Genomic DNA, 57,671 nt, shown 5'->3' on the forward strand with positions numbered 1-57,671 from the left:
AGCTCTTTGTCAAAATTATGGGTTAGAAGTGTAAATAAGAGAAACAAATCAATTCAAGAGGTGCTGTCAAAAACTCATATGAGGGCCTTTTCCAAAGTGAGAAAGAAACAGCGATCAAGAATAGCAGCAGGCGAAAGCCTGCTGATGCTTCTACACTTATAGGAGGAAAACCAGTTGGACATTTTGAAACATATGTTGGATACATATGCCTCGTTTTTTGATTGGCATATGTGGGCAGAGGTGTTAACAGACCCTGTCTCTTGGGGGCTTATTGGGACGCTTGTCGTGCTTGAAGGATTGTTATCAGCAGATAACGCACTTGTATTAGCTGTGATGGTGAAACATTTACCGGAAAAGCAGCGTAAAAAGGCATTAACCTACGGATTAATTGGCGCTTATTTCTTCCGTTTTCTATTCATTGGCGTAGGGATGCTGCTTATTAAATTCTGGTGGATTAAGGTTCTTGGAGCTGCTTACTTAGCATGGCTTGTCATTAAGCACTTCTGGTTAGGCGATGGCGATGATGAAGCGAAGGAATTGAAAAAAGAAGGCTGGTTGATTCGGGTATTTGGTATATTCTGGGCAACCGTTATCTCTGTAGAAATTATGGACCTTGCCTTCTCGGTTGATAGTATTCTTGCAGCATTCGCTGTATCTGAGGAAGTATGGATTCTTCTATTAGGCGGAATGCTTGGAATTCTCATGATGCGTACAGTGGCACAGTTGTTCCTTGTTCTTATTGACCGTATCCCAGAACTCGAGAATACAGCGTTTATTCTTATCGGGATCATTGCGATCAAAATGGGCTTGAGTGCTGCTCACATTGAAATCCCGCATCTTGTATTCTTTGCAATTATTATCCTAGCATTTATCGGAACGTTTATTGTTCATAAAATCAATAAGAAGAAACATCAAGGTGTAACAAACGAAGCTGCGGCTTCAAAAGAAGAATAGGACGATCAAAAAGGAATGGAGTTGATTAGCGGCTCCATCCTTTTTTGAATCATCAAGTCATTTGTTCGATTTTCTCTCAACAACAGGAGGTGGCACAGCATGCGGTATTTTCAGTTTTTATCAGAGGCGAAGCAGCACGATATTTTTTTCAAAAGGCCGGTGGCGATGCATTTGATGACGCCAAGGCACATACTTGCGCATGCATTAGGTGCTACTTTGTATATGCCTGCAACAAGACAGGATATAGCAGACATGCTGCTGTCGCAGAAATATGAAGCGCTTTGCTCTGTTGTATTTTGTTTAGAGGATGCCATCGGTGATCAAGAAGTGGAAATGGCTGAGCAGAATCTAGTGGTACAACTCGCCAAACTGTCGGACAAATTGACGCATACGCCTGAAACGGCTGAACAATTGCCGCTTTTATTTATTCGGGTTCGTTCACCGAAGCAGCTGCTCAAAATGGCAGATTTGCTAGGTTCATCTCTTCATTTATTGACGGGTTTTGTTTTTCCAAAGTGTTCTATTCATAATGCGAAGGATTATTTGGACAGCTTGAAACAGGTTTCAGCACAAACGAAGACAAAGCTGTACGGTATGCCCATTTTGGAAACACCCGATTTATTAGAAAAAGATACAAGATATACGGTGCTGTCAGAGTTAAAGCAGATCATGCTGAATGATGAAGAATATATTTTGAATATTCGTATTGGGGCAACGGACCTTTGCGGCTTATATGGCATTCGCCGTGACCGTGACACCACCATCTATGAAATCAGATTGATTGCTGATTTGATCACAGATATGATCAATTATTTTGGCCGTTCCTTTGTTGTATCAGGTGCAGTATGGGAGCATTTTGGCCCTGCACGAAAGGAACAAAAACCATTCATCCGTGCGCTTTCTAAGGGCGGTGAGCTGTCCTTATCTGAATTCGATGATGTACAAGGTTTACTCAAGGAGACAAAACTCGATGTAGCCAACGGCATACATGGGAAAACAGTGATCCATCCAACACATCTCAAGCCAGTGCAAAGCATGTACGTTGTGACAAAGGAAGAGTACATGGATGCATTAAGTATTTTAGAACATGCTGACGGCACAGTTGGCGTAATGAAGAGTGCCTTCTCTAATAAGATGAATGAAACGAAGCCCCATTACAGGTGGGCAGAGCAGATATTAATTAAGTCAGACATTTACGGGGTGTTTCATGAAAATAGAAGCTATATCGACATACTCACAGAATCAGAAGCGACATACGCTGAACATCTTGGAACATATGGAGGTTGAGCTTGACCTCAAAGAAGGTGCGCTCCAGCTGGAGAAAGAGCATCTTTTTGAGATGGCAGCAAGGGTGAACAAAAAAAGAGCCTTTTTATTCGTTAGTAAGGTGCTTGGAAAGCATATTCCTGTTCATCCAGTGAAACCGCTCCTTGTCTCGGGTCTTTTAGCGATGGCATATGCCAAAGAGCAAACGGGACAGACGCCTCCGTACAAAGATTTTCTTGTAGAGGCACTCAAGACGGATGATCACGCGGCGTTAACGGCAGCCTATGAAACACTCAAAAAAGAAAAGCTAGCAGCTGGCAATGAGCCTGTCGTCATCGGCTTTGCGGAAACCGCAACAGCCCTTGGACATGGTGTGTATGATGTGCTAGAAGGCGCATCTTACATTCATACGACACGTGAACAGCTGCTGGGTCTTGACCCGTCATTGGTATTTGAAGAAGAACATTCGCATGCAACAGATCAGCTTTGTTATGCAGATGAAGCATTACTTCGCACAGACCGCCCCATCGTGTTAGTAGATGATGAAGTCACGACAGGCCGTACAAATATCAACATCATTCGTGACCTTCATGCAAAGTACCCGCGGCATTCTTATACCATTCTTTCCATTTTGGACTGGCGGACGGAGGAGCATGAGAAAGCCATGTGCCAGCTTGAAGAGGAGCTCGGAATTCACATCACATCATTGTCCTTATTAAAAGGGCAGATGGTCTTTAGAGGCAAAACGCTTGATGAACCAGCTTATTCGTATGAGATTGCGGAGCAAGAGAAGCCGCCAAGTCTCTCTTTTCATTCTCTTCAATCTTTCTTTAAGCAAGTGCCGTATTCACTTTCTCATGCAGCAAATTCGGCTGGTCATTCGCCATATATACATGAAACGGGCCGTTTTGGTTTAAACGCAGCAGATACGGCAGCGCTCGACCAAGCAGCTGCTGAAGCGGGATTGAAGCTGCGGCAGGAACGCAAAGGAAAGCAAACACTCTGCTTAGGGACAGGTGAGCTGATGTATGTACCGATGAGACTGTCTGCACATATGGGTGAAGGCATTCGCTTTCATTCAACAACGAGAAGTCCTATTCATCCAGTCGAAAAGAATGGATACGCTGTTCAAAATGGGTTTACCTTTATGAATCCAGAAGATGCCCGAATTCAGCACTACGTGTACAACATTCCAATGGGTGAATATGATGATGTATTTCTCTTTTTTGAGAAAAAGGTCTCTCAGGAGGCATTGCTTCCGCTTATTCATTTATTTGCCGAGCGACATGTGAAGCATGTGCATATTGTGACTTTATCAGACGAGGTGAAGGTGAATGGCTAACGTGTATACAAAGATGGGAAGCTATCCAGAGCAGGATGTAACCTTCTTACTCAAAGATTTATCCTCTATTGAGATGGAGAAAAGTACAGAAGAGCGGGAGCGTTCAATTCAGAGTGGTGCGCATTATTCAGAAATGCTGCCAATTGAATATAAACCAACGGCATCTTATATGACTTTATTCTATCAATCTCTTGAAGAAAGTAAGGAAAAGGTAGCCGAAGCAGTAGCTGTTGTAGCAGAACAGATTGTGAAAAAGCGAGGCTTCAAAACCGTGCTTTGCAGCTTGGCGCGTGCAGGAACACCGATCGGGGTGCTAATCAAACGATATATTCGAAAGACATATGGTATCGATCTGCCTCATTACAGCATCTCTATTATTCGCGATCGCGGAATAGACGAGAATGCACTGCATTATATGCTGAAAGAACATCCAGGTTTTGAAATTGCTTTTATCGATGGATGGACTGGAAAAGGTGCGATTTCGAAAGAGCTCGAAAAAGCTGTGATTGATTTTGAAAAAAAATATGGCGTGCGTCTTTCGAGTGAGCTGGCTGTACTGGCTGATCCTGGCTATTGTACACATGTATATGGAACGAGAGAGGACTTTCTTATTCCAAGTGCCTGTCTGAATTCGACGGTATCAGGGCTTGTCAGTCGTACGGTATTAAACAACCGCTGGATCAATGCCGATGATTTCCATGGGGCAAAGTATTATAAAGAGCTGCTTGATGAGGATGTGTCCAATCAGTATGTGGATACGATTGAAGAAGCATTTTCCAGCCTCGGACCAAATGTACAAGAGAAAGCAGAAACCATACTTACGCAAGGGACGCCGGCAGATTGGCGCGGAATGGCATCCATTGAAGCAATCGGTCAGGAGTTTCAAATTAAAAATACCCATTTGATTAAGCCGGGTGTTGGTGAGACGACCCGTGTGCTGCTTAGAAGAATCCCGTGGAAAATCTTGATTCAGCCTGGATCTCAGGAAAAGCTGAAGCATATTTTGCTTTTGGCAGAGGACAGAGGTGTTCCTGTCATTGAATATGCCAATATGTCCTACACGTGCTGCGGGTTAATTCGCCCGCTGGAGCAAACGTCATGAAGACATATGCATTTGCCAGTGATTTAGACCGAACGCTGATTTACTCACATCGAGTGCTTGACCAGTATGCGTATGAAGGAGAGTATGATTTAGTTGAGGTGCTGGACGAACGGCCGCTTTCCTATATGTCTGTTGAAACGAAAAGATCCTTGCAGACAATTCATCAATCAGGCTGGTTCATTCCAGTGACGACAAGAACGACTGCACAGTATGAACGGATCACCTTCTTTGAGCAAGAGCTTCCACCGGAGTATGCTGTCACAACAAATGGGGGCTGTATCCTTCACCATGGCAAGCCGCTTGAGGATTGGCAGGCCATTGTTGATGAGAGACTTAGGGAGTGTATGCCAGTCAGAGAGATGCTGAGGGCGATCTCCGAACTTCCGGTTGCGGCTTGGGTGAAGCGTACTCGTACAGCAGAGGGAAGATTTCTTTATTTGATTATGAAAGATGAGTATCTATCTCACATTCCACTTGCTGAATTAAAGTTGTGGGGCGAGGAAAGAGGCTGGCAGGTTTCTCTTCAGGGACGAAAGCTTTATTTTATTCCACAGCCGCTTAATAAGTGGGATGCTGTTGCTTTTCTAAAGGACAGGCTGAAGCTTGAATACGTCTATGGTGCGGGTGATTCCCTGTTAGATGCGGGGCTCATTCGTCAATCAGATAAGGGTTTTGCTCCAAGGCATGGAGAAGTTCTCGACTTTGACCCAGAACTTGAGCCGACAGCAGCCTTTGGCATGGCCGCAGCGGATGAAATCACCGCTTCTGTCATCGAGCAGATGACGAACGCAAAAAAGCCTTCGATTCGATAGCAGAAGTAGAAGGCTGAATGATATGATAGTAGTAGCTTTCGAGAAAATATAGGAGAAAGGAAGGAGCGGCGTGAGTTATAAAGAAATCAATGTCACCCAAACACGGGCGGAGCAGGAAGCCTGGAAAAACGTGCTGAAAAAGCCGCTCCCTGAAAGAGACGGTTATGTAAAGGACGAGAATACGTTGTCCTTACCGCGTCTCGCCGCCCGGGTCCTTGGAACTCCGCATGATGCAACCGATTATTTTATTTATTTACATGAATTATACGAAACAGAAGGCATGCATATTTTAAGTGAAACGCTCAATCGTCATATTGAGCCAGAGCATTTTCAAGCGTTGCAGCGAATTCATTTGATTAACCAAGAAGAAAAGGGATTGTCCGTGAATCGCTTTGTGGCTTTTTTAGATGGTGAACAGCTGATTGTACGCCATCCAAACCCTGTGATGAACCGGCATATCCGTCTTTCATTGATCAAGGTGTTTGAGCATTTCAAGCAGCTGCATGAGGGTGGATTTCAGCATCCTGATTTCCGCCGGGTCTTGCTGGATGTCGTGAAGTTTTCAAATAACCATCTAGGTCCATGGCTGAAGGAAGTCAATATAGAAGAAAAAATGCCGGCTGTCATTTGGTATGGAGAGGCGAATAAAAGTCAGCTTTATTTTCTTTACTATGTCATGCTGATTGGCTGTGATGTTGTGCTATTTCATCCAGAAGGCGAGGATTCGTTCCGCGAATTAGATCCAGAAGATAAGCTGACTTTTATTGATCAGTACCCGGGGACTTCAAAGCTTGAGCCGTTCCCTACTGAAAAGCCTGAGAGGAAATCAACGGTGGCGTACCGCTCGACAAGAGAGCTTGAAGAGGTGCTTCACACGGAAGATTCAATGCTGTATAAGCCGTGGCAATTCAGAGATCATACTCCTCATTCCATTACGCTGAAGACAACGTATGATGAGCTGTTTTTAATTGCAAAGGAACGATCCTTTATCCGCCCGAATTTCAAAGCAGATCGGGACATGATACAGATTCCGAATCTATTTGCGAAAATGATGGGTGTCACACGAGACAAGCGTGAATACTGGGATCGCATTCACACGTTAATGGAGGGGAAAGAGACGAAGACCATTCGCCATTTTCCTTTTACGAAAGAAGTGACTTCGAATTATCAATTTCATTATCAGCATGCACTTTCTGCTACTGGAGAGATTGATCCTGAATTATTAATGAAAAGCAATGTGTGGCAGTTTTCTCATCTATATGAGGGCGCGCAGCGTGCGATAGCAGAGGCGATATCTCGAATCTGTCAGCATCCGAAGCTATTAAAAGAAGGCAATGAAACCGAATTAGATGTCCGCATTTATTTATTCAAGCAGGTTCTGCATTTGAGCCAGGATCTCATTGAACTGATTCAAACTTTTGATTATGCACAAACCGTACCGAAAGTGATTTTATACCACACGGAATATAATGGGGAGCTGACTCGTTCTGATGCGGCCGCCCTGATTTTCCTAAATGAAATGGGTGTGGATCTCTTCGTATATCATCCAGCGGGATATCAGTGTATCGAACGGTATATCGATGACCAATTATTTGATACCCATTGGCTTGATGAGATGGTCATGAACCAGGAGTTTAAAGAGCCGTCCATCGTTAGAAAGTTATTTCAATCCATTAAAAACCGATAAGGAGATCAAAGCTTATGACAAATACAAACGGAAATGACATCATTTCAATTGATAAAGAGGAAATCACGATTGAGAAGGCAGACGATATTCGCGTTCAGCTTCGAAACGAACCAGAAGTGCAAAATATTGCGAGACAGATCGATGCGAAAAATCAGCTTGAGCTTCTTGAATACGGAAAACAGCCAGCCGTTGAAATCTCTAAGTTTTCTGATCGTATCCTTTCAATGATGCGTTCGACAAGCGTCACTGACTCAGGAACAATGCTGACGCAGCTTGGTAAGATTATGGATCGCTTTGATAAAAATGATTTTGACGAACCGAAGGGTGGTTTGTTGTCAAAAATCTTTAAACGCGGCGGCAGCATGATCGAAAAGATTTTTAGTAAATATCAAACGCTCGGTGCAGAGATTGAAAAAATTAATGTAGAAATCAGTAAATACAAAGATGAAATGACCAAATCGACTGTGACGCTTGAAGAAATGTATGAGCATAACATTCAATACTACATGGAGCTTGAAAAGTATGTCGTAGCTGGTCAAATGAAAATTGAAGAATTGAAGCAATTGGTTCCTTCATATGAAGAAAAAGCAGCTAGTGGAAACCAGCTGGCACAAATGGAGCTTGATACGCTTCGTAATGGGATTCAAGCGCTTGAAGAGCGTGTATATGACCTTGATATGGCAAGAATGGTCGCGCTTCAAACGGCACCGCAAATCCGTTTGCTTCAGCGTGGGAATACGAAATTAATCGGTAAAATCAACTCTGCCTTTATCATCACGATTCCAATTTTCAAAAATGGGATCATTCAAGCTGTGACAGCGAAGAGACAAAAGCTTGTCGCTGATTCCATGAGTGAGTTGGATAGAAGAACAAATGAAATGCTGAAACGAAATGCTGAAAACATTTCAAGTCAAAGTGTGGAGATTGCCAAATTATCCGGCCGTCCAAGCATCGACATTGAAACGATCGAATCTTCCTTTAATACAATTGTACAAGGGATGAAAGAGACGAAACAGATCGAAGAAGAGAACAAGCGATTACGCGAAGATGGAACAAAACGTATGCTTGAGCTTCAAGATAATATTAAGCGGGCTGCCCTAGAGTCCTAAAAAAACAAGCTGTCTGTAACTAAAGTTGCAGGCAGTTTTTTTATGAATTTAAATAAAATTTGAGAAAAAAGGTTTTTATGTGACCATTTTCGGGTAAATCATGTTCAGGGGAATGGTTCGCCCATGATTCAAAAAAACTGCTATGACGAGGATTCGACTTATTTTTTAGCACAATCAGGAATTTCCAGTAAAATATTGTCTGGTGAGAGGAAATACCCCGTAAAATATGTAGTTTATGAAGCATTCTATAGGATTTACGAGTAATACGGCGTATCAACTCTAATGACCAGACCTCTATATGGAATTCATACATATTGTGGGGAAATAAGCGAATTCTAAAGATTGTTCGCATCATAACGCTTATGTTACGGTTATAAAGATGCTAATTTGGAGGGAAAATATGAATTCTGAAGAGAGAAATATCAAAATCAAGATAAATAATGTATCTAAAATTTTCGGTAAAAATGCTAAAAAAGCATCTCAAATGCTTGAAAACGGGAAAACAAAAAGAGAGATCCTAAAAGAGACCGGCGCAACAGTTGGTGTCAATCGAGCAAATTTTGATGTTTATGACGGCGAGATATTTGTCATCATGGGGCTATCAGGGAGCGGAAAGTCCACACTTGTGCGGATGCTAAACAGGTTAATCGAACCAACCTCCGGTGAAATTTATATTGATGGGGATATGATAACAAATATGTCAAAGGATCAATTGCGTGAAGTCAGACGGAAAAAGATCAGCATGGTTTTCCAAAACTTCGCATTGTTCCCGCACCGTACAATTCTTGAGAACACAGAGTATGGTCTTGAATTGCAAGGTGTAGATAAAGAAGAGCGCAGACCAAAAGCGCTTGAATCTTTAAAGCTTGTTGGACTTGAAGGCTTTGAAGAGCAATACCCGAATCAATTAAGTGGTGGGATGCAGCAGCGTGTTGGATTGGCACGTGCGTTAGCAAATGACCCTGACATTTTATTAATGGATGAAGCATTCAGTGCACTAGATCCATTAATTCGTAAAGATATGCAGGATGAATTGCTTGAGCTTCATACATCTGTAGGAAAAACGATTATTTTCATTACCCATGATTTAGATGAGGCGCTTCGTATTGGCGACCGCATTGTGCTCATGAAGGACGGAAATATCGTTCAAATCGGAACACCAGAAGAAATTCTGATGAACCCATCGAATGAATATGTTGAACGTTTCGTTGAAGATGTTGACCTTTCTAAAGTATTAACCGCTGGTCATATTATGAAACGTGCAGAAACAGTTCAGATCGATAAAGGGGCACGTGTTGCGCTTACGCTCATGAAAAACCTTGGGATTTCGTCTATCTATGCAGTAGATAAGAAAAAACATTTATTAGGTGTTATTTCTGCTCAAGCAGCGAAAAAAGCAGCAGAAACGGGAGCGTCGCTTGAAACGGTTCTCGATAAAGAATTCACGACTGTATTGGAATCTACGTATTTGACAGAAATCTTTGATGCAGTGTCTGATGCAGCAAACATTCCAATTGCCGTTGTTGATGAGAAAAACAGAATGAAGGGTATTGTGGTCAGAGGTGCATTAATTGGTGCGTTATCAGGTAATGATGAATATATCAACATGTCTTCTAACAAGCTTGAGGAAATTAAAACACAAGAGCCTTCTGCACAGGAGGTAGAATAAAATGTTTAGTATGAGTGATTTACCTAGAATTCCGTTTGCGGATTATATCGATCAATTTGTTGACTGGTTAACATTAACGTTTGGTGGTTTCTTTGATGGCATCACAAATGGATTAGCAGGAACAGTAAATGGGATTGTGGCGGCACTTGGCGTCATTCCATCCATTATTTTAACCCTTATTTTTGCCGGCATTGCTTGGTGGATCAGTACAAGAGGAGTTGCTCTTTTCACACTTATTGGATTTTTACTGATCGACTATTTAGGCTACTGGCATCCAATGCTTCAAACACTTGCGCTCGTTTTGACCGCTGTGGTCATTTCTATTGTGATCGGGGTTCCGATCGGTATTTGGGCATCACAGAAGGAAACTGTGCGTAAAATTGTGACACCTATTTTAGATTTAATGCAGACAATGCCTGCATTCGTTTATCTATTACCAGCGATCTTCTTCTTTAATATTGGGGTTGTTCCTGGGGTTGTGGCATCGGTTATCTTCTCCATGCCGCCAACGATCCGTATGACCATTCTCGGTATTAAACAAGTACCAGCTGATTTAATTGAAGCAACAGAAGCATTTGGTTCAACGACATTCCAGCGTTTATTCAAAGTTCAGCTTCCACTTGCAACAAAAACCATATTAGCTGGTATTAACCAAAGTATCATGCTGGCTCTATCAATGGTCGTGATTGCAGCAATGGTAGGTGCACCAGGACTTGGTTCAGAAGTATATAGTGCGGTAACCCAGCTGAAAACAGGTATTGGTTTTGAAGCAGGTATTGCCATTGTTATTGTGGCGATTACACTTGACCGTATTACACAAAACATTAAAACGAAAAAAACCAGGGGGAATGCTTAATGTGGAAAAAGTCTCTCTACATTGGGATGACCGCCCTGCTTGTCTTTTTACTAGCCGCTTGCGGTGCGCAGACAGATTCAAATGCGAGTGCAGCACAGCAGGTGAATAAAACCATTATCGGAATCGATCCAGGTTCAGGGATTATGGCACTGACAGATCAAGCGAAAAAGGATTACGGTTTAGAGGATTGGACGGTTGTGTCTGCATCAAGTGCAGCTATGACGGCAACACTCAAAAAATCTTACGACCGTAAAAAGCCAATCATCATCACTGGCTGGAATCCACACTGGATGTTTTCCCGCTATGATTTAAAATATTTAGATGATCCAAAAAAATCTTACGGTGAAGCGGAAGAAATTCATACGATTTCACGTAAAGGCTTTGCAAAGGATCAGCCAGAAGCAGCCAAAATGCTTAGTCAGTTTAAATGGTCTCAAGATGACATGGGCGAAGTCATGATTGATATTCAAGATGGTGTGAAACCAAAGGATGCTGCCATAAAATATGTGAAAAAACATAAAGACCAAGTAGCGAAATGGACAAAAGGCGTGAAAAAGTCGAATGGTGGAAAAGTCAATCTTGCCTACGTTGCATGGGATAGTGAGATTGCAAGTACCAATGTTGCGGCAGAAGTATTGCGTGAACTCGGGTTTAATGTGACTTTGACTCAGGTTGAAGCAGGTCCAATGTGGACAGCAATTGCAACCGGAAGTGCGGATGCATCATTATCCGCTTGGCTGCCAAATACGCATAAAACATATGCAGCGAAGTTTAAAGGGAAATATGATGACCTTGGTACAAGTATGAAAGGCCTTCGAATGGGGCTAGTTGTTCCGAAATATATGAAGAACGTAAACTCCATTGAAGATTTGAAAAAATAGTCAATGATGTAGTGGTTCCCTTATAATAGAAGGGAGCATGTGGAAAAAGCAGTCTGCTCAAAAAGCGGCTGCTTTTTTCTTATATAGAAGGATGGAGTTGTCGTCGATGATGGATAGGTCAATCATGATTTTTCTGCATGGTGGAGGAGTAAGCAGCTGGATGTGGCAGGAGCAGGTTGAAATATTTAAGGACACGTATGAATGCTTTGCCCCTGATCTCATTGGACACGGGACAAGAGCAAAAGAACAGATATTTTCAATGAATGAAAGCGCACAAGAAGTCATCTCATGGATCAAGGAAAACGCGAATGGACGTCAAGTGATTCTGATTGGATTTTCTTTAGGTGCGCAGATTGCCGTTGATGTGTTATCAAGAGAGCCAGATATTGTAGACATCGCTGTCATCAATAGCGCCCTTGTGATGCCTTTGCCATGGCTCCATTTCATGGTGAGACCGCTCTTGCCACTGACATATCCATTATTAAAGAAAGATTGGTTTATCCAGCTCCAGGCTGAAAAGATGGGGCTCTCGCAACATGTACTGCATCATTATGCGGCAGAATCGAAACATTTGCAGAAGAAAACCCTTCTTACGATGTTTCAAGAAAACCTACATTACAAGCTCCCAGACACGTTTCAGCAAGCAAAGGCACGCATTCTTGTTACAGTGGGAGAAAAAGAAAAAGGCATTATGACACGCTCAGCAAAAAAAATAACAAATTCACATCCGAAGGCAGCAGGTGTCATCGTTCCCGGTATTGGACATACATTTACTTTTGAGAAAAAAGAACTTTTCACAGAAATGATCAAAAGCTTTATAGAGGCACGTGCATTACCAGTGGAATTAAAGGAAATCCATTAGCCGCGTCAATCAATAAGTGAAGATAAGCATAAAAGAGGCGGTGGTCTCTTAGAATCTGTATGATATAGGTATAAAACGCTTTCAGTTTGTGTGCCATAGAAGGAGGAGCTATGAGTAAAAACTATATCATATTCGGTGCAAGTCAAGGATTAGGAGATGCTTTTGTAAAGGGTCTTCCTTCGAGTGGAGATACAGTTTGGATTGTGTCGCGAAGTGAACCAAGCAGTTTGAGCATAGATGACGGTGTACATAGAATTTGGCTGAAAATCGACTTATCAAGCCAAACGCATATCCCTTATATGCTTGAAGCACTGGAGAACAAGACGATTGATGTACTGATCTATAACGTCGGTTTATGGGAAAAACGAGGCTTTGAAGACGATTATTCCTTTGATCACGATCAGCCAGAGGATATTGCGCACTTAATTAATGTGAATGTCACCTCAACCATTACGTACATCCAGGCACTGCTTCCGCACGTAAGGAAATCGGAGAATGGGAAAATCATCGTGATTGGCTCAACGGCTGGACTCGATCATACAAATCTGCCGCAGGTATCCTTTGTGGCATCTAAATTTGGTCTGCGCGGAATTGTGAATGCGTTGAGAGAGCATGTGAGAAAAGATAAAATATCTGTCACCTGTATCAATCCAGGAGAGCTGGCGGCGGAGGTCCCATATGAAGAGGGAGCTGAAAAAGCCATCAGGCTATATGATGAAACGAGAATTCCTGTACAGGATATTGTGGAGCTTGCTAGATGTGTGATTCATTTATCAAGGGTATCTTGTGTGAAAGAAATCAACGTTCCAGCCATGACAGATTTGAATGCGTAATATAAAGCGACCACCCGCCCTGAAGAGAAGGCGGGTGGCTTTTTCATTTTATGATGAATGCTGCTGGAGTGTTTGATAGACAGCTTCGGTCAAAATCTCAATGCCGGTAAAGATTGCAGAGCGGTCGAAGGTCATATACGGATGATGAAGACCTGGCTTTAAATCACAGCCTAAACCGAGCATTGTAGATTTGATATGCGGAAGCTTTGCTGCATAAAAGTGAAAGTCTTCTCCACCTGTTGTGATGATCGGGGGATCAAGCTGCTCTTGGCCTAAAACCTGTTCAATCGCATGAGACATGATCTGAACAGCTTCCTCATTTAACGTAGCGGCAGGCAGACGATGGTCTGTTGAAAGTGTAATGGAAGCACCAAAGGCATCCGCTACAGAATGAACTGCTCTTTCAATTTCTTTTTCTAGCTCATCCATTACTTCGTTTGTTTGCGCCCTTACATCTAATGTAAATGAAGCTTTGCCTGGGATGATGTTTGAGCTGCCCCCGCCAGCATGTAAATTGGTCATTTTCACAGAATGGGCGACTCGTGGATCGACATGGATATGCGCGAGTCTCTGCACGAGGGTTGAAGCCACTTCTATTACGTTGACGCCAAGGTGAGGACGTGCACCGTGCGCTTCCTCACCAATAATGGTGCCGACGTAATGATTACTTGATCCGTGCAAAATAGCAGGAGCACAGCGTCCGTTTAATGTTTCTTGAATTGGGCGCACATGTACGCCATATAAGTAATCGACATCTGCCAGCACACCTTTTTCAATCATTTTCAGCGCACCGCCGCCTCTTTCCTCGGCAGGCTGAAAGATGAAACGGATCGTGCCGTTTGGGCGTTCTTTTTCCTTTAATGCCATAAAGGTACCAAGAGCCATTGTCATGTGTGCATCGTGGCCGCATGAATGATTGGCTTGAAACTCACCATCTACTTCCTGCCAAAGTGCATCAATATCGGCTCTCACAGCGACCACTGGTGCGCCTTCTCCAATTTCACCGATCACCCCTGTACAGTCGTCAAATGTTCGAGTGCTGCAGCCCAATTTTTTCAATATATCTTCAATATAAGCCGTCGTTTTTGTTTCTTCCCAGCTTATTTCTGGGTGGGCGTGCAGGTGTTCAAAGATGTCTGTCACAGTTTGTTTCATTTCGTTTGTCAAAGTTGTCATGAGAAGCCTCCTTGCTGACAGATAATCTGCCATAATCTTATTTTAGTGAAATAATATTGATCTTAAATATCAACAGTGTTTATAATATAACACATCATTTGATTATTCTGAAAATTAAGTGAAATTCCGATCGGGACAAAGGGGTTTTGGCACATGAAAACTGCGACAGTATCAGCACCAGAGAAACAGAAACGAAAACTTCAAATGCCGGATGCGTATGTTCTCTTATTTATGATTGCACTCATTTGTACTATAGCAACGTATTTTGTACCAGCGGGTGAGTTTGACCGAAAGACATCTGGGGAGATCACAACAGCCGTTCCTGGCAGCTATCACCGCATTGATCAATCACCAGTGAGTCCAGTGGGCTTTTTCACTGCGATACAAGAAGGAATGGTAGGGTCCGCTTCTATTATTTTTCTGATTCTATTTACGGGCGGAACCATTGCCATTTTGGAGAAGACAGGTGCTATTAACGGGATGATTCACCATGTCATCAGCCGGTTTCAAACGAAGCAATTATTGTTTATTTGTATTGTTGGGGGATTATTTTCAGTCCTTGGAACGACAGGAATTGTCGTGAACTCTGTTATTGGGTTTATTCCAATTGGCATCATTGTGGCACGATCTTTGAAATGGGATGCTGTAGCAGGAGCGGCTGTCATATACATCGGCTGTTACGCAGGGTTTAATGCAACGATTTTATCTCCATCTCCATTAGGTTTATCACAAACGATCGCAGAGCTGCCGATCTTTTCTGGCATTGGCCTGCGTGTCATCATTTATCTTTGTTTTCTTATTTCAAGTATTGTGTACATCTATTTATATACAAGACGTCTGAAGAATAAAGATAAGGGAAGCATTCTTGGCGATCAATGGTTTCCTGCTAAGGGGCTTGGCGGAGCCGATGCGGAATCTGTGGACAAGCCTGCATTCACTGGTAGACATAAGCTGATTTTAGCAGTATGCGGATTGTCTCTTGGAGGGTTCTTATATGGCGCACTTCAGCTTGGCTGGACCGATAAGGAAATGGCCGGTGTGTTCATTTTTATGGCAATTGCAGCTGGACTGCTTGGCGGATTAGCGGCCAATGATATTGCGAAAACGTTTATTGTCGGCTGTCAAAGCCTAGTATACGGCGCACTTATTGTTGGGATGGCACGCTGTATTTCGGTCATTTTAGAAAATGGGAAGCTGCTTGATACAGTGGTCAACGGCTTGGCGAGTATGCTGACAGGCTTTAGTCCAATTGCTGGTGCGATCGGGATGTATATTGCGAGTGCGCTTCTTCACTTTTTGATTTCATCAGGATCAGGAGAAGCCGTTGTCTTTATCCCGATTCTTGCGCCGCTCGCTGATTTAATGGGCATCACAAGACAGGTAGCTGTAGAAGCGGTAATGCTTGGTGAAGGGGTGGTCAACTGTATCAATCCGACTTCTGGTGTGTTGATGGCTGTGCTTGCTGCAAGTGGTATTCCTTATGTAAAGTGGCTGCGTTTTATGGTGCCGCTTGCCCTCATTTGGTTTGTCATTGGTCTTGTATTTATTTGTATTGGGGTCATGATCAACTGGGGCCCTTATTAAACATGTATGAAGCTGCCGAAGAGCGTTTGGCAGCTTTTTTCTTGTGGAAATATGTATGGAACCAGCGCTTTGAAAGCACAATAAATGTGTTCACAAATTCGCTACATATTTTTTTTGAGCAACCCCCTTGCAAAAGTTTGTGAAGTATTGCACAATAATAATGTGAAATACTTCACATAATAAAAACAGCCTAGTTTTACTCAGGAGGATGAGATAAATGACAAACGAAAAAGTAAACAAAGTAGCCCTTATTGGAGCAGGTTTCGTCGGCAGCAGTTATGCCTTTACATTAATAAATCAAGCGATCACAGATGAATTGGTTGTTATCGATTTGAATCAAGACAAAGCAATGGGTGACGTCATGGATTTAAACCACGGAAAAGCATTTGCCCCGCATCCTGTGAATACTTGGTATGGAGATTATGAGGATTGTAAGGATGCAGACATTGTATGTATCTGTGCTGGTGCAAACCAAAAGCCAGGTGAAACGAGACTTGACCTTGTTGAGAAAAATTTAAATATATTTAAAGGCATTGTAGACAATGTGATGAAAAGCGGATTCGATGGTATTTTCTTAGTTGCTACGAACCCAGTTGATATTTTGACATATGCGACTTGGAAATTCAGTGGACTTCCAAAAGAACGAGTGATTGGCAGTGGTACGACGCTTGATACGGCAAGATTTAGATACATGCTCAGTGAGTATTTTGAAGCAGCGGCACACAATGTGCATGCGTACATCATTGGCGAACATGGGGATACTGAGCTTGCTGTTTGGAGTCATGCGAATATCGGAAGTGTACCAATTACAGAATTAATGAAGAGAAATGATCAATACAAACAAGAAGACTTAGATGAAATCATGGAAAATGTCCGTCATGCCGCTTACCAAATCATTGAGAAAAAAGGCGCCACTTACTACGGCGTGGCAATGAGTTTAGCCCGCATTACAAGAGCGATCCTGCACAATGAAAACAGCATTTTAACGGTCAGCACTTACTTGGATGGTGAGTACGGAGCAGAAGATGTCTACATTGGTGTACCAGCCCTTGTGAATCGAAATGGTGCAACAGAAGTGATGGAGCTTGCACTAAACGACACGGAGAAAGAAAAATTTGCACACAGTGTGAATGTGTTAAAAGAGATTTTGGCTCCTCATTTTTAATCAATCAAAAGCAACCTATCTGAGCAGAAAAGGATGAATCACTATGTGGCAGCAAATATATGATCCGTTTGGTAATGAATTCGTCAGTGCATTGGTGGCAATGCTCCCAATCTTGTTTTTCCTACTTGCATTAACCGTTTTTAAGTTAAAAGGTGTTTTAGCCGCTTGTTTTACCTTAATCGTCAGTTTTGTAACAGCTGTTTTCTTCTTCCATATGCCAGTTGAAAAGGCATTATCTGCTGTGCTGCTCGGTATATCTAATGGGCTGTGGCCGATTGGATATATCGTGATCATGGCGGTATGGCTCTATAAAATTGCAGTGAAATCTGGTAAGTTCGATGTCATTCGTTCTAGTATTGCAGGAATCTCTCAGGATCAACGTCTTCAGCTCTTATTAATAGGTTTTAGCTTTAACGCATTTTTAGAAGGTGCTGCTGGGTTTGGGGTACCGATTGCGATCAGTGCCGCTCTCTTAACAGAGCTTGGGTTTAAACCGCTGAAAGCTGCGATGCTCTGCTTAATTGCCAATGCTGCATCTGGTGCATTTGGTGCTGTGGGAATTCCAGTGATTACAGGGGCGCAAATGGGCAATATGACGCCGCTTGCGTTATCTCAAACCCTTGTATATACGATCCCGTTTATTTCATTCTGTATTCCGTTCCTACTCATTCTGATTGTAGATGGATTCAAAGGAATCAAAGAAACTCTGCCAGCCTTGCTTGTTGTGAGTGGAACCTATACCATTTTGCAAGCTGTTACAATGGTGACGATGGGTCCTGAGCTTGCCAATATTATTTCTGCCTTAGCAAGTATGGGTATTTTGGCTTTATTTCTTCGGAAATGGCAGCCAAAAAACATTTATCGAGAAGAAGGAGCGCCAGATATTGAACAGAAACAAACGTATCGCGGCGTTGAAATACTGAAAGCATGGTCTCCGTTCTATATTTTAACTGCGGTTATTACGGTATGGAGTCTGCCAGCATTTAAAGCATTGTTTGCTGTAGGAGGACCACTTAACTGGACGACCATTTTAGTGAAAATGCCATTTTTACATCAGCAAATTGTGAAATTACCACCAATTGCACAAACGGAAACACCTATTGATGCGATCTTTAAAATTGATGTCATCAGTGCGACGGGTACTGCCATTCTGATTGCGGTGATGCTGACAGGGCTGTTTAGCAGACATATTACGTTAACTGAAGGCGCTTCCTGCTTAAAAGCAGCAGTGAAAGAGCTTTGGCTCCCCGTTCTTACCATTTGTTTTGTCATGGGCTTTGCCAACCTGGCGAACTTTGCTGGACTAAGTTCTGCGATTGGACTTGCTCTTGCCAAAACAGGCGATTTGTTCCCGCTTGTCAGCCCGGTGCTTGGCTGGATCGGTGTGTTTATTACGGGGTCTGTCGTGAGTAACAACGCCTTATTCGGTAACCTTCAAGCGGTCACTGCTTCTCAAATCGGCTCACAGGCAGGTTTGTTAATTGGGGCGAACACGACCGGTGGTGTGATGGCGAAATTAATTTCTCCACAATCTATCGCTATCGCTACAGCAGCTGTTGGAGAAACAGGGAAAGAATCTGAGCTCTTCAAAAAGACCGTGAAGTACAGCTTCATTCTGCTCGGCATTGTATGTATATGGACATTCATTCTTGCTCAATTTTTATAGGTTGATAGATTAAAAAAGACTGGGATCTCTCTCAGTCTTTTTCTTTATGTAGATTCTCTTGTCACGAGCCGGGTAGGCAGCTGGATATGTTCCCGCTGTAATGGTTTTTGGTCTTGCAGAAGCGCAATCATTTGCTGTACTGACCGCTGGCCAAGTTCTACGATCGGTATGTCAATCGTGGTGATCGTTGGAGCTGTCACTTCGCATATGTCTTGGTTGTCATAGCCGATGACCGCTAGATCCTCGGGGATTTGATAGCCATATGAAATGGCCTGTTTAATGAGCCCTGCTGCAACTTGATCATTGCCGGTGAAAATGGCATCAGGCGCATCCGTCATGTGATGGATGACCTCCATTAAGCGAAAGCCGTCTTCAATGGTAAAAGCCTCTCCAAACAGCCAATCATTTTGCAGCGGCAAACCGTGAGCAGAGAGTGCATCAAGATAGCCCTGTTTTCTTTGTTTCTGCGCTTCACTGCTTTCTGTATCAAAGCAAAACCCAATCGATTTTCGCCCCGACCGAATCAAGTAGTCCACCGCTTTATAGGCGGCTTCCTGTTCATCGTATCCAATAATTGGGATGTTTGCTGTTTGATGATATTCATTTGCCATGACGATGGGGCCGTTCGTTAAAAATGGCTCAATTTTCTCCCACGTATTTTCTAACGCCCCCAATATAACCCCATCTACTTCTCTTCTTTTTAATAATTGAAGTCCTTCAAGCTCTAATGCTTCTTGATAAAACGTCTGAAGCACGATGGCTTTATATCCTTGATCAAGGGCTTCTTTTGAAATGCCTTTAATCAATTGTGCAAAAAAAGGATGGTCCACAGCTGGGACGGACACAGCAATGGTTTTTGTCTGATGTGACCTTAGTGTGCGGGCTGCTGAACTCGGTGTATATTCCATTTCTTTCATCACCTGTAATATGAGTTGCCGCTTTTCTTCTGACACATATGGGTGGTGGTTTAGCACTCTGGAAACGGTGGTAGTTGAAACCCCGCAGCGTTTGGCAATTTCATAAATTGTACACATATTAACAAATCCTTTACACAAAGTTATTGTTCTGAAATCGATAACATCATTTACAATGTGAAACAAGTTAAATATTAACAAAAGGAATTGATTAATTGGAGGGAATGGAATGCAAATATTGACGAAGATATCAGGTAAAAGCAAGGATTATCTTCCTTTGCTGGATATGATCAATCAAGGTGTTCAAGTAAAAGCCGATTCAGTTGAAAAGCATCTAGCAAATGAAAAGCTGGTGACGTTCCTTGAGCAAGATATAGAACGCACAGGTTTGGAAAAAATTCTCTTCCATTATAAACAAAATAAGGAAAAAAAGATACCGTTTCTGCCAGTTGATAAACTGATTTCAGAGGATGAAATCGATGATATTATGCTGGTGTTGAAGGAAGTATTGAGCTCTGGCCGTTTTACTTCAGGGCCGTATATTCCGACGTTTGAAAAGTCGATTGCTGAGTACTTAGGGAAAAAATATGTCATAGCCACGTCAAGTGGAACAGATGCCTTGATGATCAGTCTCATATCAGCAGGCGTCCATCCGGGAGACGAGGTGATTTTGCCAGCCAACAGCTTTGCTGCAACAGAAAATGCAGTGCTTGCCATTGGGGCTGTTCCGGTATATGCCGATATTGATCCAGAAACATACTGCCTCGCACCGAGTGAAATAGAGAAACATATCACAGATAAAACGGTTTGCATTCTACCGGTTCATTTATATGGAAAACAAGCGGATATGAAGGCTATTTCGGCAATTGCGAAACAGCATGGGCTGAAAATCATTGAAGATGGCTGTCAAGCGATTGGCAGCAGCGAACTTGGTGCTTATGGAGATGGACTTGTTCTCAGCTTTAATCCATACAAAAACCTTGGGGTCTGCGGAAAGGCAGGCGCCATCGCTACAAATGATGAGGCCTTAGCGGAAAAATGCATGGAGATCAGTTATCACGGCTTTGAAGCTGGAAAGAAAAATGTCAAACGCAGTGACTACGGCTTTAATTCCAAAATTGATAACTTGCAGGCAGCGATCGGACTCGAACGAATGAAGTATTTAGGACTGCAAAACTTTAAACGTTTTTACTTAGCCAAGCGATATATTGACCAGCTGCAAACGCTTGAGGATGAAGGATACATGAAGCTTCCGAAGCTGACGGATGATCATGTATGGCATCTATTCCCGATTAGAGTACTGAAGGGAGAGCGAGATGAACTGGCAGCGAAATTGCTGGAAATGGGCATAGAGACGGATGTCTATTACCCGATCCTATCGCATCAGCATCAAACAAATCTTGTTTCTCAAAAGTATAGACAAACAACACTACCGCACACGGAAAAGGCAGCGCAGCAATTACTTCACTTGCCGCTTTACCCAGGAATGCCGTTGCAAGATCAGGAGAAGGTCATCGAGGGGGTTCAACATGTTATCAAGTCTTCCATTCAATAAAAAACTGCTGAATCAGCCGAAGAATCCGCAGTGGATCGTCTTCTGTGATTTTGATGAAACGTATTATTCTCACGAAATGACAGAAGAGCAGAGAGAGGATGTCAAGCGGCTGGAAGCCTTTGTAGCAGAAAAGAGTGTAGCGGGACAGCTTTTGCTGGGCTGGGTGACGGGAAGCAGCCTCGATTCTGTCACGAGCAAAATGGAAAAAAGCGGATTTCATCAATTCCCGCATTTCATTGCGTCGAACTTAGGGACTGAGATTGTATATACGTCGGATGCTCATTTTGGACAGCCAGATGCAGAGTGGATGAAGCGGCTGGATGCACAGGGCTTTTCAGATGAAAAAATCGAAGACATCCTGGAAACTGTCCGAGAAAAGGGTATTTTCCTTAGACCGCAAACACAGCTGGGCAGCTCAGGGTATAAGAAGAATTTCTATTATCAAGAGCAGGATGAACGGACGGATCTTCATCATCTATCATTTATCCAAACACTGGCTAAAGAGCGGGGTGTGGCGGTCAACATCAACAAATGCAACCCGCTTGCAGGAGATCCTGCGGATTGCTATGATGTCGATTTTTTACCAGTAGGAACAGGGAAGGATGAAATTGTCCGCTTTATGCTGAACCAATATGATCTATCGAAAGATCAAGGCTTTGCGTTTGGTGATAGTGGGAACGATTTGCGGATGCTTCAATCCGTCACGCACGGTTTCCTTGTCCAAAATGCGACAGGCGAAGCCAAACGGCACCATCACCAAATTTGTCATCATGGGTATGCAAAAGGAATCTATGAAACTCTGAAAACAGTGATGTATAAACATGAGGAGGCACATTCATGAAGAAAATTGGAATTGTTGGAGCAGGAAATATTGCAAAAGCACATGCAAGAGCATTATCAACGATCAAAGGTGCAGAATTATCCGGTGTCTATGATTTGCATGAGTCGGTCGCACAGGGATTCATTAAACAGTACGGCGGACGTGTGTATTCAAGTATTGAGACACTTGCAGATGCATCTGATGGGTTGATCATTGCTTCTCCTAATTTTTGTCATAAGGACCATGCCCTTCAGTCGCTAAGAGCAGGACAGCCGATTTTATGTGAAAAACCGATGGCTGTGTCGCTGAAGGAAGCGAAGGAAATGGTAGAGACAGCCAAACAGTTCCAAGTTCAAGCCAGTATGGGCTTTAACTATCGTTATTTATCCTTTGTGAATATATTGAAGAACTTGATTGCCAACGGAGAATTAGGCCGTATTTTGACCGTCAGAACTCATTTTAAGAAAAACAGTGCCCTCAGAAGAAAGACATTTTCATGGAGAGACAGCGGCGAAAGTCTGCGTACGAGCGGTGCGCTAGGGGATCTTGGCATTCATTTGATTGATATGCTGTGGTACTTATTTGGCAGTGAAATGAAGAAAGAATCACTTAACACCAAGATGCTGACACGTGTAAAGGAAAAAGAAGAGAAAAAGGTACAGGTGGATGATCATACCGAAATTTTCGGGCAGATGGAGAATCAAGTGTTCTTTCATTTGGTGACATCCAAAAGCACGCAGCCTGAGGAATGTGGATTTAGTGTAGAAGTTGTTGGTCATGACAAGGTATTCAAATACCATACGAACATGAAAAACGAATATGAGATCAGTGATGGATTGTGTGTGGAGCGTCATCAAATGCCGCAAACCATGCTGACAGATCCGCCAAATGAATTTTACGGATGGTCCGATACATTCCGCGATCAGCTGATGCATTGGGTGAATACTGATCCATACCCAACTCATATGAAGGTCGCTGATTTTGAAGATGGTTATCGCGCGCAGGCTGCGCTCAATACATGCTTTGAGAGGGAAGAGGCAGTTGTCTCTGCTCAGGCATATTAAAGAGGTGGAGCGGAGGATATCATGACTCCGCTCCTTTTTAGAGGAAGTGAAAAGATGAAAAAGGTATTTTATTTTGGCTGTGTCTTTTATTTTTTTATTGGGACCATTCATGTGTTCTTTGGCAGCTTAACGCCTTATTTGCTGTCGAGTTATGATAAGGGTCCTGGGGAATTATCATCTTTAATTTTTTTTCAGTTTATTGGTTTTTTGACAGGTGTTCTGCTATCCCCCATTCTAGTGAGAAAAAAAGGCTATGGCGCTGTGCTGACCATGGGTCTTTTGCTGATGATCGGGTCACTTCTGCTGGGGCTGTTGATGCCGGGCTGGACGACGCTTGTGCTGGCAGGTTTTTTTCTCGGGAGCGGCGCAGGCAGTCTTGAGACAACAGCCGGTGCGTATGTCATTTCGATGGCTAATAGTGCAAAGCGAATCAGTATCATGGAGGTCTTTTTTGGATTAGGTGCACTGTTATTTCCGCTAGTGATTTTGCTGACTGTCACAGAGCAGACATGGCAGTATGTGTTTTTATTTCAGGTGGGTGCGCTGACATTTTTCCTCATGCTCTGGCTTGTTTTTATGAACAAACTGCCTCATGGACAGATGGATGCTCCTTCCACAGGAGGGATGAGGAAACCGTCCTTGCTTGTTGATCGAAATAATCGAATGATCGTGGTCATTATGATTTGTTTTGCCTTTTTCTACGCAGGGATTGAAACGAACTTTGCGAACTTTTTGCCGTCGATCATGCTGGAAAAGGGGGGAGAAAATTGGGGCCTCTTTGCGGTCTCTACTTTCTGGACAGCGATCGTCATTGGCAGGACTGTGATTGCGAGAAAAGCTGATCAGCTGCATCCGCTGCGTTTTTTAAAGCTAAGTGCATCACTGATGATTTTGCTGCTTGTGATATTCGCTCTAACAACCCACATTACTGCGCAGCTGATCCTCATCTTTTTCATCGGCCTTTGCGCAGCAGGCATGTTCCCAATTGCACTGACAGCATCTGCCTTAATGATTGAAAATGCCATCGATGAGGCGACGAGTTATTTTATTGCAGCCGCGAGCTTAGGCGGAGCCTGCTTGTCCTTTTTAATTGGATTTAGTCTGGAATGGGCAGGTGCGGCAAGTGCCGTCTTTGTATTTGCTTTCTTAGCTGTTCTTTTGTTTGCAGCTGCGATTCAAATGAATCGTTCTAAGAAAAAAGAAACAGTACACACGCAGCAGACGGAACTGAAAGCAGATCGCTAATCACATGATCAAGCCGCTCCCCAAGGTCCACCTGAAATGATGACAAAGGACTTGTACTAAAACGCAGAAATTTTGAATAACATGTACAAGTCAGCATCAAAAGGAGGACGTCTATGTGGCGGTGTTTTTTGGTTATATCTTTTTAGGGTTGTCACTTTCAGCGCCTGTTGGGCCAGTCAATGCAGCCCAAATCGACAGAGGGATTAAAAGTGGATTTTGGCATGCGTGGATTTTTGGTGTGGGGGCTATGGCTGCGGATATTGTCTATATGCTCCTCATCTATTTTGGTGTCGCCCAGCTTTTGACTGCACCTCTTGTAAAAACCTTTTTGTGGCTGTTCGGCTTTTTCGTTCTGACCTATACCGGCATTGAAAGTCTGCGTAAAATCAATTTGCAGGAGAGTCCGAAAAAGGACAGCGGTAACACAACAATTGGCCATTCGTTCATGACCGGATTTTTCATTTCTCTATCTAATCCGCTCAGTATTTTGTTTTGGCTTGGCATCTATGGCAGCATTTTAGCCAATACGATCGAAAAGTATGGAGCTTCCCAAATGCTCATGTACAGTGTGGCTATTTTTATCGGCATGCTGATCTGGGATTTCTGTATGGCGCTGCTTGCTAGTTCGTTTAGGCGTTATTTAAGTGAACGTGTGTTACATGGTTTATCCGTTCTTGCAGGTCTATCTTTACTTGGTTTCGGCGCCTATTTTGGGTATCAAGGGATTATGGCGTTGATTGGGTAGAAAAACAGACTGACACATTCAGTCTGTTTCAGCGTGTAGACAAACCCTCGCATTCTTTGTCAGGTCTGCGCTTCGGTGCTCACGAATGTCAAATTCGCTCCGCCCCGATGCTCGTCCTTCCTAGGGCTGCAAAGATTTTCTATCACGCTGAAAAGAAGACAAAGGGCTAAAATAAAAAATCATTTTAGCCCTTTGTCAGTAATCTGAAGCAGACTGACACATTCAGTCTGTTTTTTTGTAAGGATTTACAGACATAACACATTCTTGAATAATGGTGGAATAGAAAATGGATTGAAGGAGCTTCTGCTATGCGTATGTTTCTGCCAGTATTCAATTATTTGTGTATGTTGATTTTATCAGTCATCACAGCAACATTCGTTTATACGTTTTTATTTATGCCGCCTGAAGTGGGCTTCAGTTATGTGGAGATGACCAGTCTGTTCATTTTGCTTGCTTATGTCATTTTTGCTGTACCAATTCAGCTTGTTTTACACCGGCACCCTAAAAGATTTAGAAGCCGTGACTTATTGATTTATTTTATTGCGGCCTGGGTGGTTTGCTCGGCTTTGGCTTTATGGATTGATTATGGACTTGTTGTGTTCATCAGCTATAAAGTTTATTTGTTTAGCTTCTGCGCAGCCCTTATTTATTGGGTGCTGGATTCCGTCTTTTTGATGAAGAGCCGTTCGTAGGAATGACGAAAGGCGCTCTATTAACTTACATTAGTCTGATCCTGCATAATAGAATAAGAGGAACAAATACCTGCTCAATTTAATGGAAATCCCCATCTTGTCATGCGCAAGGAAAGTCGTGGGAGGACAGTCACCACAGCCATTTCCACCTCATAGGCTGTGGAGAAGACGCTAAAACGAGGTGGAAGGAAATGGCCCAGCTGTATGCAAAAAGTTGCCTTGATCAAAATCTACGATCACTAGAAGAATGGAAGCAGGATGCTTTCAAACAATTTGGCGAGATGGTCGGAGATGAAGCAGATACATTCCCTTGTGTACCCGGAAGACAGGGATTTTTTCTCGATCATTTACGCTATGGATTTGTAGGTGACCCGAGGGAAGAGGAAGCAGTGGATGAATTGGCCCAGCTGCTTAGAGAATATCAAGGCTGTGCGAAAGAAACCGGTCAATATGCTTCATTTATCTGCTTTTTCGAAACACCGCAGGATTTAAAGGAAAGTTCGCTTGAAGAGTTTGAGCAGCATTTTTGGTCGCTGCTTCAACGGCTGCATCAGAAAGATGAAATGCCATGGCCTGAGGATATTCCGGTGGACCCTCATCATCATGAGTGGGAGTATTGCTTTCATGGTGAAGCGTATTTTATTTTATGTTCCACACCTGCTCACAAGCTCAGAAAAAGCCGCCACTTCCCTTATGTCATGATGGCGTTTCAGCCTAGATGGGTGTTTGAGAAATTGAATGGATCGACCAAGTTTGGTCAAAAAATGAGTCAACTCGTTCGCAAGCGGCTCAAAGCATATGATGAAGTCGGTGTTCATCCATCATTAAAATGGTACGGTGATCCGGCCAATCATGAATGGAAGCAATACTTTCTCTCAGATGATGAGGCGGAGAAACCAGCCTCCGCCAAATGTCCATTTACTGCTTTAAAAAACATGATGAAATTATGATGCGGTCTGATCCTGTTTCCACTTTTTTCTCATGAATAGCACCATGATGGCTATCACTGCAATGATCCCAAGGCTGATAAAAAAGCCAGGTCGTCCGCTTGCCTCTGTTAATGTGCCTGATACTGCGGCTCCAATTAAGAGCAGCGCAAGAATCATTTCACACGTTTGGCGAGTGGATGGCTTGGATAGCTTTTTACTTGAGAACAGAATAAAGATCCATGTATACAGCAAGGTAAGACCGGCTGCTGTTGTGAGATGCTCGTAGATGTGTTTGGACAAAAAGAGTGCAAGCAAAATTGAGACAATTAAGCCAGCAGCAGTTAAGATAATCGAAGACCATCTCACATGCGATGGATCTTTTTGTTTAAAGCAAGCAGGTGCATCCTGATGCTCTGACATTGTGCCGAGCAGCGTTGTGACTGCATAGAGAGAGGCAACCAATGTCGAAAAACCGGCAATGATAAAAATGCCATTAAAGATATGAAGAAAGATCGATAAATGAAACGGCTCTAATGAAGTAATAAATGGACTGCTGTTCTCATTAAAGGCTGTCACTGGGACAAGCAAGAGAGCAAGTCCGATCGAGACGATATAGATGACTGCTAGAATGATCAGCATGACACGTCCAGCCTTTGCCGCATCCTTCGGGTCCTTTAAATGAACCGCCATCAGCCCCATGACTTCAATTCCCCCAAAAGCATAAAACGCATAAATCAAACCATTCCAAAGACCAAGCGGACCAAGAGGCATCCATTCGTGATCCTTGTTAGGCAGATGAAGGGTCGGTTTATGTTCGGTCAAAATGCCGAATAACACAAGCACCGCTAAAATCATAAACAGAAAAATCGCCGCTGTCTTCAGTACCGCAAGGACATTTTCTGTCTTTTGAAAAGAAGAAAGCCCTATGATAATGACAAGCAGGGCAAGAGCAGAATAAATCGCAGAAAACACCCAAAGCGGAATGGATGGAAACCAGTGACGGGTAAATAGAGAAATGGCTGTTAACTGACTTCCGGTAATCAGCATTTCTGCAAACCAATACACCCAGCCATTGCTAAATCCTGCCCAGCGTCCGTATGCTTTACGAGCATAGGAACAAAACGACCCTTTATCAGGGTTATCAGCTGTCATCGCAGCCAAATGTTTAAAGACGAGATACGTTCCGACCGCAGCAAGCAAAAAGGAAATGCAGACGGAATAACCGGACTTTGTAATGGCGATGCTGGAGCCAAGGAAGAACCCAGTGCCAATTGTACAGCCGACTCCGATGAGAGAAAGCTGCCACCAAGATAAAGATTGTTCTTCTTTCAATGCAAGTGCAACACCTTTCGATTTCAATGACATTAGCTTGTGACCGCCTCTTTTTTTTATACATGATCAAGGGGACATTTTGGGCATACTGACATGGAAAGGAGTGCATGTGATGAACGGAGAATACGTCATTTTACCGAAGGGTAGACTCGGCTTTCGTTTAGGAAAAGGCCAATGTATGCGAGTGGTTGATGTCGAAGGCCAGCAAGTAGCAGATGTGATGGCCTATCATGAAAAGGATTTTTATGAAAAATTTGACCAAGGTGCGACAATGGATAGCCTATTTTCATCCAAAGTGAAAAAAGGCGATAAGCTCTATTCTAATTTATATAAACCAATGTTTACGATCATTGAAGATACAGTAGAATGCCATGATTTATACATGCCCGCCTGCCGGCAAGAAATGTATCAGCTTTTATACGGCCGGACGCACTTAGAGGTCATGCATACATGCTACGACAATTTACGGACTGCCTTTGAGCCCTTTGGAATTCCAAAGGAGGATATGTATTATCCTTTTAATGCCTTTATGAATACAGTCATTGATGAAAAAGGAAAGCTGTCTGTCGAGCTGCCAAAATCGCTGCCAGGTGACTACATTCGCCTGAGGGCTGAAATGGATCTCATTGTGGCCGTGTCCGCTTGTCCTGCTGATATTGGAAAGTGCAATGGATCAAGCTGTACATCTATACGGGTAGAAATCGATTGAAAAAGAAAAGGACCAGTCCATAAAGACATGGTCTTTTTCACTTGTGAATGTTTGATCATCTAAGAAATAGGGGAACGTCTAACAAAATGTTCTTGATGAAAACATGGTATAATGGAGATTCAAAAAACGTTGTTAAATCAATGAATTGTGTGTAAAACCTGTTCTCTTCATGTAGAGGATGCTTAGGAGGAAAAGTGTATGAGTTTGCAGAAAAAGATCAGCCAAGAGTTGCATGTGCAGCCCTCAATTGACCCAAAGCAGGAGATCGAAAAACGGGTTGGATTTCTAAAGGAATACTTGAAAAAAACTGGGGCAAAAGGATTTGTACTCGGCATTAGCGGCGGGCAGGATTCAACGCTTGCCGGACGTCTTGCACAGCTTGCTGTCAGTGAGCTTCGTCAAGAAGGAAAAGAGGATGCTGTCTTTATTGCGGTACGCCTCCCGCATGGTGTGCAGCAGGATGAAGATGATGCACAGCTTGCTCTATCATTTATTCAGCCAGACAAGTCTTGGAAATATGATATTGCCCCTGCCGTATCAGCATTCAGTGATCAATATCAAAAGGAAACAGGCGGCCCATTGTCTGACTTTAATAAAGGGAATGTCAAAGCACGCATGAGAATGATCGCGCAATATGCTGTCGGCGGTGAGGAAGGATTGCTTGTCATCGGTACAGATCATGCAGCTGAGGCAGTAACCGGCTTCTTCACGAAGTATGGTGATGGCGGTGCAGATGTTCTTCCGCTCACAGGTCTGACAAAACGCCAAGGCCGGATGTTACTCGAAGCGCTAGAAGCACCGGAACGCCTGTATTTAAAGAAACCAACAGCCGATTTGCTGGACGACAAACCTCAGCAAACGGATGAAACAGAACTCGGCATTACGTACAATGAAATTGATGATTACCTAGAAGGCAAACCAGTGTCAGATCAAGCAGCAGAGGCGATTGAAAAGCGCTATGTTCAATCAGAGCATAAACGCCAAGTACCCGCTTCTATGTTTGATGATTGGTGGAAATAAAAAAGAGACCTTTCCAGATGGAGAGGTTTCAGCGTGTAGGCAAACCCTCGCATTCGGTGTCAGGTCTGCGTGCCGGTGCTCACGAATGTCACATTCGCTCCGCGCCGGTACTCGTCCTTCCTAGACTGCAAAGGTTTTCTATCACGCTGAAAAGAAGACAAAGGGCTAAAATCTAGATCATTTTAGCCCTTTGTCAATAATCAGATACCTCTCCAGATGGAGAGGTTTTTTATGTCGAATTTCAAGTGGATTTGACAAAATAACCAAAATTTCATTAAATTAGTAGAACGATATACTTAAGTCCATTTCACTAAATATCGGTTTTTTTGATCAAAAAAAGCAAGCATAATTAGTTCGATTCACTTAATTTCATTTCTATTGACAGTATTTTCAGAAAAAATGATTGACGAAGAAAAAGAATGCGCTTACAATGAAACCACATTCCGAAAAGTGAAATTAGATTCCACTGAATGGAATAAAGGGGTGGTTCACCTCCAAATAAGAAGCTAAAGGAATGATGGACACAATGAAAAATCGAAGTGCACTGGAAATTTACAAAGAGGGAGGCGCTTGGTGGGAGACTGAGATTAGTCATATTCAAAAAAATTCAATTGAACTTCGAGGATATCCGATTGAAGAACTGATTGGTGAATTGTCGTATCCACAAATGCTCTATTTACTGCTTGTTGGTGAATTATTGGATGATTCAAAAGCCGCTCTTTTTGAAAGTGTTCTTGTCGCAGGTGCGGATCATGGACCAAGGGCGCCATCTATTGCAGCAGCCAGAATGGCCGTGACTTGCGGCATTTCGTTTAATTCCTCTGTTGCAACAGGGGTGAATCTATTAGGTGACATTCATGGCGGAGCCGGAGAGAAGGCCATGCGTATGTTATACGAAGCCAAAGTGATCTACGATGATCAAAAGGATGTACAGTCTGCGGCAAAGCAAGTGTGCCAAACATGGTTAACTCGCAAGGAAAAAATCCCAGGAATCGGACATCAGCTTCATGATGATGATCCGAGGGTGAGACGTCTATATGAGCTGAGTCACACATATGTACAGCAAGGTGTTATCAGCGGGACATATTTACGGTTAGCCGAAGCGATTAGACATGAGCTTGAACAGCTGAAAGGGAAGAAAATCACGATGAATATAGATGGTGTATCTGCTGCCATCCAATGTGAATTAAACATTCCGGCAGAAGCAGCAAAAGGCATTTTTTCCTTATCCAGAGGAATGGGCATCGTGGCGCATGCATATGAGGAACTGACAAAGGGAGCCCTCGTGAAGGGACCTTGTCCGAATGAAGAAAGATTGGTTCGTTATGCAGGGCATGGAACGCGGCACTTGAAGGAGGGAGAAAAAATTTGAGTGGTTTAAAAGCGTTGTCATATATAAACGGCGAGTGGCTGAATACCGATCGTGTCAAAACTGATATCATCAATCCTTACTCAGGAGAAATAATCGGTACATCCTATCTCGCCTCATCAGAAGACATAGAACAGGCACTTTCTAGTGCGCAGCATGCTAAAAAACAAATAGCGGGAATATCGGCAATCGAACGCTCAAAGCTTCTAACAAAAGCAGCCACCTTACTTGAAGAACAAAAAGACCATTTTGCAGAACTGATTTCGCTAGAACTAGGCAAACCACTTAAAAATACAAGAGATGAAGTTTCGCGATCAATCGAGACGCTGGCGCAATCGGCGGAAGAAGCGAATCGATTAATAGGTGAGACCATTCCTGGCAATGTATCATCGCGTGGACAGGGAGCAATGGCTATGACATTTAAAGTACCAGTCGGAGTTGTGCTGGCGATTACTCCTTTTAATGCACCGCTCAATTTAATTTGCCACAAAGTCGGTCCAGCCTTTGCGGGAGGGAATGTCATTATTTTGAAGCCTGCACCGCAAACATCAGCTGTTGCCACAGCGTTTGTCAAACTCCTTCTCGAAGCAGGATTTCCTGAGGCTGGATTGCAGCTTGTAATTGGCGGAGTCGAGGCTGGGAAACAGTTAGTCACTGATGAAAGAACGAATCTCATCTCTTTTACCGGCGGGGCTGCCGGAGGCGAACATATTACAGCATCTGCGGGATTAAAAAAGGTACTGCTCGAACTCGGAGGGAATGGAGCGACGATTGTTCATCACGATGCAGATATTGAACAAGCCGCCTCCCTTTGTGCCAAAACAGGCTTTAGTAATTCCGGTCAAAGCTGTATTTCTGTTCAAAGAATTTATGTCCACCAGCAAATTATGCCGTCGTTTACTGAGGTATTAAAACAAAAAGTAGAGCAGCTTGTCGTTGGAGATCCGCTGTCTAGTGAGAGTGATATCGGCTGTATGGTTGATGTCCAGGCCGCGCAGCGTGTTGAGGCATGGATACAAGAGGCAGAGAGCATGGGGGCTGAGCTTTTATATGGGGGAAAAAGAAATGGAGCGAGCATCACACCGGCTATTTTGTTAAACCCTCCGAAACAGGCCAAGGTTGTCTGTGAGGAAGTGTTCGGCCCAGTTGTCAGCGTTCTCCCTTATGAGGAGCTGGAGGAGGCAATCAAAGAAGCAAACGATAGTCGATATGGGTTGCAGGCAGGGATCTTTACGAATCAGCTGGATGTGGCATTACACGCAGCAAAAGAGCTTGAAACCGGCGGTGTTGTCATCAATGGGACATCGAATTTTAGACTGGATCATTGGCCTTATGGTGGGATTAAGCGAAGTGGTCTTGGAAGAGAAGGTCCGCGTTTCGCCATCGAGGAGATGACCGAAACCAAAATGGTCGTGCTCCCAAATGGTCTGTGAAAGGAGCGTAGGGATGTGAATGCATTTCAGCAAAAAGTAAAAAGTGTGCAGACAGGCGGTCAGCCAATGATTTGTACGCCGCTCATCGGACAAACAAAGGAAGAATTGTTTCATGAGGTCGAGGTGTTAACAGAGAAGAAGCCTGATGTGATCGAGTGGCGGGCAGATTTTTTTCATCACCTTCATGACAAGGAACAAGTGATAGAAACCCTTAAGGGAATGGTAGAAAAGGCAAAGGGCATCCCATTTTTATTCACCATTCGCTCTGAAAAGGAGGGCGGTGAAAGTATATCACTCTCAGAAACTGAGAAGGTTTCTTTGCTTGCTAAGCTTTGTTCCACACAGCTTGTGAACGCTGTTGATTATGAATTGATGCAGGATGTGGCACATATACAGCAAGTCAGTCAGGCGGCTAAAAGAAATGGCGTCACCTTGATTGTGTCGTATCACGATTTCCATCGCACCCCTGAAATAGATCGTCTCGTGCAGCTACTCGTCAATGCAGAATCAGTCGGCGCCGACATCGCAAAGATCGCAGTGATGCCGCATTCCTATGACGATGCATTAACACTGCTCTCAGCGACCAGCCATGCGAAAAAGCAGCTGTCAATTCCCGTGATTTCGATGGCGATGGGGGAATATGGGGCTTTTACAAGAATGGTTGGCGGACTTTTTGGATCTGTCATGACCTTTGCTGTAGGGAAAGAAAGCTCAGCTCCCGGGCAAGTGGCGATAAAGGATTTGAACAGCATTCTATCTATTGTGTTTTCAAAGAATAAGTGAGTAGCAGATTCAAGCTGCACCGTGAGAGGAGAGAAACATGAAGAAGAATATTTCTACACAGGTTATTCAGTACTTAGAAAATCGGGGAGTCGAGCATATTTTCGGTCTATGCGGTCATACGAATATTGCTTTTTTATCAGCGCTTGAAAAAAGCTCGATTCAATTTGTAAATGTCAGACATGAACAGATAGCAGCACATGCAGCAGATGGTTATGCGCGAGCAAAGAAACAGACGGCTGTTGTTCTCAGTCATCTAGGTCCTGGACTCACCAATGCGGCAACAGGGGTAGCGAATGCAGCACTTGATTCCATTCCGATGGTTGTCATTGCAGGAGATGTCCCAAGTCATTACTATGGAAAGCACCCACATCAAGAGATTAATCTTCATTCCGATGCCTCTCAATACGAAATTTACCGGCCGTTTGTGAAAAGAGCATGGCGAGTCGATATTCCAGAATTGTTTCCAGAGATTTTATCAAAAGCATTTCAGTTAGCTGAAAGCGGCCGTCCTGGCCCGGTGCTTATTTCTGTTCCAATGGACGTGTTCTCAAAAGACCTAGATGTGTCCCTGTTTGAACAAATGAACCATCATACACACACCATTGAAAAACCTTCTATTGATGATCAAACGGCCAATCGGATATTAGACCGATTGCTGCAGGCAGAAAGGCCGCTCTTATATGTAGGGGGAGGCATTTTATTAGCTGATGCAGCTGAAGAATTAAAGGCATTTTCTGACCATCTAAGTATCCCTGTTGCTCATTCTTTGATGGGGAAAGGAGCCATGCCGGATGATCACCCAATGACCCTTGGAATGACGGGGTTTTGGGGGACAAAATTTATTAATGATCAGTGTAAAGAGGCGGACTATATATTGGCTTTAGGGACCCGTTTTGCTGAAGCTGATGCGAGCTCGTGGGAATCGGAGTATACGTTCAATTTCCAATCAACCAAGCTCATTCATATTGACATTGATCCGAATGAAATTGGCCGGAACTACCCTGTTGAAATTGGAGCGGTAGCCGATCTCAAGCAGGCACTGACCGTACTCAATCGCGTGGCGAAAGAAAGGCTGCCAGAAGGTATCGATCGCCCTGAACTGAAAAAGGACATTGCGGCATATCGTGAGGAATTTCAAAAGAGCAATTTGACGAATATTCAAGACGAGTCTTTCCCAATGAAACCGCAGCGTATTTTGCAGGAAGTGCGGGAAGTGTTGCCGCCAGATGCTTTCATTACAACAGATGTTGGCTGGAATAAAAATGGGGTAGGACAGCAATTTCCTGTATTGACTCCTGGGACCATTTTAACGCCAGGTGGTTTTGCGACGATGGGATTTGGCGCTCCCGCTGCACTTGGAGCAAAGATTGCCCAGCCTGACCGTGTCGTAGTGTCACTTGTTGGAGACGGCGGATTTGGTCAAAATCCATCCGTTCTTGCAACAGCCGTTGAAGAAAACATTCCTGTTGTGTGGATTGTGATGAATAACAGTGCGTTTGGCACAATAGCCGGCTTGCAAATGGCGCACTATGAAACAACGTACGGCACTGTTTTTAGAAAAGGTGGAGAAAGCTATTCTCCGGATTTTGCTGCCATTGCGAGAGGTTATGGAATGAAGGGGATTAAAATCACTTCTGCGTCTGAATTCAAAGAAGCTTTGGCTGAAGCCATTGCCTCTCAGGAGCCTTGCGTCATTGATGTAGCGATGAAAAATGATCCTGTTCCTACGGATGGACATTGGAATATTAATGACATTTATTCACCAAATACAAAACGCTCACATGTCAGTGTGAACTAAACATTACTAGGGAGGAATCAACAATGAAAATTAAAGTATTGAATCCGTTTCAAGATGGGAACCCATTATGGTTAGGCTTAGATCGTCCAGAGGAACAAATGATTCGAAAGGTATTTCAAACGATTACACCAGATACCGTTGGATCAGAACATATGATGGCGGGTCTCACCATTTTTGAACCAGGGGAAGCAAGTTCAGTGCACAATCACCCGGGTTCAGAGGAATTTGATTTTGTGATTAAAGGGTCCGGCGAAGTCATTTGTGATGGAGAAAGGCAGCCCTTTAAACAAAATGATTTTATGTTCATTCCTGACGGTGTCCCGCACCAGCATGTGAATACAGGCGATGAACCTTTATGGCTCATTTGGCTCTACACGCCGCAAGGGCAGCTTCCGAAGGATTAAAAACCTGCACCGGTGAGCCCTGCTTTTGAATCATCAGGGCCTTACGGGTCAATCAGAAAGATGAAAAGGGCTAAATTAGAAATGATTTTAGCCCTTCATCACTTGAATGAAAGGGAGTCAAGCAATGAATATGAATACACCGCTCGAAGGAATAAAAATATTAGACGTCTCTACAATGATCGCTGCACCCTATGGCGCGGTGCTTCTAGGGGATTTTGGAGCAGAAGTCATCAAAGTCGAGATTCCTGGTAAAGGCGATACGCTGCGGCATGTCGGCCCTTTTGCAGATGGGGAACCACTTAGATGGTCAGGTCTCTCACGGAATAAAAAATCCCTTACACTGGATCTGCACAAAGACGAAGCAAAAGACATTTTTAAAAAGCTTGCAGCTCAGGTCGATGTACTGATCGAAAATTTCCGTCCTGGAACACTCGAAAAATGGGGCGTTGGGTATGATGTGTTAAAAGAAATCAACCCTCGTTTAATTATGATTCGTGTATCGGGTTATGGTCAAACGGGCCCGTTTAAGGACAAGGCCGGATTTGGAACGCCAGCGACGGCGTTTAGCGGCTTTACATATATTCAAGGGTTTCCAGACCGGCATCCAGTCAGCCCTTCATTTTCTCTAACTGATTATATTGCTGGCATCTATGTGGCATTTGCTACTGTGACAGCGATGTATTACAGGGATACACATCCAGAAGGAACGGGGCAAATGGTGGATTTGGCCCTCTATGAATCTGTGTTTCGTATGTTTGAGTTTTTGGTTGCAGAATATGACAAGCTTGGGAAGGTGCGTGAGCGTTCACCGGGGCTAAGTGGTCATTCAAGCCCTGCTGGAACCTATGAGACAAAGGATGGGCATTATTTGGTTCTTGTAACAAGTACAGATTCGACCTTCAATCGATTGGCTGAGGCGATGAATCGATTAGATTTATTAGAGAATGAAAAATTCGCGGTTAATGCATCCAGGCTGAAGCATAACAAAGAAATGGATGCGATTGTTTCGCAATGGATCGCGTCGAAAACAAGGGATGACGTATTAGAAATTCTAGATACTCACGGTGTCCCTGTGAGCCCGATCTTAAGTATTCGGGATATTTTTGAACATCCACAATTTAAAGCAAGAGAGAATATCGTCGAAGTGCATCACCCTCGACTTGGAAAAATGAAGGTGCCTGGGATCATTCCGAAGTTTGAAAAAACACCTGGAAGTATCCGTCACATTGCACCTGATTTAGGCGAACATAATTATGAGATTTTAACAAATATGCTTGGCTTAACAGAAGAAGAGTGTAAGCAGTTAGAAGAAAAAGGGGTTATTTAAGACGTTCAACCGAACCGCACGCTGCGGAAACAAAGGAGGATGGTTATGAAAGTGCATTCAGAACTGAAGGGGAATGAATTGCAGCCCGCATATGTGAAACCAACGAAAGCCCGTTTTGGCATATTGATTCTGTTGTTTTTTATTACCGCTATTAATTATATTGATCGAGCCAGTGTGTCCATTGTTGCGCCTGCTATTCAATCTTCATTGCAATTAAATCCTGCTTTATTAGGTCTGATTTTTTCGGCATTTAGCTGGACATATACAGCGATGCAAATTCCAGGCGGTTTTATTCTCGATAAATTTGGCTCAAAGGTAACGTATGGGATATCACTCGTTACTTGGTCTATTTTTACAGGCTTACAAGCGTTTGCGAACAGCTTTGCCTTTTTATTTGGCTGCCGTTTGTTTATTGGGATTACAGAATCTCCCGCATTTCCTGCAAATAATCGTATTGTCACTACATGGTTTCCAAGGCGGGAACGGGCTTTTGCAACAGGAGTATACACAGCTGGAGAGTATGTGGGTCTTGCATTTGCGACACCTCTTCTTTTTTGGATCATGACGACTTTCGATTGGAGAACCGTCTTTATTACGGCAGGTGCGCTCGGTATCATATTTGCTTTCTTTTGGTACAAGTATTATCACGAACCGAAAGAGCATCCGAAGATAAATGAAGATGAGTTAGAATTAATCCGGCAAGGCGAAGGGCTGACCGTCGCATCACAGGAGAAGCTGAAATGGGCAGACTTTGCCGCGCTTCTGAAATATCGTAAATTGATCGGGCTCTATATTGGCCAATTCTCTGTTGCGTCTACACTTTTTTTCTTTTTAACATGGTTTCCGACCTATTTAGCAGAGGCGAAAAACATGGCGTTTCTCAAGGTAGGTTTTGCTGCTTCTCTTCCTTATATTGCTGCATTCTTTGGGGTCTTGTTTGGAGGTTATGTGTCTGATTGGCTGCTTAAAAAGGGCGTATCAGTGAATGTAGCGAGAAAGCTGCCGGTAGTGGTTGGCTTGCTGATGACGAGTACCATTGTTTTAGCAAACTTTACAACGAATATCCCGCTTGTGCTGACCATTTTATCCATCGCTTCATTTGCGCAAGGACTGTCTAATATCTCTTGGACGATGCTGTCCGAGGTGGCACCGAGGGAAATGGTTGGGCTTGCTGGCGGCGTATTTAACTTTTTTGCTAATTTAGCTGGAATCATCACTCCGCTGATTATCGGATTCATCGTGTCGGCGACAGGCTCTTACAACGGGGGAATTTTATTCGTCAGTTTAGTCGCATTAGGCGGGGCATTGTCGTACATTTTCATCGTAGGTAAAATTGAACGTATTCAATTAAAACCGTAGCGGGAAAGCAAAAGAGAACTCATATCAAGACGAGTTCTCTTTTTTTATGAATAAAAAATAACGGTGATAACTGTTGCACATGTGATACCCATGATGATATAAAAGCCAGCAAACCAAATATTCCACCGAGTGATACGGTAAGGGTTGACCTTCATCAAATCTGCCAATAAGGAGACAGAAACATTAAAAGGGCTAAACATAACAGTTGATGTGCCAGCAACGATCAGCATGATAGCAATGGGAAGAGCAGGCAGTTCATGAATGACAGGTGTCATCATGCTGACTAATAAAGCAAGCGAGACGAGCGGGTGAAAACCGCAAAGAGCGGTGATCAGAAAATACAACCCGATGACACAATAAACCCAAATGGCATGGTCTGCTATACTGACAATAAATGCTTGAATCGGCTGCATACTGTTTGTGGCAAGCAGCATATCGACAAAGAAGCCGGCACTTAAAAATAGACACATATAGTTGGAGAGCTGATTGGTTCTTTCTTTCCAATGAGGCACAGAGACCGCTATATATTGTTTTCTTTTTTTGATAACAGATGAGAATAATAGAGCAAATGGAATAATCGTCAGTACCACAGCGAATAAATAGCCTTTTCCAATCCATGCATCGACAAGTGAGACGGCTGTCATAAAACTCAGCAGCATGAAAGAGAGCTGAAGGGTTTTTCGCTTAATTCGATGAGGGTTGGAGTTTGTTTGTGCTGACTGAATGATGTTTGGTAATCGTTTGCTTTGCCGAGAAAAAAGCATCCAATCTGCCGCCAGCACCACGATCATTAAACCAAAAGTAATGGGTGCAATTTGATAATATTTTAGTTTGGTTGCATCAATGGTGACGCTGACTAGCACTTCAACAGGACTCCAGCTTAAACATAATGCATATGACCTTAAGAGATTGCGTGTATAAAGATGTTGCTGCACCTGTTTTTTTAGGGATTCCAGCGACGGTTTGAGTGATGTATATAGTAAGGGGATCGTCGCGATATTTAAAAACATGCCAAGAATATGAGTGACAAATGAACTCTTGCGATAAAGCTGGTTTGGACTCGTTGTATGCAGTGTGAGCAGTTTATTTAATTGTGTATCGAAATGTCCAACATGTATGAGAGAATGAATAAAAGGCAGCATGAAAAACAAAGAAAGCAAGCCTAGCATGGAATGAAAGTGAAGAACAAACGTATGCAATGGCTGGCCGGACAAGAAGAATAAGAACAAACCAATGATGAGAAACACAGCACCTGTTTTCAAATAAAGCCCACTTGCTTTCTTAAAAGAAATGGTGAGCGAGATAGCGGCCAGCAGACCAACAAAGTAGGAGAGTATGGGAGCAGGAAATAGTTGATGAACAATATATAAGCTAATCAGAAGTGTAAAAACGACCAGGTACATTCAAATATCTCCTCCATCAAACATCTTCAATTGATTTTATTCCGTCTAGTAGAATTTGTTTTCTTTTAGTGGAACATTTAAAATGGATTATAGCAAAATCGATCGTTTATGTCGATAAGAAATCAAAGGGGAAAAGGAGAAAGTGAACATGGCTGATAAGAAGTCAAAAGAAGAATCAGGACTGCGTACGGTTCAGCGCGCTTTGGATATTCTTTCTTGTTTTAGTGAAGAACGTCAAGAGCTGACGCTAACGGATATTTCAAAAGAGATGAATTTAGCAATGTCTACGACAACGAGACTGCTCAAGGCACTTGAAATGAATCATTTTGTGGAAAAGAATCAAGAAACAATGAAATACCGATTGGGTCAAAGGCTTTATCTTCTCGGATACATTGCAGGGAAGTCCATTCAATTGAGAGAACTGGCTAAACCACTCATGTACGCACTTCGTGATGAAACAAAGGAAACCGTCAACCTGTATGTACTCGATTCAACAAGCAGGGTTTGTATTGAACAAGCGGAAGGGCTGCAATCGATTCGGCATCTTGTCAAGATTGGTGAGAAGCTTCCATTATACGCAGGTGCAGGCGGAAAGGTATTATTGGCATTTCAAAGTGAAGAATTTCAACAAAAAGTATTTGCGGCTGAGGCTGATCATGTGATGGGAGACGACTGGAAAAAGGAACGTAAACATATTCTTGACACGTATACTTCTTGCAGTATCGATGAACGAGAGGTAGGATCTGCGGCAGTAGCGGCACCAATCTTTAATATTCATGGGGAAGTGAAAGCTTGTTTATCCATATCTGGTCCAACCCACCGGTTTACTGAAGAAATCATTCCCCAGCTGCAGCAAAAAGTGAAAGAACAGGCACAGAGGCTTTCTGAACAGCTCGGCTACGTCGTCAAACACAATTTTTAAGATTGCCTATCTTTTCGCGCTCCATTTATCATATAATAGAAACATTATGTAGCATTCCTTGTCGTAGGGAGGACGTGTCACGACCATGAAAATCAATAGAGAAATTCCTGTAAGACAGCGGAATATTGTCCTCATTGGCTTTATGGGTGTTGGAAAAACAACCATTGGGCAGTTGGTTGCCAAAAAGCTATATAGAGATTTTATTGATGTCGATCAGGAGATTGAGAAAAAGTACAACATGACGATTCCAGAGATGTTTCAACAAAAAGGAGAAGCATTCTTCAGGCAGGCTGAAAAGGATTATATCGTCGATTTATGTGAACATACACAGCTCAAGATCGTTTCCCTTGGAGGCGGTGCATTCAAACAGGAAGAAATCAAACGCGCCTGCTTGAAGCATTGTACCGTTCTTTTCCTTGATCTGTCTTGGGAGAATTGGAAGCAGCGGCTGGATATTTTAATTGAAAACCGTCCTGTTCTTCACAACCGGACGCTTGATGAGATGAAAGAGCTGTTTGAAGAACGCCGGGAAATTTATTCTCTTCATAACTCCAGAGTGGAAACAGATCATTTAGAGGCTGAGGAAGTCGCCAATTATATTGTGGACACACTCAAGCTTGGCTGGGATTTATATTCGAAATAAAAAAAGTCTACCGTTTAGGGTAGACTTTTTTCTATTGATTCCTTTCCCTTTTGCACATATGATGATGTTTTGACAATCAAAATATTTTTATCCTTTATTTGGTGTATGGCCGTTCGGAAAAAGCGGTGATCCTACTTCAATCAGTTCATGATGATGAGGTTTTTGATATAGATCTTTTTCTTTTTTGAAAAAATAAAATAGTATCTAAAATTCCGTAATAGTTTTTTGAATTATTATAATATTAAAAAAACAGTGTTGACATCTTTGCTGATGACATTCTATGATTGTTTACGTAAACGCTTACCGTAAACGTTTACTATAATCGAATGGGGAGGAATTTGTTAATGAAAAATAAAGAAAAATGGAGCGGTGTATTCCCGGCAGTCTTAATTCCTTTTAAAGATGACTATTCAATTGATGAACCTGCTTTTCGTAAGCTTGTTCGCTGGGTGGCGGAGCACGAAGGGATTAACGGGATTGTTGTCAATGGACATACTGGCGAGATTATGACTTTGCTGCCACATGAACGAGCTGAGGCTGTGCGCATTGCAGCCGACGAATTAAAGGGAGAGGTACCTGTCATTTCTGGGGTTTCAGCTGAAGGGACAATTGAAGCGATCCAGCATGCAAAAGCAGTTCAAGAAGCTGGCGGAGAAGGTATTCTTCTCATGCCGCCGCATTCATGGCTGAGATTCGGTATGCAGCCTGAATCACCTGTCCAATTCTTTAAAGATGTTGCAGAAGCAATTGACATTTCAATCATCGTCCATCAATATCCAACATGGACAAAAACCTCTTATACAACCAGTCAATTATTAGAAATGTCCGAGATTCCAAACGTTGTCTCATTTAAAATCGGTCAAAGAGACATGGCACAATATGAAGTCGATGTGCGCGCACTAAAAAAGCATGCACCAGATGTATCGTTGCTCACATGTCACGATGAATATTTATTGCCAACATTAGTTCAAGGGATAGATGGGGCGCTTGTCGGTTTCGGCTGTTTTGTGCCGGATTTGATCGCTGAACTTGTCAAATGTGTGGAAGAACAAGACCTTGCAGCGGCTAATAAAGTGTACGATAGAATCTTTGAATTAAAGCATGCTGTGTATAAAATGGATGAACCTTCCTCTACCTCTCATCTGCGAATGAAGGAAGCGATGTTCCAGAGAGGTTTGATCAGCAGTTCGCTTGCGAGGAAGCCGGTATTACCTTTAACTCAAAAGGAAAAAGAAGAGATTCGTCAGGGCCTTCAAAGTGTTGGTTTGCTTAAGGAAAACGTCAGTAGATAACAGACCATTGATTTCATGATGAAGGTGAGTCAGGTTATAATAGAGTATAAAACAACAGACTCCCGGAGGTATGAAATGTGTCAGTAAGTATTAAAGATGTCGCATTGAAAGCAGGAGTATCTATAGCCTCTGTTTCCCGAGTATTAAGTGGTAAACCAGGAGTAGGTGCTCAAACGGCTGAAAGAATCAAACAAGTGATTGATGAGTTAGGCTACCGTCCTAATTTAGGAGCGAGAGGGCTCGTTAAAAGAAAGACTGGGAATATCGCTGTAGTGGTTCCCCGCGGTTCATATATTTTGAATAATCCATTTTTTTCAACGATTTTAGATGGAATAGCGAAGGAATTAGATGAGACCGAATTCAATATGCTGATGTCATTTACATCTGTACAACAGCAGCGATTACTTGAGACGCAGGCTGTAGATGGTGCCATTTTATTTTCTCCAAGAAATGAAGAATTGAGCATGGATTGGTTAAAAAGTTTGGCTATTCCCATTATCGTTGTCGGAAGTTACTTAGAGGATTCTCCATTTCCATGTGTCAGGCCAGATGATGAAGAAGGTGTTTGTCAATCTGTAACGGCCTTATTTGATAAAGGTCATCGAACCATTGGGCTGGTCAATGGTCCAATGAGTTCGATGCATAGTGTGAGGTATTACAAGGGGTACGAGCGTACACTGAAAAGTTTAGGATTAACAATGAACAAAGAGCTTGTGTTTGAGTTAGATGAATTTGATGGGGGAAAAGTAGTAGAAGTGGTTTCTCAATTTCTTCAAGGAAACCAGCACATGACTGGAGTTGTTTGCTCTTCAGATTTTTTGGCGATGGGGGTCATGAAAGCGGCAGATAACGCAAATGTGTCAATACCTCATGATTTGTCTGTCGTTGGTGCTGATGATGTGCCTATTGCAAGTTTTCTAACCCCTTCTTTATCTTCTGTTCATGTTGATTTAGTTGGAATGGGAAGAAAAGCTGTTTCTTTACTAACACAGTTATTGGAAGGAGAACAGTTAGAAGCGATGGAGCATATCTTCCCTATGTATTATATAGATCGTGGCACCACTGGAACGCCAAAAAAGAATTGATAGATGCTGAAAACTCGTATGAACGCTACAGAAATTCTCTTGATTTAAAATGTAAGCGATTTCTTTGGCGATCTTCGGCATGTACTTTTGCATCATTTCCTCTAATAAGGAGGAGATACTATGACGTTAGAACTCAGCGGAAATTCAAATTCTCACGGTGGGCAAGTTGTTGATAGAGCTTCACAACTATTGACTAGGATGGAAAGTGTACCTTTTTCGAGGTGGCATTTAAAACCTCGGATCATTATGGGATCTGCTACCTTTTTTGATGCTTTTGATGCGCTATCTTTAGCGTTTGTTCTCCCGGTTCTCATCGGAATGTGGAATTTGTCACCTGCTCAAATTGGCCTTCTTATTGGGTCTGGTTATATCGGACAAGCGATTGGTGCTATTTTCTTTGGATGGTTAGCAGAAAGGCGCGGCCGTGTATTTAGTGCAAAGTGGACGGTGTTCCTCATGTCTATTATGAGTATCGCATGTGTATTTTCAGGTAATTTTATGGCCCTTTTTATTTTCCGTTTTATACAAGGAATTGGAGTTGGAGGAGAGGTGCCGGTAGCAGCCTCATATATTAATGAGTTGTCCAGAGCCCAAGGAAGAGGTAGATTTTTTATGCTTTATGAGATGATTTTTCCATTAGGATTAATGATCTCAGCTCAAATTGGCGCATTTGTCGTACCTAGCTTTGGGTGGAAATGGATGTTCTTGATTGGAGGCATTGGAGGTTTAATCGTCTTTGTATTCTTTTTCATGCTGCGTGAATCGCCAAGGTGGCTTATTTCGAAAGGCAGGTTAGATGAAGCCGAAAGAATTATTGAAGAAATTGAAGCTAGTACTGACAAACGAATGCCTGTCGCAAATCAAGTATCCAGCAGTACTGAAAAGGGCGACTGGAAAGAGCTATTTTCAACTTTTTACCGTAAGAGAACATTGATCGTATGGGGACTATGGTTTTCTGCCTACTTTGTATCGAATGGTTTAAATAACTGGTTACCGAGTCTTTATAATACTGTTTACCATTTGCCAGTCGGAGATTCATTAAGGGCAGCATCTCTCACAAATATTTTACAGACCATAGGGGTATTCGCTTGTGCATTTTTAATTGATAAAGTAGGACGGAAGCGCTGGGCAACCATTGCATTTGTATTAACAGGTGTTTTATTAACGGCTTTATGGATCAGCGGAGCGACTTCTCCAGAAAGCGTCATCTATTTAGGGTCTGCTGCTTACGGAATGATGGGAACAATTACAGTTCTTCTCTATCTATATACACCTGAAATTTATCCAACACGTATGAGGGTGATTGGAACGGCATTTGCTACAGCGTGGCTTAGGCTGGCCTCAGCGATCGCTCCTATTATGATAGGTTTTATTTTAGAGGTAAGCGGTGTTTCAACTATTTTTATTCTTTTTGCAAGTGTGACTGTAGTGGGAGCAATTCTTGCTTTTAAAATGATAGAAACGCGCGAGAAAGTATTAGAGGATATTGCACCGTAAGTTACGTTTGCAGTAAAGAACTTATTCCAAAGAGGGTAGGTTCTTTTTTATTCAGAGAATCTAAAATGCCTAACCTATCTCCGTTCATTTATCATATAATAGAAACATGATGTAGCTCTCCTTGTCGTGAGAAGGGACGTGTCACGAACGTAAAAAGCAATACCTGTCAAGATGTATATTTGAAATAAAGAAGTCTACCGACGATGGTAGACTTTTTCTATCAGTTTAATGCTTGATTCCTTGAAGCAATGCAGCTTTTAAACAGAAAGAAATGGGCTGATGCTGTTCATCGAATTGAAGCTGAAACAGCTGCTTTGTGTCAGGGTCTGCGGCTTGAAGGTGGGAAATGATTTCCTTTTGAACGTTCTCTGGTGTGCGTCCACGTATAATCCAGTCCTGATAATCAATGTGCAGATCCCAGTAACGAATCTCGTTTTGAGTCAATTGGTTTGCTGCGAAAAGCTCTTTCCATTCTGATAACGAGCTTTCTCGCACATGAGAAGGGTCTCTCAGTCTATTTAAGTGATTAATAAATGAATCCTGTTCAGTGTTTTCAGGTGCATAATGATCGACGAGCAGAAATTGGCCGCCTTTTTTTAAGACTCGGCTGATTTCAGACATGGCTGCCGGAAGGTCTGGAAAATGGTGAGCGGCAAATCGGCACGTCACTAAATCAAATGATTCATTAGAGAAGGGCAATGCTTCTGCGGCTGCCTGCTCAAAAGTAATGTGGTTCAGTTGGCGTTCTTCCACAAGTGCTGCTGCAACCTCGATCATTTTTTGTGTGACATCTATGCCGATCCCTTTAGAGATAACGTCTGAAAAGGAAAAAACGGTATGTCCTGCCGCACAGCCAATATCAAGTAAATGCTCATGTCCCTTCGCATTTGCTGTTGTTTTCATCCATTCCAGCTCTTCTCCAGCTGCAAATATAGGTGAATCTCGATAGTTCTCGGCATTTTGTGAGAATTGGTTCTCTGCTTTAGCATATGGATTCATTTCTTTTCCCCCTTTGTGGTCTCTTTATCGTAGAATTCCTTCTGTTATTTGTCTAAGACATAAAAGATATGGCATGAATAGTTAAAGCCTATGAGGTGATGAAAGTGGATATACGACTGATGGAATATGTCATTGAAGTGTACCGGCAGCAAAGTTTTACAAAAGCAGCGGGTCAACTTCACATTGCACAGCCTTCTCTAAGCCAGCAAATAAAGAAGCTGGAAGAGGAATTAGACACAGCACTATTTATTCGAAAATATGGACAAGTAACGCCCACACCTCAAGGGAGACGATTCATTAAAAGGGCTGAGAATATTTTGAAGGAAAGAGATGATTTGCTGCGTGAAATGGGAGAAGCAGCTTATGAAATCGGGAAAGAGCTGAACATTGGAGCGCCAGCAGTCACAGGGGGATATGTCTTGCCCGGTTTATTAAAAACTTTTTGTCAAACGTATCCTCATGTTCACGTTCAACTGATAGAAGAGTCTCCACGTGAGCTCGAAAAACTTCTATTGGCTGGAAAGCTGGATTTGGCTATTTTATCGATGCCTGTCGAGCACGAATCATTGAAAACGAAACAAATGCTGACCGAGCCGCTCCTTCTTGCAGTTCCGCAAGCTGCTCAGCCCTGGTTATCAGAGGAATTGAACGAGATCATTGAGCAAGCAGGGCAAAAAGAGACCGGTCACGAAATCGTTCCCTTTCGGCTTCTTGAAGGTATCCCATTTATTTTGCTGAAAGAGGGATACGGTTTTCGGCAAGTGGTCACTGAACTGTGCTGTCATCATGGTTTTCAGCCAAAAGTGGCTTTTGAAACAAGTCATATTCAAACAGCACAGGCAATGGTCAAAAACGAACTAGGGGTGACCGTTGTGCCGAAAATGATGGCACAAGTGGATAGGAACCAAGTCACTTATTTGCAAATTGATTCATGCCCAACCCGCACACTTGTGTTTGCATATGTGGAAGAAAGGTATTTAACGAAAGCCGCTCAAGCCTTCATGGACCTTTATCAGAATCAAGGGAAAGCTTAAACAAACGTTTAATTAAACGCAAAAAGCAGGGGAGCACCCTGCTTTAAGATTGGTGACAAAGGGCTAAAATGATCTAGATTTTAGCCCTTTGTCTTCTTTTCAGCGTGATAGAAAACCTTTGCAGTCTAGGAAGGACGAGCACCGGAACGGAGCGAATTGGACATTCGTGAGTACCGGCGCGCAGACCTGACAAAGAATGCGAGGGTTTGTCTACACGCTGAAAGCAGGGGAGCACCCTGCTTTTTAATATAAGTCCAGACGCTGATCCGTCATAACCGGAATTTGCTGCCTGACTTCATCCACTAGCTGAAGATCAATTTCCGCATAATAAATGTCTTCGTCATCGCGTGTTTCAAGCAGTATGCGGCCGAGTGGGTCAATCACCATGGAGTGTCCAGGGAATTCTGTGTCTCTGCTTGTGCCTGTTCTGTTTACAGCAATCATAAATGACTGGTTTTCAATCGCTCTTGCGATGAGCAGGTTGCGCCAATGGTCCACTCTTGCTGACGGCCATTGCGCCGTATTGACGAGCACCTTCGCTCCTTTGTTCACAAGTGTTCTGGAAAGCTGCGGAAAGCGGAGGTCATAGCAAATCATCGCACCAATCGTTACATCTTCGCTATAGTCAAATAAACCAAGCTGATCACCAGCGGTTAAATAATTGTGCTCATCCATTAAGCGGAATAAATGAATTTTATCATAATCTAACACAAGCTCACCTTGGCGGTTAAAGACATACATTGTATTGGTAATGTTTTCATCTTCTGTCCGCTTATTTAACACACTGCCTGCGATGAGATACACTTGGTGCTTGCGGGCAAAGGAGGAGAAGAGCTGTTTTGTGTGTTCACCGTTTACATCCGCAAGCTGATCGGCTTGTTCAAGGGCGTAGCCGGTATTCCACATTTCGGGTAAAATGATCAGATCCGGCTGCTCGCGGACCGCTTCTGCTAAAAACGCTTCTGCTTTTTTAAAATTCACTTCAGGTTCTCCAATTTGTACGTCCATTTGGACAAGGGCGATTTTCATACGGGTTCCTCCTTTATTCGCTATATATCATGGGTACATCCATGAATGTATGTAATGGTTTATTCTAGTCTTCAAGGCCAGTTTCTTTATCATAAAGGTTTCCATCATCTTTGCCAATAGAAATGTCAGAAGGTTTTGTTAAATGACTTTCTCAATCAAGAAATGAGTGGTATGATACTCATAACTAATAAAACAAAGGGGAATAGTATGATATGCAATTGTTCGATTTATCACTAGAAGAGCTAAAAAAATATAAACCAAAGAAAACAGCACGTCCTGATTTCTCAGACTTTTGGAAGAAATCGCTCGAAAAACTGCGCCAAGTGGAGGCAAAGCCAACACTTGAACCTTATGACTATCCAGTGAAAGGCGTCAAGGTGTACCGCCTGGCGTATCAAAGCTTTGATCATTCTCGTATTGAAGGCTGGTACGCGGTACCAGATCAATCAGGTCCGCACCCAGCGCTCGTTCGTTATCATGGCTATAATGCCAGCTATGACGGCGGCATTCACGACATCGTCAACTGGGCGCTGCACGGCTATGCAACATTTGGTATGCTCGTCCGCGGTCAAGGCGGCAGTGAAGATCAGGCAGTGACACCAGGCGGTCACGCTTTAGGGTGGATGACAAAAGGCATTTTATCAAAGGAGACCTACTATTATCGCGGTGTTTATTTAGATGCGGTTCGTGCACTCGAAGTCATTCAGTCCTTCCCGGAAGTGGATAAACAACGGATCGGCGTGATTGGTGGGAGCCAGGGAGGTGCATTAGCGGTTGCAGCTGCAGCCCTTTCAGATATTCCGAAGGCCGTCGTGGCAGATTACCCTTATTTATCAAACTTCGAGCGTGCAGTGGACGTTGCATTGGAGCAGCCTTATTTAGAAATCAATTCATACTTTCGAAGAAATAGTGATCCGAAAGTGGAAGAAAAGGCATTTGAGACATTAAGCTATTTTGATCTAATCAATTTAGCTGGATGGGTCAAACAGCCAACATTGATGGCGATCGGGCTGATTGACAAAATAACCCCGCCATCTACTGTGTTTGCGGCATACAACCATTTAGAAACAGATAAAGACTTAAAGGTGTATCGCTATTTTGGACACGAATATATCCCGGCTTTTCAAACAGAGAAGCTCGCCTTCTTACAAAAGCATTTGCTCAAATAAAAGAACAAAGAGGCCGCTCTAGGAGGGCCTCTTTTTTAATAACTCGTATTCTGCCTCGTTTTTTCATCAGGCACTAACGCTGTGATAATCAGGGCAAGAGCTGTGATGATATGCAGGATGAATCCGAGTATCGGAATCCAGGCGAGGCAGGATGTGATAATCCCAATGATGCTGCCAATCATTGGTCCTTGGTCTCGCTTCGATAAGACGAGTGTGATAATATGCAGAATAAGCATGACCATGAGCGGTGTATAGCCATTGCTGATCACAAATAGTCCTCCAATGACAGGGATGGCAAGACAGGCTTCAAAAATCCCGGTGATCCATTTCATGATGCGAGATATAGACATGAGATCCAACTCCTTTTTCTTATATGTCTTATTCGTATTTTCCCTAAACATGAAGAAGTCATGCAGAATTCTATAGAAAGAGTTGATGGATGATGAGAGAGAGAATCAAGGAAGAGCTGAAAATCATAGAAGAAACGTATGACGTCAAGATTTGCCTCGCGGTCGAATCAGGCAGCAGAGCTTGGGGATTTCCTTCGACTGATAGTGATTATGATGTTCGTTTTTTATATGTTCCTCGGAAAGAATGGTATTGGGCGATGGAAGAGCATCGTGATGTCATTGAACGGCCGATTGATGACATGCTTGATATAAGCGGCTGGGAGCTTAGAAAGGCACTTCGCTTATTCAATAAATCGAATCCGTCCATCATGGAATGGCTGTCTTCTGACATCATCTATGCTGAATCCTTCTCGTTGGCAAAGCAGCTAAGAGAATTAAAGGATCAAGCGTTTTATCCTGCAGCATTGATGTATCATTACCTCAATATGGCGAAGCGGAATGAAAGCAGGCATTTACGAGGAGAGCAGGTGCGAATCAAGAAGTATTTCTATGTGCTTCGTCCGCTGCTTGCCTGTCAGTGGATTGAACGCTACCGGACGGTTCCGCCGATGGACTTTCATGAACTGCTCGAGGAACTAATGGAGGAAGGACCGCTTTTAGCGGAAATCCATGAGCTGCTCAAACGTAAAATGGACGGCGAAGAAATGGATGTAGAGAACCGCCTCGCTTATGTCCATCCATTTATCGACAAAGAGCTCGCGCGATTTGATGAATTGGTGAAAAGCTACAATCAGCCGAAAGACAACCTGATGCAAGAATTAAATGAGCTGCTGCAGTCTACCCTTGATGAGGTGTGGGCGTAAGCAGGAAAGAGCCAGCCGGATCGCGGCAGGCTCTTTTTTATCTGTTATTGTGATAAAACCACAAAAAAAGTCAGAATTTTTGTCATCTTCAAATATTGTAGCGGACAGCTTATGAGCTTTACAATAAAGACATAGCTTACAAAGAGTGGGAGGTGCCCTTTATGGAGTCGGTCACAAGAAATTTCTTCTTGTTTTTGTCAAAGAGCAGTCTCTTGAACCATATTGCTCGTAATTGGGGAAGTGCTGTTGCATCTAAGAAAATCATCGGAGGGAAGGACTTTGAGAGTGCGATCCCTGTGATCAAGCGATTAAATGACCAAGGAATGGCTGTGACAGTTGATCACCTTGGTGAGTTTGTCACAAAGGAAGAAATTGCAAATGAACGGACGATTGAGTGTATTCAAACCATTCAGCGGATTGCAGAGGCGGGACTCAATTCTCACGTGTCACTCAAAATGACATCACTTGGCCTGGATATTGACGATGACCTTGTGTATCGCAATATGAAAAGGATTTTAGATACGGCAGAGAAACACCGTATCATGGTGACAATTGATATGGAGGATGAACAGCGCTGTCAAAAAACGCTGGACATTTTTAAAGAGATGAAATCTCAATATGAGTATGTCAGTACGGTCTTGCAGGCGTATTTGTACAGAACAGAAAAGGATCTTGATGACCTAAATAAGCTGCAACCATTTTTAAGACTTGTAAAGGGTGCCTATAAGGAATCCGCCGAAGTGGCGTATCCAAACAAAAAAGACGTCGATCAGAATTATCAAAAGCTGATCGAAAAGCAATTGCTCTCAGGGAACTATACAGCCATTGCGACACATGACGATCGAATGATTGAGTTCACGAAAAATATTGTGAAAAAACACAATATACAGACAAGTCAGTTCGAATTTCAAATGCTGTACGGCATGAGATCAGAAACGCAGCAAGCACTTGTGAAAGAAGGCTATCAAATGAGGGTCTATACTCCGTATGGACGAGAGTGGTATGGCTACTACATGAGACGTCTTGCAGAACGGCCGGCAAACATTGCCTTTGCTTTAAAAGGGATGACGAAAAAATAATTTGAAACGGGAGCGTGACAAAAATGACAACACCTTACAAGCATGAACCATTCACGGATTTTAGCCAGGAAGAAAACCGCAAAGCGTTTGAACAAGCATTAGCTAAAGTAACAGAATCACTTGGTCAAACCTATCCGCTCGTGATAAATGGAGAAAGAATTGAAACGAAAGACAAGATCGTTTCAATCAATCCAGCGAAAAAGGATGAAGTGGTTGGAACCGTCTCAAAGGCCGGGAAGGAAGAGGCAGAACAAGCGGTTCAAGCAGCAGCGAAAGCATTTGAAACATGGCGCTATACGTCTCCTGAAGAAAGAGCAGGCGTATTATTCCGTGCTGCGGCAAGCATTCGCCGTAAAAAGCATGAGTATTCAGCCCTTCTTGTAAAAGAAGCAGGTAAGCCTTGGAATGAAGCGGATGCAGATACAGCAGAAGCGATTGACTTCCTAGAGTATTACGCTCGTCAAATGCTGGAGCTGGCGAAAGGCAAACCAGTGAACAGCCGCGAAGGGGAACGCAATCAATATGTGTACACACCAACTGGCGTGACGCTCGTCATTCCGCCGTGGAACTTCTTATTTGCCATCATGGCAGGAACAACAGTAGCGCCAATCGTCACTGGAAATACAGTTGTTTTAAAACCAGCAAGTGCGACGCCTGTCATTGCAGCCCGTTTTGTGGAAGAGCTTGAGCAAGCCGGTCTTCCAAAGGGTGTTGTCAACTTTGTACCAGGAAGCGGTGCAGAGGTTGGGGATTACTTAGTAGATCATCCGAAAACAAGTCTGATTACATTCACTGGATCAAGAGAAGTAGGGACACGTATCTTTGAACGTGCGGCAAAAGTGCAGCCAGGCCAGCAGCATTTAAAACGTGTCATTGCTGAAATGGGCGGTAAGGATACAGTAGTTGTTGATGCGGATGCAGATGTTGAATTAGCGGCTAATGCCATTTTCACATCAGCCTTCGGGTTTTCAGGTCAAAAATGTTCAGCTGGATCGCGGGCAGTCGTCCATGAGAAGCTGTATGACCAAGTGGTTGAGCGAGTGAAAGAAATCACAGAAACGAAAACAACAGCCAATCCGCTTTCTGCGGATGTTTACATGGGACCTGTCATTGATCAAGCGTCCTTTGACAAGATCACGGATTATATCGAGGTTGGCAAACAGGAAGGCCGCTTAGTCACTGGCGGAACGAGTGATGATTCGGAAGGATACTTTATCCACCCGACCATTTTTGCAGATCTTGAGCCGACTTCCCGTTTAATGCAAGAAGAAATCTTTGGACCAGTGTTGGCTTTCTCGAAAGTCTCAAGCTTTGATGAAGCACTTGAGGTAGCCAATAACACAGAATACGGTTTAACAGGGGCTGTCATTACGAATAATCGTGATCACATCAATCGTGCGAAGCAGGAGTTCCATGTGGGGAACCTTTACTTTAACCGTAACTGCACAGGTGCCATCGTTGGTTACCACCCATTCGGCGGCTTCAAAATGTCAGGAACGGATTCAAAAGCAGGCGGTCCAGATTACCTAGCTCTGCACATGCAGGCAAAAACGATTAGTGAAATGTTTTAATATGGAAAAAGCATGAACCTGCACTGATGGGTTCATGCTTTTTTTGCCTGCTTGCGACTTGTTTCTATACAAATCTGACTGGAAAGAAGTATGATAAATGTATCACTTAATCAGGGAGCAATCGGGATGGAAGAGATATTAGAAAAGCTTCATACATTTTTTGATGTTGATAAATTAATTGCATTTATTAGCGGGTATTTAAAGAAGCCAGTCATTTTAGAAAGCACAGAGTGTCAGCTCCTTGCTTATAATTCTTACAGCATTCAGCAGTTTGACCCAGTCAATCAGCAAACGATTTTCTCCAAGGAATGTCCGGGGGCTGTGGTCGATTGGTTAAAGAAAACAGGGGTAATCGAGCGGCTTTTCGCGGAATCAAAGCCTTTTTATGTGAGCGGTCATGACGAGCTCGGATTTAATCGGCGGGTGGCTGTGAGCGCCAAGCATAAACAAGAGGTAGTAGGCTTTATTTGGGTGCAGGACATTGAGGATTCCCTTACTCAGGAAGAGCTGCAATTTTTACACGAAGCTTCCTTTCAGGTTGGAAAAGTGATATACAAGAATAAGAAACAGCTTGAGAAAAAGGAAGGCAAGATTGAAGAGTTTTTCAAAAAGGTCATGGATGATCATTTTTATACAGAAGAAGAGCTGAAATGGGAGGCTGAGAACTTAAGCATTCCACTGCCAGCCGTATTTACCGTCATGGTCGTGCACGCTGCCGATAACAAAAGTGAGACGGCAGAAGATGTGAAGGATGTCATTCGAACGTATTTGCAGCTAGAGGATAAAGTGAATCACGTCTATTCGGTTCAAGCAGATATCGTTGTTATATTAGGCAGCCTGTCAGATCGGCACTCACCGAAAGCGACTGCCGCTGATGTCATCGCACATCTGCAATCGAAAACGCATGCGCATCACTCCCCTTTGTATATCGGAATGGGAAGAGAGTATCGTGATGTCATGAAAATGAGTACAAGTCGATTTGAAGCGATAGAGGTCGTCAAGGCAGTGAAAATTGTTGGAGGACAAGAACTGATTCCATACGATTATGAGAATTTAGGGGTCTTCCGGTTTTTAGACTCCATTTACAGCCATCAAAAAAAGAAAAACGACTTCAATCCAGATTTGTTACGTTTGAAGGAAAAAGACCGCGAAAGTCAAACTTCGTTTTTAAAAACGCTTGAAGTCTACTTATTGAATAACTGCAAGCTAAAGCCAGCAGCGGAGCAGTTGTTTATTCATCAAAATACATTAAACTATCGAATGAAACAAATTTTTGACATGACGTCGATCGACTTAAGTCATTTTAGCCAGCGGTGTGAGTTATTTATTGAATTGATGCTGATGAAAAAAGATCAATAATATATGATGGAATCCGCAGGTGCACGGGATCACCTGCGGATTTTCATATGAAATGCGAAAATGGCATACAACTGATGTATTTCGTTGTATGATAGATAAAGATTTTATGAGAAAAATGAAAGGGGGGCCACCTTTGGGTTCAGTCACCTTAGCCATTTTGATTTTCATCATGACCCTCGTCCTTGTCATTTGGCAGCCAGGACGTGTCACCATAGGATGGTCAGCATGTGGGGGTGCCATTCTTGCGCTTGCCTTTGGCGTCGTTCATCTGGGCGATGTGTGGGAAGTTACGCAAATTGTATGGAACGCCACCTTTGCTTTTATTGGTATTATTATCATTTCGTTAATTTTAGATGAGATCGGCTTTTTTGAATGGGCTGCACTGCATATGGCAAAAGCCGCAAGAGGCAACGGTGTCCGCATGTTTATTTATTTAACATTGCTCGGCGCTGTTGTGGCTGCTTTTTTTGCCAACGATGGAGCGGCACTGATTTTGACCCCAATCGTCTTATCTGTCGTGAGAGCGTTGAAGCTGGATGAACGCATGGTGCTGCCTTTTGTGATGGCAAGCGGCTTTATTGCAGATACAACCTCCTTGCCATTTGTCATTAGTAACCTGGTCAATATCGTATCAGCCGACTATTTTCATATTGGTTTTCTAGAATATACAGCAAATATGTTCGTGCCAAACCTTGTGTCGCTTGGGGCGAGCATGCTGGTTCTGTATGTGTTTTACCGAAAGCTTATCCCAAAAACCTACGATCTGTCACAGGCGAAAGAGCCGGCATCAGCTATTCGAGATATCCGTATGTTCCGTTTGTCTTGGTATGTGCTCGGCTGTCTGCTTGTTGGTTATTTTGCGGGCGAGCTGATCGGTGTTCCAGTGTCCATTATTGTAGGCGGGATTGCTCTTGCTTTCTTGTGGCTGGCGAGAAGAAGTCCGCAAGTGGCGACAAAGCGAGTGATCAAAGAAGCACCGTGGTCCATTGTGTTTTTCTCGATCGGTATGTATGTCGTTGTATATGGACTGAAAAATGTTGGTCTTACTGAAATATTGGCGTCATGGATCGAGCAAGGGGCATCACATGGCTTGCTTGCAGGAACGATGTTTATGGGTGTGCTTGCCGCAGTGCTGTCCTCTGTGATGAACAATCTGCCGACCGTTTTAATTGATGCGATTGCCATTGGACATACAGATACAGTAGGTGTCATGAGAGACGGACTGATTTATGCCAATGTCATCGGCTCCAACCTTGGACCGAAAATGACCCCAATCGGCTCATTGGCGACATTACTGTGGCTTCATGTCTTAAAGAAAAAAGGCGTCCATATCTCTTGGGGGGCTTACATGAAAGCCGGAATCATCCTGACCATCCCAACCTTGATCCTCACTTTACTCGGGTTATATGTGTGGTTATGGCTTATTCATTAATCATCGTGTAGTCAAACCCTCGCATTCGGTGTCAGGTCTGGGCTCCAGTGCTCACGAATGTCAAATTCGCTCCGCTCCGGTACTCGCCCTTCCTAGGGCTGCAAAGGTTTTCTATCACGTTGAAAGGAAGACAAAGGGCTAAAATCAAGATCATTTTAGCCCTTTGTCAACAATCTAAGAGCAGATCCATGAGATCTGTTCTTTTTTTGCTACAGATATTTCGCATAGCGTTTTTCTAAAAAGTCCTGAAGCAATGAGACGACACTGCAAATGCCCCAGTAAATGAGTGCAACCAAAATATACATGGTCATATAATCGAATTCTCGTCCGCCTACAATTTTTGCTTGTTGGAAGAGCTCTGGTACAGTAATCATCGCTGCCAGTGAGGAAGCTTTAATTAAATCAAGCATGACATTGGTCAATGGTGGCAGGGCGATGCGGACGGATTGAGGCAAAATGACACCGCGCATCGTTTGCCAATAGCTGAGACCTAATGATTTAGCGGCTTCCACCTGTCCACTTGGAACAGAGGAGAGGGCCGCCCGATTAATTTCTGCAATATAGGCAGCACTATTGAAGCTGAACCCAATAATGGCGGCAGTGACCGCTGTAAACTCAATGCCGATATAAGGGAACCCAAAATAAAGAATAAACAAAATGACCAGAATGGGCACGCCTCGCATGAATGAGATATACAGCCGTGCAGGCAACCGAAGAATCCATGAATTCGCCATCCTGGCAAGAGCGATAAAAAAACCAAGAATGGTACCAAAAAACATGCTCACAAAGGAAATGAGCAGCGTCAGCCAAATTCCTTTCATGACAAACGGAAATGACGCCTTTGCCAGTGCAGGATTAAATATATATTCTAAATGAATATCTCCCACGATTGCAGCTCCTTATTTGGAAATGTCGACATCTTCGACATCAGCATCAATTTTCTTTGAGACGTCTGCATGATTAAAGAATTTCTCGGAAATCTTTTTCATTGTTCCGTCTTTTTTCATGTCGCTTAATACACGATTCAATTCTTTTTGAAGCTCTTTGTTATCCTTCTTCATGACAAAACCTTGTTCATTCGGCATGTATTTCAAGTCAGGGTGAATCGTAATATTTAATTTAGGAAATGCAGCAAGAGCCAGTGTCTGCAAGTAATAATCATTTAAAATGACATCTGTTCGGCCGTTTGCAACATCCTTTAAGTATTGCTCGTTTGTCGCATTATCATAAATGACTTCCTTTGCACCGTACTTACGAGCGACATCCATGTAAATCGTCGTGGCAGCACCTGCTGCTTTCTTTCCTTTTAAATCTTTTAAAGTTTTAATGCCTGATAAATCATCTTTCCGTACGATAGCCGTTCCGTAGGAATATTTATAAGGGGTTGAAAAGGCAAACTTGTCTTTTCTATCATCTGTGATGTCGATATCATTTGCAGCGGCATCCACTTGACCAGAATTAATGGCGCTCAGCATCCCGTCA

The 57,671-nt window shown here is 43.1% G+C and carries 53 protein-coding genes (2 of these 53 cut by a window edge); 44 read left to right on the plus strand and 9 right to left on the minus strand.

The window, feature by feature from the left end:
* From C9414_RS15030 to C9414_RS15090, 13 genes are all read left to right on the plus strand, one after another.
* Positions 1-34, plus strand: the end of a protein-coding gene (locus tag C9414_RS15030; RefSeq protein WP_034664245.1) for a TerD family protein. The gene continues 545 nt to the left of window position 1, outside the view; only the last 34 of its 579 coding nucleotides appear in the window; its start codon lies beyond the left edge, outside the window; its stop codon occupies positions 32-34.
* 140 nt (positions 35-174) lie between these two features.
* Positions 175-954, plus strand: a complete 780-nt coding sequence (locus C9414_RS15035; protein ID WP_039176272.1) for a TerC family protein — start codon at positions 175-177, stop codon at positions 952-954.
* Between the two features lie 99 nt (positions 955-1,053).
* Positions 1,054-2,241 (plus strand): HpcH/HpaI aldolase/citrate lyase family protein, encoded by a 1,188-nt coding sequence (locus tag C9414_RS15040; protein WP_107163946.1) that lies wholly within the window; start codon positions 1,054-1,056, stop codon positions 2,239-2,241.
* The gene (locus C9414_RS15045; protein WP_107163947.1) at positions 2,231-3,562 is read left to right on the plus strand and encodes a phosphoribosyltransferase family protein; all 1,332 of its coding nucleotides are present in this window, start codon (positions 2,231-2,233) and stop codon (positions 3,560-3,562) included. The genes C9414_RS15040 and C9414_RS15045 overlap by 11 nt, the downstream gene beginning before the upstream one ends.
* Positions 3,555-4,664: a cysteine protease StiP family protein gene (locus tag C9414_RS15050; protein ID WP_107163948.1), complete on the plus strand. Its 1,110-nt coding sequence runs from the start codon at positions 3,555-3,557 to the stop codon at positions 4,662-4,664. The genes C9414_RS15045 and C9414_RS15050 overlap by 8 nt, the downstream gene beginning before the upstream one ends.
* On the plus strand, positions 4,661-5,476 hold the full coding sequence (locus C9414_RS15055) for an HAD family hydrolase (RefSeq protein ID WP_107163949.1): 816 nt from the start codon (positions 4,661-4,663) through the stop codon (positions 5,474-5,476). Before C9414_RS15050 ends, C9414_RS15055 begins: the two co-directional genes overlap by 4 nt.
* Positions 5,477-5,546: 70 nt before the next feature.
* The gene (locus tag C9414_RS15060; protein WP_107163950.1) at positions 5,547-7,163 is read left to right on the plus strand and encodes a YceG family protein; all 1,617 of its coding nucleotides are present in this window, start codon (positions 5,547-5,549) and stop codon (positions 7,161-7,163) included.
* Between the two features lie 14 nt (positions 7,164-7,177).
* A complete protein-coding gene (locus C9414_RS15065) occupies positions 7,178-8,272 on the plus strand; it encodes a toxic anion resistance protein (protein WP_034283225.1) in 1,095 nt (364 codons plus the stop codon).
* A 400-nt stretch (positions 8,273-8,672) separates the two neighbouring features.
* Positions 8,673-9,941 (plus strand): glycine/proline betaine ABC transporter ATP-binding protein OpuAA, encoded by a 1,269-nt coding sequence (gene opuAA / locus C9414_RS15070; protein ID WP_047203458.1) that lies wholly within the window; start codon positions 8,673-8,675, stop codon positions 9,939-9,941.
* A gap of 10 nt (positions 9,942-9,951) precedes the next feature.
* Positions 9,952-10,797, plus strand: a complete 846-nt coding sequence (gene opuAB, locus C9414_RS15075; RefSeq protein WP_047203473.1) for a glycine/proline betaine ABC transporter permease subunit OpuAB — start codon at positions 9,952-9,954, stop codon at positions 10,795-10,797.
* The gene (locus C9414_RS15080; protein WP_039176296.1) at positions 10,797-11,678 is read left to right on the plus strand and encodes a glycine betaine ABC transporter substrate-binding protein; all 882 of its coding nucleotides are present in this window, start codon (positions 10,797-10,799) and stop codon (positions 11,676-11,678) included. The genes opuAB and C9414_RS15080 overlap by 1 nt, the downstream gene beginning before the upstream one ends.
* A gap of 106 nt (positions 11,679-11,784) precedes the next feature.
* A complete protein-coding gene (locus tag C9414_RS15085; protein WP_224930162.1) occupies positions 11,785-12,540 on the plus strand; it encodes an alpha/beta fold hydrolase in 756 nt (251 codons plus the stop codon).
* A 110-nt stretch (positions 12,541-12,650) separates the two neighbouring features.
* Positions 12,651-13,373, plus strand: coding sequence for an SDR family NAD(P)-dependent oxidoreductase (locus C9414_RS15090; RefSeq protein WP_107163952.1), 723 nt, complete (start codon positions 12,651-12,653; stop codon positions 13,371-13,373).
* Between the two features lie 48 nt (positions 13,374-13,421).
* Here C9414_RS15090 and C9414_RS15095 read toward each other — a convergent pair whose 3' ends face one another.
* Positions 13,422-14,549: a M20 peptidase aminoacylase family protein gene (locus C9414_RS15095; RefSeq protein ID WP_107163953.1), complete on the minus strand. Its 1,128-nt coding sequence runs from the start codon at positions 14,547-14,549 to the stop codon at positions 13,422-13,424.
* A gap of 153 nt (positions 14,550-14,702) precedes the next feature.
* Here C9414_RS15095 and C9414_RS15100 point away from each other — a divergent pair, with 153 nt between their 5' ends.
* The 3 genes from C9414_RS15100 (at position 14,703) to C9414_RS15110 (ending at position 18,964) form a co-directional block, all read left to right on the plus strand.
* The gene (locus tag C9414_RS15100; RefSeq protein WP_059374369.1) at positions 14,703-16,133 is read left to right on the plus strand and encodes a YfcC family protein; all 1,431 of its coding nucleotides are present in this window, start codon (positions 14,703-14,705) and stop codon (positions 16,131-16,133) included.
* Positions 16,134-16,350: 217 nt separating this feature from the next.
* Positions 16,351-17,298, plus strand: a complete 948-nt coding sequence (locus C9414_RS15105) for an L-lactate dehydrogenase (protein WP_039176305.1) — start codon at positions 16,351-16,353, stop codon at positions 17,296-17,298.
* A gap of 43 nt (positions 17,299-17,341) precedes the next feature.
* Positions 17,342-18,964 carry an L-lactate permease gene (locus tag C9414_RS15110; RefSeq protein ID WP_107163954.1) on the plus strand — a complete coding sequence of 541 codons (1,623 nt, stop codon included), beginning with the start codon at positions 17,342-17,344 and terminating at the stop codon, positions 18,962-18,964.
* Between the two features lie 44 nt (positions 18,965-19,008).
* Here the strand turns inward: C9414_RS15110 and C9414_RS15115 are convergent, their stop codons facing one another.
* Positions 19,009-19,998 (minus strand): LacI family DNA-binding transcriptional regulator, encoded by a 990-nt coding sequence (locus C9414_RS15115; RefSeq protein WP_107163955.1) that lies wholly within the window; start codon positions 19,996-19,998, stop codon positions 19,009-19,011.
* Positions 19,999-20,107: 109 nt separating this feature from the next.
* On the opposite strand from C9414_RS15115, the gene C9414_RS15120 reads away from it, so the two are divergent.
* From C9414_RS15120 to C9414_RS15150, 7 genes are all read left to right on the plus strand, one after another.
* Positions 20,108-21,433 (plus strand): DegT/DnrJ/EryC1/StrS family aminotransferase, encoded by a 1,326-nt coding sequence (locus C9414_RS15120; protein ID WP_107163956.1) that lies wholly within the window; start codon positions 20,108-20,110, stop codon positions 21,431-21,433.
* Complete coding sequence (locus C9414_RS15125) at positions 21,408-22,274, plus strand: HAD-IIB family hydrolase (RefSeq protein ID WP_107163957.1); 867 nt, start codon at positions 21,408-21,410, stop codon at positions 22,272-22,274. The genes C9414_RS15120 and C9414_RS15125 overlap by 26 nt, the downstream gene beginning before the upstream one ends.
* Positions 22,271-23,317, plus strand: coding sequence for a Gfo/Idh/MocA family protein (locus tag C9414_RS15130; RefSeq protein ID WP_047203468.1), 1,047 nt, complete (start codon positions 22,271-22,273; stop codon positions 23,315-23,317). The genes C9414_RS15125 and C9414_RS15130 overlap by 4 nt, the downstream gene beginning before the upstream one ends.
* Positions 23,318-23,371: 54 nt before the next feature.
* Positions 23,372-24,562 (plus strand): MFS transporter, encoded by a 1,191-nt coding sequence (locus C9414_RS15135; protein WP_047203474.1) that lies wholly within the window; start codon positions 23,372-23,374, stop codon positions 24,560-24,562.
* 115 nt (positions 24,563-24,677) lie between these two features.
* Positions 24,678-25,307 (plus strand): LysE family translocator, encoded by a 630-nt coding sequence (locus tag C9414_RS15140; RefSeq protein WP_047203469.1) that lies wholly within the window; start codon positions 24,678-24,680, stop codon positions 25,305-25,307.
* A gap of 308 nt (positions 25,308-25,615) precedes the next feature.
* Entirely contained in the window at positions 25,616-25,999 is a 384-nt protein-coding gene (locus C9414_RS15145; protein WP_107163958.1) for a UPF0715 family protein, read from the plus strand.
* A 191-nt stretch (positions 26,000-26,190) separates the two neighbouring features.
* Positions 26,191-26,949: a YqcI/YcgG family protein gene (locus tag C9414_RS15150; protein WP_107163959.1), complete on the plus strand. Its 759-nt coding sequence runs from the start codon at positions 26,191-26,193 to the stop codon at positions 26,947-26,949.
* On the opposite strand, the gene C9414_RS15155 is transcribed toward C9414_RS15150, so the two are convergent.
* Positions 26,944-28,293, minus strand: a complete 1,350-nt coding sequence (locus C9414_RS15155; protein ID WP_107163960.1) for an amino acid permease — start codon at positions 28,291-28,293, stop codon at positions 26,944-26,946. The genes C9414_RS15150 and C9414_RS15155 overlap by 6 nt on opposite strands.
* A gap of 79 nt (positions 28,294-28,372) precedes the next feature.
* Here C9414_RS15155 and C9414_RS15160 point away from each other — a divergent pair, with 79 nt between their 5' ends.
* The 9 genes from C9414_RS15160 (at position 28,373) to C9414_RS15200 (ending at position 38,462) form a co-directional block, all read left to right on the plus strand.
* A complete protein-coding gene (locus tag C9414_RS15160) occupies positions 28,373-28,969 on the plus strand; it encodes a DUF1989 domain-containing protein (RefSeq protein ID WP_047202087.1) in 597 nt (198 codons plus the stop codon).
* Positions 28,970-29,167: 198 nt separating this feature from the next.
* The gene (nadE, locus tag C9414_RS15165) at positions 29,168-29,989 is read left to right on the plus strand and encodes an ammonia-dependent NAD(+) synthetase (protein WP_107163961.1); all 822 of its coding nucleotides are present in this window, start codon (positions 29,168-29,170) and stop codon (positions 29,987-29,989) included.
* 514 nt (positions 29,990-30,503) lie between these two features.
* Entirely contained in the window at positions 30,504-31,361 is an 858-nt protein-coding gene (locus C9414_RS15170) for a citryl-CoA lyase (RefSeq protein ID WP_080967121.1), read from the plus strand.
* The gene (locus C9414_RS15175) at positions 31,358-32,791 is read left to right on the plus strand and encodes an aldehyde dehydrogenase family protein (RefSeq protein WP_107163962.1); all 1,434 of its coding nucleotides are present in this window, start codon (positions 31,358-31,360) and stop codon (positions 32,789-32,791) included. Before C9414_RS15170 ends, C9414_RS15175 begins: the two co-directional genes overlap by 4 nt.
* Before the next feature lie 66 nt (positions 32,792-32,857).
* Positions 32,858-33,574, plus strand: a complete 717-nt coding sequence (gene aroD / locus C9414_RS15180) for a type I 3-dehydroquinate dehydratase (RefSeq protein ID WP_047202225.1) — start codon at positions 32,858-32,860, stop codon at positions 33,572-33,574.
* Positions 33,575-33,611: 37 nt separating this feature from the next.
* Complete coding sequence (locus C9414_RS15185; protein ID WP_039176343.1) at positions 33,612-35,372, plus strand: thiamine pyrophosphate-binding protein; 1,761 nt, start codon at positions 33,612-33,614, stop codon at positions 35,370-35,372.
* Between the two features lie 23 nt (positions 35,373-35,395).
* Positions 35,396-35,776: a cupin domain-containing protein gene (locus tag C9414_RS15190; RefSeq protein ID WP_039176346.1), complete on the plus strand. Its 381-nt coding sequence runs from the start codon at positions 35,396-35,398 to the stop codon at positions 35,774-35,776.
* A gap of 124 nt (positions 35,777-35,900) precedes the next feature.
* Positions 35,901-37,103 carry a CaiB/BaiF CoA transferase family protein gene (locus C9414_RS15195; protein ID WP_107163963.1) on the plus strand — a complete coding sequence of 401 codons (1,203 nt, stop codon included), beginning with the start codon at positions 35,901-35,903 and terminating at the stop codon, positions 37,101-37,103.
* A gap of 45 nt (positions 37,104-37,148) precedes the next feature.
* On the plus strand, positions 37,149-38,462 hold the full coding sequence (locus tag C9414_RS15200) for an MFS transporter (RefSeq protein ID WP_039176349.1): 1,314 nt from the start codon (positions 37,149-37,151) through the stop codon (positions 38,460-38,462).
* A 44-nt stretch (positions 38,463-38,506) separates the two neighbouring features.
* On the opposite strand, the gene C9414_RS15205 is transcribed toward C9414_RS15200, so the two are convergent.
* Positions 38,507-39,865: a hypothetical protein gene (locus C9414_RS15205; protein ID WP_107163964.1), complete on the minus strand. Its 1,359-nt coding sequence runs from the start codon at positions 39,863-39,865 to the stop codon at positions 38,507-38,509.
* A 148-nt stretch (positions 39,866-40,013) separates the two neighbouring features.
* On the opposite strand from C9414_RS15205, the gene C9414_RS15210 reads away from it, so the two are divergent.
* The 5 genes from C9414_RS15210 (at position 40,014) to C9414_RS15230 (ending at position 45,304) form a co-directional block, all read left to right on the plus strand.
* Positions 40,014-40,787: an IclR family transcriptional regulator gene (locus C9414_RS15210; RefSeq protein ID WP_107163965.1), complete on the plus strand. Its 774-nt coding sequence runs from the start codon at positions 40,014-40,016 to the stop codon at positions 40,785-40,787.
* Between the two features lie 85 nt (positions 40,788-40,872).
* Complete coding sequence (locus tag C9414_RS15215; RefSeq protein WP_003214270.1) at positions 40,873-41,430, plus strand: shikimate kinase; 558 nt, start codon at positions 40,873-40,875, stop codon at positions 41,428-41,430.
* A gap of 344 nt (positions 41,431-41,774) precedes the next feature.
* On the plus strand, positions 41,775-42,722 hold the full coding sequence (locus tag C9414_RS15220; RefSeq protein ID WP_075612341.1) for a dihydrodipicolinate synthase family protein: 948 nt from the start codon (positions 41,775-41,777) through the stop codon (positions 42,720-42,722).
* 77 nt (positions 42,723-42,799) lie between these two features.
* Positions 42,800-43,807 (plus strand): LacI family DNA-binding transcriptional regulator, encoded by a 1,008-nt coding sequence (locus tag C9414_RS15225; RefSeq protein WP_039176360.1) that lies wholly within the window; start codon positions 42,800-42,802, stop codon positions 43,805-43,807.
* Between the two features lie 120 nt (positions 43,808-43,927).
* Positions 43,928-45,304 carry an MFS transporter gene (locus C9414_RS15230; protein WP_039176363.1) on the plus strand — a complete coding sequence of 459 codons (1,377 nt, stop codon included), beginning with the start codon at positions 43,928-43,930 and terminating at the stop codon, positions 45,302-45,304.
* 225 nt (positions 45,305-45,529) lie between these two features.
* On the opposite strand, the gene C9414_RS15235 is transcribed toward C9414_RS15230, so the two are convergent.
* Positions 45,530-46,303, minus strand: a complete 774-nt coding sequence (locus C9414_RS15235) for a class I SAM-dependent methyltransferase (RefSeq protein ID WP_107163966.1) — start codon at positions 46,301-46,303, stop codon at positions 45,530-45,532.
* 116 nt (positions 46,304-46,419) lie between these two features.
* Here C9414_RS15235 and C9414_RS15240 point away from each other — a divergent pair, with 116 nt between their 5' ends.
* Complete coding sequence (locus C9414_RS15240) at positions 46,420-47,337, plus strand: LysR family transcriptional regulator (RefSeq protein WP_080967135.1); 918 nt, start codon at positions 46,420-46,422, stop codon at positions 47,335-47,337.
* Positions 47,338-47,580: 243 nt separating this feature from the next.
* Here C9414_RS15240 and C9414_RS15245 read toward each other — a convergent pair whose 3' ends face one another.
* Complete coding sequence (locus C9414_RS15245; protein ID WP_107163967.1) at positions 47,581-48,366, minus strand: carbon-nitrogen family hydrolase; 786 nt, start codon at positions 48,364-48,366, stop codon at positions 47,581-47,583.
* A gap of 212 nt (positions 48,367-48,578) precedes the next feature.
* On the opposite strand from C9414_RS15245, the gene C9414_RS15250 reads away from it, so the two are divergent.
* Entirely contained in the window at positions 48,579-49,535 is a 957-nt protein-coding gene (locus C9414_RS15250) for an acetylxylan esterase (RefSeq protein WP_107163968.1), read from the plus strand.
* A 35-nt stretch (positions 49,536-49,570) separates the two neighbouring features.
* On the opposite strand, the gene C9414_RS15255 is transcribed toward C9414_RS15250, so the two are convergent.
* Positions 49,571-49,885 carry a hypothetical protein gene (locus C9414_RS15255; RefSeq protein WP_041088984.1) on the minus strand — a complete coding sequence of 105 codons (315 nt, stop codon included), beginning with the start codon at positions 49,883-49,885 and terminating at the stop codon, positions 49,571-49,573.
* A 92-nt stretch (positions 49,886-49,977) separates the two neighbouring features.
* Between C9414_RS15255 and C9414_RS15260 the strand changes: the two genes are divergently transcribed.
* From C9414_RS15260 to C9414_RS15280, 5 genes are all read left to right on the plus strand, one after another.
* Positions 49,978-50,748, plus strand: a complete 771-nt coding sequence (locus C9414_RS15260; protein ID WP_106025717.1) for a nucleotidyltransferase domain-containing protein — start codon at positions 49,978-49,980, stop codon at positions 50,746-50,748.
* A gap of 161 nt (positions 50,749-50,909) precedes the next feature.
* Positions 50,910-51,827 carry a proline dehydrogenase family protein gene (locus C9414_RS15265; protein ID WP_047202098.1) on the plus strand — a complete coding sequence of 306 codons (918 nt, stop codon included), beginning with the start codon at positions 50,910-50,912 and terminating at the stop codon, positions 51,825-51,827.
* A 23-nt stretch (positions 51,828-51,850) separates the two neighbouring features.
* Positions 51,851-53,398: an L-glutamate gamma-semialdehyde dehydrogenase gene (gene pruA, locus C9414_RS15270; protein WP_047202099.1), complete on the plus strand. Its 1,548-nt coding sequence runs from the start codon at positions 51,851-51,853 to the stop codon at positions 53,396-53,398.
* Between the two features lie 126 nt (positions 53,399-53,524).
* Positions 53,525-54,757: a PucR family transcriptional regulator gene (locus C9414_RS15275; protein WP_107163969.1), complete on the plus strand. Its 1,233-nt coding sequence runs from the start codon at positions 53,525-53,527 to the stop codon at positions 54,755-54,757.
* A 133-nt stretch (positions 54,758-54,890) separates the two neighbouring features.
* Positions 54,891-56,189, plus strand: a complete 1,299-nt coding sequence (locus C9414_RS15280) for an arsenic transporter (protein WP_047202101.1) — start codon at positions 54,891-54,893, stop codon at positions 56,187-56,189.
* A gap of 209 nt (positions 56,190-56,398) precedes the next feature.
* On the opposite strand, the gene C9414_RS15290 is transcribed toward C9414_RS15280, so the two are convergent.
* Positions 56,399-57,076, minus strand: coding sequence for an amino acid ABC transporter permease (locus C9414_RS15290; protein WP_034283291.1), 678 nt, complete (start codon positions 57,074-57,076; stop codon positions 56,399-56,401).
* 12 nt (positions 57,077-57,088) lie between these two features.
* Positions 57,089-57,671, minus strand: the 3' portion of a protein-coding gene (locus tag C9414_RS15295; protein ID WP_107163970.1) for a transporter substrate-binding domain-containing protein. It continues 290 nt past the right edge of the window; the window shows 583 of its 873 coding nt (coding positions 291-873); the start codon falls outside the window, past its right edge; its stop codon occupies positions 57,089-57,091.

The sequence above is a fragment of the Bacillus sp. Nf3 genome (assembly GCF_003028545.1).
GTDB classification, from domain to species: domain Bacteria; phylum Bacillota; class Bacilli; order Bacillales; family Bacillaceae; genus Bacillus; species Bacillus safensis.

What these genes read in the sequence shown, in the direction of transcription:
- C9414_RS15040 (WP_107163946.1), top strand. Translation starts at nt 1,054, where the DNA reads ATGCGGTATTTTCAGTTTTTATCAGAGGCGAAGCAGCACGATATTTTT.
- C9414_RS15045 (WP_107163947.1), top strand. Translation starts at nt 2,231, where the DNA reads ATGGAGGTTGAGCTTGACCTCAAAGAAGGTGCGCTCCAGCTGGAGAAA.
- C9414_RS15050 (WP_107163948.1), top strand. Translation starts at nt 3,555, where the DNA reads ATGGCTAACGTGTATACAAAGATGGGAAGCTATCCAGAGCAGGATGTA.
- C9414_RS15055 (WP_107163949.1), top strand. Translation starts at nt 4,661, where the DNA reads ATGAAGACATATGCATTTGCCAGTGATTTAGACCGAACGCTGATTTAC.
- C9414_RS15065 (WP_034283225.1), top strand. Translation starts at nt 7,178, where the DNA reads ATGACAAATACAAACGGAAATGACATCATTTCAATTGATAAAGAGGAA.
- opuAA (WP_047203458.1), top strand. Translation starts at nt 8,673, where the DNA reads ATGAATTCTGAAGAGAGAAATATCAAAATCAAGATAAATAATGTATCT.
- opuAB (WP_047203473.1), top strand. Translation starts at nt 9,952, where the DNA reads ATGAGTGATTTACCTAGAATTCCGTTTGCGGATTATATCGATCAATTT.
- C9414_RS15080 (WP_039176296.1), top strand. Translation starts at nt 10,797, where the DNA reads ATGTGGAAAAAGTCTCTCTACATTGGGATGACCGCCCTGCTTGTCTTT.
- C9414_RS15085 (WP_224930162.1), top strand. Translation starts at nt 11,785, where the DNA reads ATGATGGATAGGTCAATCATGATTTTTCTGCATGGTGGAGGAGTAAGC.
- C9414_RS15090 (WP_107163952.1), top strand. Translation starts at nt 12,651, where the DNA reads ATGAGTAAAAACTATATCATATTCGGTGCAAGTCAAGGATTAGGAGAT.
- C9414_RS15095 (WP_107163953.1), bottom strand. Translation starts at nt 14,549, where the DNA reads ATGACAACTTTGACAAACGAAATGAAACAAACTGTGACAGACATCTTT.
- C9414_RS15100 (WP_059374369.1), top strand. Translation starts at nt 14,703, where the DNA reads ATGAAAACTGCGACAGTATCAGCACCAGAGAAACAGAAACGAAAACTT.
- C9414_RS15105 (WP_039176305.1), top strand. Translation starts at nt 16,351, where the DNA reads ATGACAAACGAAAAAGTAAACAAAGTAGCCCTTATTGGAGCAGGTTTC.
- C9414_RS15110 (WP_107163954.1), top strand. Translation starts at nt 17,342, where the DNA reads ATGTGGCAGCAAATATATGATCCGTTTGGTAATGAATTCGTCAGTGCA.
- C9414_RS15115 (WP_107163955.1), bottom strand. Translation starts at nt 19,998, where the DNA reads ATGTGTACAATTTATGAAATTGCCAAACGCTGCGGGGTTTCAACTACC.
- C9414_RS15120 (WP_107163956.1), top strand. Translation starts at nt 20,108, where the DNA reads ATGCAAATATTGACGAAGATATCAGGTAAAAGCAAGGATTATCTTCCT.
- C9414_RS15125 (WP_107163957.1), top strand. Translation starts at nt 21,408, where the DNA reads ATGTTATCAAGTCTTCCATTCAATAAAAAACTGCTGAATCAGCCGAAG.
- C9414_RS15130 (WP_047203468.1), top strand. Translation starts at nt 22,271, where the DNA reads ATGAAGAAAATTGGAATTGTTGGAGCAGGAAATATTGCAAAAGCACAT.
- C9414_RS15135 (WP_047203474.1), top strand. Translation starts at nt 23,372, where the DNA reads ATGAAAAAGGTATTTTATTTTGGCTGTGTCTTTTATTTTTTTATTGGG.
- C9414_RS15145 (WP_107163958.1), top strand. Translation starts at nt 25,616, where the DNA reads ATGCGTATGTTTCTGCCAGTATTCAATTATTTGTGTATGTTGATTTTA.
- C9414_RS15150 (WP_107163959.1), top strand. Translation starts at nt 26,191, where the DNA reads ATGGCCCAGCTGTATGCAAAAAGTTGCCTTGATCAAAATCTACGATCA.
- C9414_RS15155 (WP_107163960.1), bottom strand. Translation starts at nt 28,293, where the DNA reads ATGTCATTGAAATCGAAAGGTGTTGCACTTGCATTGAAAGAAGAACAA.
- C9414_RS15160 (WP_047202087.1), top strand. Translation starts at nt 28,373, where the DNA reads ATGAACGGAGAATACGTCATTTTACCGAAGGGTAGACTCGGCTTTCGT.
- nadE (WP_107163961.1), top strand. Translation starts at nt 29,168, where the DNA reads ATGAGTTTGCAGAAAAAGATCAGCCAAGAGTTGCATGTGCAGCCCTCA.
- C9414_RS15170 (WP_080967121.1), top strand. Translation starts at nt 30,504, where the DNA reads ATGATGGACACAATGAAAAATCGAAGTGCACTGGAAATTTACAAAGAG.
- aroD (WP_047202225.1), top strand. Translation starts at nt 32,858, where the DNA reads ATGATTTGTACGCCGCTCATCGGACAAACAAAGGAAGAATTGTTTCAT.
- C9414_RS15185 (WP_039176343.1), top strand. Translation starts at nt 33,612, where the DNA reads ATGAAGAAGAATATTTCTACACAGGTTATTCAGTACTTAGAAAATCGG.
- C9414_RS15190 (WP_039176346.1), top strand. Translation starts at nt 35,396, where the DNA reads ATGAAAATTAAAGTATTGAATCCGTTTCAAGATGGGAACCCATTATGG.
- C9414_RS15195 (WP_107163963.1), top strand. Translation starts at nt 35,901, where the DNA reads ATGAATATGAATACACCGCTCGAAGGAATAAAAATATTAGACGTCTCT.
- C9414_RS15200 (WP_039176349.1), top strand. Translation starts at nt 37,149, where the DNA reads ATGAAAGTGCATTCAGAACTGAAGGGGAATGAATTGCAGCCCGCATAT.
- C9414_RS15205 (WP_107163964.1), bottom strand. Translation starts at nt 39,865, where the DNA reads ATGTACCTGGTCGTTTTTACACTTCTGATTAGCTTATATATTGTTCAT.
- C9414_RS15210 (WP_107163965.1), top strand. Translation starts at nt 40,014, where the DNA reads ATGGCTGATAAGAAGTCAAAAGAAGAATCAGGACTGCGTACGGTTCAG.
- C9414_RS15215 (WP_003214270.1), top strand. Translation starts at nt 40,873, where the DNA reads ATGAAAATCAATAGAGAAATTCCTGTAAGACAGCGGAATATTGTCCTC.
- C9414_RS15220 (WP_075612341.1), top strand. Translation starts at nt 41,775, where the DNA reads ATGAAAAATAAAGAAAAATGGAGCGGTGTATTCCCGGCAGTCTTAATT.
- C9414_RS15230 (WP_039176363.1), top strand. Translation starts at nt 43,928, where the DNA reads ATGACGTTAGAACTCAGCGGAAATTCAAATTCTCACGGTGGGCAAGTT.
- C9414_RS15235 (WP_107163966.1), bottom strand. Translation starts at nt 46,303, where the DNA reads ATGAATCCATATGCTAAAGCAGAGAACCAATTCTCACAAAATGCCGAG.
- C9414_RS15245 (WP_107163967.1), bottom strand. Translation starts at nt 48,366, where the DNA reads ATGAAAATCGCCCTTGTCCAAATGGACGTACAAATTGGAGAACCTGAA.
- C9414_RS15250 (WP_107163968.1), top strand. Translation starts at nt 48,579, where the DNA reads ATGCAATTGTTCGATTTATCACTAGAAGAGCTAAAAAAATATAAACCA.
- C9414_RS15255 (WP_041088984.1), bottom strand. Translation starts at nt 49,885, where the DNA reads ATGTCTATATCTCGCATCATGAAATGGATCACCGGGATTTTTGAAGCC.
- C9414_RS15260 (WP_106025717.1), top strand. Translation starts at nt 49,978, where the DNA reads ATGAGAGAGAGAATCAAGGAAGAGCTGAAAATCATAGAAGAAACGTAT.
- C9414_RS15265 (WP_047202098.1), top strand. Translation starts at nt 50,910, where the DNA reads ATGGAGTCGGTCACAAGAAATTTCTTCTTGTTTTTGTCAAAGAGCAGT.
- pruA (WP_047202099.1), top strand. Translation starts at nt 51,851, where the DNA reads ATGACAACACCTTACAAGCATGAACCATTCACGGATTTTAGCCAGGAA.
- C9414_RS15275 (WP_107163969.1), top strand. Translation starts at nt 53,525, where the DNA reads ATGGAAGAGATATTAGAAAAGCTTCATACATTTTTTGATGTTGATAAA.